Raw genomic sequence first — 55,870 nt, 5'->3', positions numbered from 1 at the left:
TTTTGCAGACGAAACCCCTTGGTTGATTTTTTTAATTCCTTCTGATTTTATTTTTTCTTTTTCTTTTAATGCTCTTTTACTTAGTTCTGCACTAGTTTTTTTTGCTTGAGATGCTGCCATTTCACCAAATTCTACAGCATCTTCTAGTGCTTCATCTGCTCTCTTGATTCCATCATCTATTGCTTTATCTGCTTTTTTTAGAAATCTTTCAATGTATCCTGTTTTCTTTTTCACTGTCATACTATCTTGTTCTAAAATCTATTATTTAATTACTAGTGGAATTGGTTTAATAGATAGAATTGTGTACTTAGAACAGTTTTGACTCCATCTCCTTATGATGTAAAGACGGTGGTATTGAGAAGAAATATTGACGAAACTGAGGCAATGGACTTTATTGATCAAAAGAAAACAGATCCTTTCAAATCATTACTTTCAAGACCTAAAAAAGAAGCCATCCATATTCATTCTTTAAAATTAAACTATGAATGTATTTTAATGGTTTCAGGAACATATGTTGCAGATTATTTTAGAAAAGCAGATCATACAATTTCTGTGGATTCCAATGTGCATGAAATTTCTTTAGGTGATGGACTGTTTCCTATTCGGTCAAAATTTGGCATTACCAAAGCATTTGTTGGAAAACATGGTAAAAATAAAATTGATTTGAAATTAGAAGAACATGTTTTTGTTGAAGATGAAGACGAATTATACTTTGATCATCATGGTCAACAAGTTAAATTTCCTTTTAAAATTAATTCTAAAACTGTAGAAAATTACCCTCAAAGAATACTGGAACAAAGTTCTTCAAATGTAAAAAAACATGAAATGACTCATGATGCGGCAATTGAGAAACTTCAATTTGAATTAAAAAAACCAATGGAGGCCGATATACGAAATCTTAATGATAAATTTGTATTGCGCGAAATAGTGGAGGTTTATGTTCCAATTTTTGAAGCTAGGTTGATTGGACCAAAAAAGAAGGTTGGAATTATCAGAATCGATGCAGTGCGAAAAAAAATCCTATGATTAATTATTCTACTATGAAATATGGGGTGCTTTGAATTTGGATGTAGAAATGATTAATCGTGTTTGCAAATCATCTGTGATTTTACCACTATGATTGCAAACGCGACTTTATGTCGCATGAAAATTAATATGAAAGTATTAACTAATGACTCCTATGACTGAAATTGATACTTTTTTTGCAGCATCTCTTGAAAAGATTATTCGTGACAATCTCGGTGAAACTACGTTTCACAGTATTCAAAATCGTCTATTTGAAAAATATGGAATTTCAATCACTGAATCGATAAAAGAATTTCAAAAATTAGATTCTGTTTTGAGAGAATTTTTTGGTGCAGGTGCATCTGGTTTAGAAAAGAAATTCTTGGATGGTGTTTGTTGTATTAAATCCAAGCAAGACAAATCTGAAAACAGATTCACAATCTCTGATCCTGCAATTAGCCAATCTATACTAAAATCATTCAGTGATGATGAAATGTCAAAAATATTAAACGCTTCAATCGGTGAACCTTGGACTATATCTGAAATCTTAGAAAAACTGGATCTTCCTATAACATCTGGATATAGAAAAATTAATTCTTTGATTGAAGACGGGTTACTAATTAAAGCGGGTTCTGATTTAACTTCCAATAATAGAGTTGTTGATAAATACAAATCCTTATTTGATAATGTGAATATTGATTTTGATAATAAAGTCACAGTACATGTCCAATTTACTCCAGAAGTTCTTGTAAAAAGTACTGTATTGAATACTATTTACGGCAAATAAAACAATCTAATTTTATCTGTAAATTATTTACAAATTCTTGAGGGATTGAAATTGATATGTTATAGTTTTACCAATTTTCTAAATTGATCATTGGAGTGTAATTTTGCAAAAACAGGTTCTTCTTTTGCCCAACTTCTGATGATTTTAGGATTTTTGGAAATTGATTGTTTTAACAATTCCAATGCCTGGGGATATTCTCCTAATGCTGCCTTGCTTCTGGATTTGGCATAAATGATATTTACATTATCTTTATGTTTTGATAATATTTTTTCAAAAATTTCAATTGCTTTTTCATGTTTATTTAATTCTGCAAGTTCTATCCCTTTATGAAAAAATGCATCCATATGATTTGGATTGTTCTTGTGTACTGTATCAAAACAATTCAATGATTCTTCATGTTTTTTCATTTTTCCTAAAATGATCCCTTTGTAAAACAAGGCATTTGGTTTTCTTGGCTCTATTGAAATTGCTTTATCTAACACTTGTAATGCTTCTTCTCTTTCTTGTAGTTTGTCTAATAGCACTCCTTTGTTAAAATAAGATGATGCATTTTTTGGATCTACTTCTATTGCTTTATCATAACATTCGGCAGCAGCTTGTATGTTTCCATTTTCTGCCATTGCAATCCCTTTGTTATTCCATGCTTGAGAATCTTTGTCATTAATTTCAATTAAAACATCAAAACATGTTATTGCATCGCTGTATTTTTTTATCTGATTTAGTGCCAAGCCTTTGTTAAATAATGCTGAAATATTTTTTGAATCTTGCTTTAGAACTTTATTAAATAATGAAATGGCTCCCTTTGGTTGATTCTTCTCCATTAATGACATTGCATTGTACAGCAAATCTTCTGTGTCGTTTTTAGACCCAAACAGCCCCATGATTTCTAAAAAATGATATTGCTAATGAAAGTTTGGCTTAACTTGATGATTTAAATTTCTTTATTGCCTCTTTTGCCATCTTTTCTTGCTCTTCGGAAGTAGTTTTGGTTGGAACCTGTGTGGCATAGGTTTCTTTTCTCTCTTTTTTCTTTTCCATGCTGTTTAGATTTAATTATTTTATAAAAATCTGCCATGCCTATGAAAATTTTGTTTTAAGATACGCTTAATTTTAATCAAAAATAATTTGTTACATTGTCTGATTTTGAATTAGACTATTTTGCAGACAAAGTCCATGTTCATAGATGGCCTCAAGATTCTCCACTTTGGAATGATTTTATTAGAAACCAGTTTGATGAATTTATCAATAAAAATCCTCAGAAAAAACAAATCGCCATTAGAGACAATTATTTGAAAATTGAAAATTTTGAATTTCATTCGTTAAAGAAAATTGGTGTATCTGTACCTTTTTTCAAAGATGAATGTACGATGATTTTGGAGGCACAATATGGTGAATTATTTGCACATGTTCATATCACTACAAAGTCTGAAAATTATCTTGAAATTTTTAACAAATTGGCATTGTGGTGCAAGTCTACCTTAAAATCTTTAAAATAATTATTTTATCATTTTTTTAATATCTTCTTTTGTGTGTGTATTAGATATGGCGCCTAGTTTGCCTGGTAAAAAGAAAATCCCATCATGTGCTATCATTTTAAAATGATAATTGCGCAGAGCTGTGGTATCGCACATTGAGGCTTGAGTGGCATTGGTTACTTCTGTAATTCCATTTTTGACAAAATGTGTCATGAATAGAGATCCTTTACCAGTTACCACGACTTTACCATCGAAAAATTTACTTAATTCTTTTCTGGCATATTCTCCCAAATCGTTGATTTTGGAATAAATAGAATTATTATTTTTCAACACTGATAGTGTTGCATAACCTGAAGTCATAGATGTGGGATTTGCAGAAAATGTCCCTCCTCCTACATAACTCCTCTCTGTTTTTTTCTTACCTGTAGTGTCTGCATGTTCCATGATTTCTTTTTTGCCACACATTACTCCGATGGCCATTCCACCTCCTACAATTTTTCCCAAAGTAACAATGTCAGGATCTAGTTTCATTGTGGGGTATAAGCAACCATATCTGAATCTAAACCCCGTAACAATTTCATCTAGAATAAATAATGATTTATTTTTATGAACAAATTCTTGAATCCCTTTGAGATAGTCTTGTGTAGCTGGGATACATCCTGCACCTCCTAATACTGGTTCTATGATTACACCAGCTAAATCTTTTGCATGTTTATTTAAAATTTCAAGTGATTTTTCTAAATTGTTGTAAGGGATTGAAACGATTTTCTCTTCATTTACTATTCCACTGCTTTCTGATTCTGTAAATGGCCAGTTTACACTTTTCAATAAGTCTGAAGTGTATCCGTGCCATCCTCCGTCAATCTTTGCAATTATCTTTTTCCCTGTAACTGATCTTGCTAATCTAACTGCATACATTGTAGCTTCAGTTCCTGATGTAACATAACGAATTTTCTCTGCAACTGGAACTACTTTGGAAATCAATTCTGATAATTTTATTGTCTGTTCATTTACTGTTCCATACATCCAACTTTTTTCAATTTGTTTTTTCAATGAATTTTTGACATCTTTTTGACCATGACCTAAAATTAAACTCCAATGCCCCATCCAATAATCTGTGTACTTGTTGTCATCCACATCTATGAGGTTTTTGCCTGAAGATGATTTTACAACAAATGGATATGGTTCATAAAATCTTATATTATGAGAAACACCATTTACGTGAAGTTTTAAAGACTTTGCAAATATTTTTGCAGAATTTTTTGTCTTTTTTTTATACTCTGTAATGTAACTCAAAAGCAATTTTCAAAATGAGATCTATCATTTTAACTATCCATATTTCTTCGATTAGGCTGTTTTTTGCTCTCTATCTTGGTCTTTGAGGGTGATCTCAAAAATAAAATATGTAATTTTTACAATTTTTTAGCCCGATCAGGCATAATTTCACGTATGGTTTATATGGATTCTGGCTTTGTTGGCTTCTGCATACGTAACGCAATAGGCGGCGCTCGTGATGAAGTATGGCAAGATGCCACTTTGTGATTCATGGGCCTCCAGTTACGCATACAAGAATGAGGATTTGATTGCAAGATCAATATCTGAAATGTGAAGATTATGTGCATCCGTCAATTCCAAATTAAAGTACAAGAGTACTTCAATAATCAAAATACAAAATATAATTCAGAATCCGGTTGATCCTGCCGGACCTGACTGCTATCGGATTGATACTAAGCCATGCGAGTCATTGTAGCAATACAAGGCATACGGCTCAGTAACGCGTAGTCAACCTAACCTATGGACGGGAATAACCTCGGGAAACTGAGAATAATGCCCGATAGAACACTATACCTGGAATGGTTTGTGTTCCAAATGATTTATCGCCGTAGGATGGGACTGCGGCCTATCAGTTTGTTGGTGAGGTAATGGCCCACCAAGACTATTACAGGTACGGGCTCTGAGAGGAGTAGCCCGGAGATGGGTACTGAGACACGGACCCAGGCCCTATGGGGCGCAGCAGGCGAGAAAACTTTGCAATGTGCGAAAGCACGACAAGGTTAATCCGAGTGATTTGTGCTAAACGAATCTTTTGTTAGTCCTAGAAACACTAACGAATAAGGGGTGGGCAAGTTCTGGTGTCAGCCGCCGCGGTAAAACCAGCACCTCAAGTGGTCAGGATGATTATTGGGCCTAAAGCATCCGTAGCCGGCTCTGTAAGTTTTCGGTTAAATCTGTACGCTCAACGTACAGGCTGCCGGGAATACTGCAGAGCTAGGGAGTGGGAGAGGTAGACGGTACTCGGTAGGAAGGGGTAAAATCCTTTGATCTATTGATGACCACCTGTGGCGAAGGCGGTCTACCAGAACACGTCCGACGGTGAGGGATGAAAGCTGGGGGAGCAAACCGGATTAGATACCCGGGTAGTCCCAGCTGTAAACTATGCAAACTCAGTGATGCATTGACTTGTGGTCAATGCAGTGCTGCAGGGAAGCCGTTAAGTTTGCCGCCTGGGAAGTACGTACGCAAGTATGAAACTTAAAGGAATTGGCGGGGGAGCACCACAAGGGGTGAAGCCTGCGGTTCAATTGGAGTCAACGCCAGAAATCTTACCCGGAGAGACAGCAGAATGAAGGTCAAGCTGAAGACTTTACCAGACAAGCTGAGAGGTGGTGCATGGCCGTCGCCAGCTCGTGCCGTGAGATGTCCTGTTAAGTCAGGTAACGAGCGAGATCCCTGCCTCTAGTTGCCACCATTACTCTCAGGAGTAGTGGGGCGAATTAGCGGGACCGCCGCAGTTAATGCGGAGGAAGGAAGGGGCCACGGCAGGTCAGTATGCCCCGAAACTCTGGGGCCACACGCGGGCTGCAATGGTAACGACAATTGGTTTCGAATCCGAAAGGATGAGGTAATCCTCAAACGTTACCACAGTTATGACTGAGGGCTGCAACTCGCCCTCACGAATATGGAATCCCTAGTAACTGCGTGTCATTATCGCGCGGTGAATACGTCCCTGCTCCTTGCACACACCGCCCGTCGTTTCATTGAAGTGAGCTCTTAGCGAGGTGACGTCTGATTGGCGTTATCGAACTTGGGGTTCGTGACAAGGGAAAAGTCGTAACAAGGTGACCGTAGGGGAACCTGCGGTCGGATCACCTCCTTAGACATGGATAGTGTACGGGTGTACATAATCTTCACATTGAAATCATCGATGCAATGCATCACGAAAGTGATGTATGAAGGATGTAGTGGGCCACTTACCGGTGGCTTGCAATGATCGTCGTGCATAGTCGTGTAATATGTGGCTGAATATACCGGTGTAAAGACGGTAATAGGTGGATTGCTAGGCTTGAGGAGAGATGAAGGACGTGGCAAGCTGCGATAAGCTCGGGGTAGGCGCACGCATCCTATGATCCCGAGATGTCCGAATGAGAATCTTGTGCTTATGCACATTCCAGTACACTAGTATTGGAAGTCGAACCGTGGGAATTGAAGCATCTTAGTACCACGTGGAAAAGAAATCAATTGAGATTTCCCAAGTAGTGGCGAACGAAAAGGAAAGAGCCCAAACTGAATCCTTCGGGAGATGTGGTGTTTTGGTATGATAATATGGAATCTTGGAACACAGCTGAAATGATCTGAAAAGTTCTGGCAAAGAGGGTGATACCCCCTTAGGCGAAGTGGGAAGAGTCCTATTCATACCCGAGTAGTTGTCCTTGGTAGTGGGCAATGAATATGGGTGAAAGTAGCATCCGAGGCTAAATATTTCTCAAGACCGATAGTGGACTAGTACCGTGAGGGAAAGCTGAAAAGTACCCCGGAAGGGGGGCGAAAAGTGCATGAAACCTATTACTTACAGACGTGCGTGGCATGGAAGGTGATTTTTTCAGATTAGAGATTCTAGCAATAGAGTTGAAGATTTGATGTTCAAATCATCAGTGTTACGCGTTCCGTCTCGAAACACGGACCAAGGAGCTAACTGTCATGGCAAGCTTAAACCTGTAAAGGTGTAGGCGAAGGGAAACCAAGTTCTCGCAGCTTCGCAAGAAGTCAGGGGAAGCGTGTGAAAGTGCGTTGAGTCATGGCGGCTAGGCTAGAAGCCAGTCGATCTATTCCTGAGCTAGATGAAGGCGGGCGAAAGCCCGCTGGAGGTCTTAAGACGTTCTGACGTGCAAATCGTTGTTGTGACTTGGGAATAGGGGTCAAAAACCAATCTAGACTGGCGCTCGCTAGTTCCAACCGAAGCGTCTCGCAGGGCGTGGTTTGTGGAGATAGCGTTTCCGGTAGAGCACTGATAGAGGGGCGCGGGGGAGAAATCCCTCACCCCTCATTCAAACTCCGAACGGATACGCATCGCAGAAGCAAGCACACGGGCTCGTGTGGCGTAAGGCTCACGGCCGAAAGGGGTTTAACCCAGACTAAAGTTAAGGTCCCCAAATTTTTGCTAAGTGTCAAGCTAAAGAGCGTGTTCTCGCCAAGACAGCAGGGAGGTAAGCTCAGAAGCAGCTATCCTTTAAAAAGTGTGTAACAACTTACCTGCCGAGGGGGGATGCCTCAAAAACGGACGGGGCTAAAGCAAAATACCGATACTTTGGATAATCATCAGTGGATGATTCGTGGTAGGTTGGCGTAGTGATTGGGTCGAAGCAGGGCGATGACGTCCTGTGGACCGATTTCTATTGCAGATCTTGGTGGTAGTAACAGCATAGTATAGTGAGAATCTATACCACCGTAAGCGCAAGGGTTTCCAGGCAATGCGTTATCAGCCTGGAGGTAGTCGATCCTAAGATGTACCTCAACAGAGTACACCGAATGGGAAACTAGTTAATATTCTAGTACCTTGCATCAAGCGTTTGAGCTATATGGTTCGCTTCCGGATAGGGGTTGTACAACCATCGTTGTATCTAACTATTCGAGGGTGGAGGAGTGTCGTAATGACGAGAACTCACCCGAGGTAGGAATGGCTTCGCGTTAGCGAAGTTTTCTCGAATCCAGGAGACCATGAAAGATTGTGTAGTGAGTGAGATGCAAGTTCGTACCCAGAACCGACACAGGTGCGCTGGCTTAGAAAGCTAAGGTGCTACGGGTATACCGTATGGCGAGGGAATTCGGCAAATTAGTCCTGTAGCTTAGGTATAAGGGATGCCTGCGGTCTTCATGAGGAATGGGGATCGCAGGTTGCAATGACAAGGGGGTTTCGACTGTTTAATAAAAACACAGGCGACTGCTAGTCCGAAAGGATTTGTATAGTCGCTGAATCCTGGCCGGTGCCGGTACCTAAAACTTGGGTTCAACCGAGCTAAGGGCCGGTTAACGCCGGGAGTAACTCTGACTCTCTTAAGGTAGCCAAATGCCTTGTCGGGTAAGTTCCGACGCGCATGAATGGAACAACGAGAGCCCCACTGTCCCCGCCTACAACCCGGTGAAGCCACATAAGGTGGACGAACAGTCCATCAACTTCCATCGGGGAGAGAAGACCCCGTGGAGTTTTACTGCAGCTTGTGCTTGTGGTATAGTAAGAATTGCACAGGGTATCTGGGAGCTATGCCTAACATTCCCCGGGATGTTAGTGAAGCAACGATGTAACACCAGACTCTTCTTGCAGTACCACTTATCCAGTGAAGACCGGAGACACGTGCAGGTGGGCAGTTCGGCTGGGGCGGCACCCCTTTGAAAAGATATCAAAGGGGCCCAAAGTTGAGTTCAAACGGGGCAGAAATCCGTTGAAGAGGGCAAAGCCAAAAACTCGACTGAATGGATTTCCAAACGCACGGAATTCATAGACGAAAGTCTGGCTTAGCGATCCTTCGTGTGCCCACTATTGGGGCCCGGAGGTGACAGAAAAATTACCCCAGGGATAACAGGCTCGTCGCGGGCGAGAGCTCCTATCGACCCCGCGGTTTGGTACCTCGATGTCGGCTTTTCCTATCCTGGTCCTGCAGCAGGGGCCAAGGGTGAGGCTGCTCGCCTATTAAAAGGGAACATGAGCTGGGTTTAGACCGTCGTGAGACAGGTCGGTCTCTGCCTGATGGAAGCGCGAATAACTGAGGGGAAGTTGCTCCGAGTACGAGAGGAACAGAGCAGCGTGGCCACTGGTTTACCGGTTGTCTGATAAGGCAGGCCGGGCAGCTAAGCCATTTAGGCTAAGTGCTGAAAGCATCTAAGCACGAATCCTATCCCGAGACAAGTTATTCTTTCGTAAGATGAAGGTCGGCAGCAAAATACTGCGTTGATAGGAAGGTGGTGTAGATCACAAGCTTCGGCGAGTGGTGAGCCAGCCTTTACTAATAGACCAACACATCGGTTCAGCCACTTACATAGAGACTATGCGCGATGATCATATTTCATATCATCAAGTGGATAACACAATACACGACTTGTACGATGATTTCATTTCAAATCATACATAGCGTAAGCTATGTGTTTTTTATTTTGTAATTCACTCCTATCTTGAGATATGGTGTGAAATTATTTGAAATCTGCCTAGTGAAAACCATGCACGGCTATTTACTCTGTTATTGAAAATAACATACAACCGCTTGTATTATATCAAATAAAAAATTAATTATAATGATGGGATTTTCTGCATCTTTTAAAAAATTAAATTTAGATATTGAGAATTTCGATAAAATTTTTTCTGATCATTCTATAATTACAATTACTGATCTTAATGGTGTGATTGTATATATGAACGACAAATTCTGTGAATTATCAAAATATTCTGAAGATGAATTGATTGGACAAAACCATAGAATTTTAAAATCAGATGAACATTCTGATGAATTTTTTACAACTATGTGGGATACAATTACATCCGGACAAATTTGGAAAGGTGAAATAAAGAATCGTGCAAAAGACGGTTCATACTATTGGCTAAAATCTACTATTATCCCTGTCACTGATTCTAAAGATAATGTTACGCATTTTATAGCTATTCGAACAGACATTACAAAAGAAAAAGAAATTGAATCAAAACTTTTGAAAACAGAAGCAAAACTAGTAAAACAAAATGAAGATTTAACATCCCAAGTTGAAATAAAAAGTAGTAATTTAGTAAGATCTGAAAGATTGGCTACTATTGGAACTATGGCAAGTAGAATTGCGCATGATTTGAAAAATCCCTTAACACTTTTACATACTTATGCTGAAATGTTATCTCCTGAAATACTTTCAAAATTGGATTCTAAAGACAAAGAGAAATGGTTTAGAATGCAAAACTCTATTTTTGATATGAATAGAATTATTGAAGATGTTTTAGATTTTGCAAGAACTACTGAAATTAAAAAGAAACCTGCTTACATTCAGAGAATTCTTAAATTGGCTATGAATCACGTAAAATCTTCTTACGGTGTCACGATTAATTTATCTGAAAAGGATCTAAAAATTAATTGTGATGAACGAAAAATTGAGGGGGTACTATCAAATATTATCAATAATGCTGTTCAAGCTATAGATGGTACGGGGGAGATTGATGTTGAAATTGAATCTGATTCTGAATTTCTAAATATTCTGATCAAAGATTCTGGTCCTGGTATTTCTGATGAAAATTTATCTAAAATATTTGAGCCTATGTTTACTACTAAAACAACAGGAACTGGTTTGGGATTGGTAATTTGCAAAAGTATTGTGGAACAACATGGCGGGTCTATTTCTGTTTCAAACAAACCTACTACGTTTACTATCCGATTGCCTCTTTGAGCCTTATTTAGTCAAATGTAGTGGGGATTGAAAAATTACTGACAAAATTACAACTATCTCCTTCATTGGTTGGCTCAGTTAATGGGAGCCAGAAATGAAGTGAATAGTCTCCTGGCTCTCCATCAAATGTGAATTTACCTGTCCATCCACTTTGATCCCCTATTTCGGTAATTGGATTGGATGTGAAATCAAATGATCTTTTTCCAGTTTCTTCATTTATTTGAATTAAATCATCCCCGCTTTCAGGAAATGAAAAATATTCTGCCACTGTTGTAATTATAACTGGGTTGATTCTTTCATCAGGATCATTTTCTTTAAACCATTTGTTAGTTGCTTCAAATCCTTCATCAAAAAATTCTGTTGATAGATTTTCAGGGGTAGATAGTCCTATTTTCATCCTAGCATCATTGTGATTAATCCCATTTACACATTCTGCAGTAATCTTCATTTCTAACAATTTTGGTTTATTCTCTTTTGTCGATTTACTGACTTTTAGATATACATCTGGTATGTTGTCAAAATTCATATCTGCAACTCCTTCCAATTCTATAATTTTCATTTTCTTAAAATGTGGATCTTTTAGAGATTTTTTAATTTGATCCCATGCTTTGGCATAATTTTTCAAAGCTTGGGAATACTTTTCATCTTCTAACAACTCATTTCCTTTATCTAATTTCTCAATAGCTTTTTCTATTTTTTTAATTCCTTTTTCACTCATGATAATTTCTTTTAGTTCATTCATTGCATTTTCTACAAGTGATTTGTCTAAGTGTATAATCATGATGTTGATATTTTTAAGTTCTTCTTTAATTTCACTGGATGTCTTTTTATCTTTTAAAATATTCTCTAATTTCTTTACTGCCTGTTGATCTGCATTTAGAACTTTTTCACCGTGCTTGAAATTAATTATAGATTCATCTTTCCAGTATTCTGAATTAAGACTTTTTTCAAGTTTCTTTATTGCTAATTCTAAATCCTTTTTTGATTTTTTATTTAATTCATCAATATTTTTGATACTTTCTAATTGATCAATGATGTCTTGTTTTTCTTGTTGTACGGTAGAGGCAAAAATCTCAAAGTTACTTGAATATCCAATTGATAAGAGTAATACGGTGAATATTGCAGTTGCTAATTTTTTCATTTCTCTATTTTTGTTCATTTTAGCAGTTCATTAACACGTATCTGTAATTGGTATTACAAGTTTTTCCGTTCTTCCCTGAACTGGGAATTAATTTGAAAGGTTTACTCTTCAAATTCTATATCTTTTTGAAGTTCTTCTGGTAACCCTAGCCACCATTGTTTGTTTTCATCAGACATAATTTCTTCAAGATCTGATCTTGCTAATAGATCTGTTGGTAAAATCTTCATAGTAATTGTTTAACAAAATATGACCCACTCTAGTCTTTTGTATATTCTAAATCTGAATTGGCCTCGTCTTCTTTTAATTTGACAACAATTGTATCTCCTAACTTATTGAATATTCTTTGACGTTTTTCGTTTGTTAGAATCCATCCTAGAATAATGTCTATTGGAAGTAGAAATGATTTTCCAAAACTACTGATCAAAATCCCTTTGAGGTCGACCCTTTGCTCTGTAATTTTGACTACCTTCAAATTAAGGATTTTTTTACCAATTGTTTGCCCTGTTTTGTATTCTAAAATTGCCCAATATGCAAAGAAGATGCTACTTGTGGGGATGTATTGCATGCTTTCTGCCCAAAATTCTAAATTCTCAAATTCATAGTACATTGTTCCAAATAATACAAACATAATTGATGTAGATATAATTGAAATTATGACAAAGTCAATTAACCATGCAGCAAATCTATCTGTCCATTTAGCTAGAATTATTTTTGATGGGGGGTTCTCTTGTGGATCCGACATGTAACTTCATTTTCTGAATCCCTAAAATGTGTTCATCTTTAGTTAATACTTGACGTATGATCTATCTCTCTGATCTATTTTACATACATGAAAGCAAAATTTGGTACATTTTGTATCTCTTGTGGTGATAAAATTCAACCTGGAAAAGAGATTTTAAAAAATCAAGATGATCAGTGGGTGCACAAACACTGCTGAAGATTCTGACGGGTTACCTTAGGAATTAATAGTCTATAGGTGACATAAAATTTGAAAATATTTTTGACTTCTATTAACCCTCTTGATCTTTTCTTATGGACTTTTCGTAGAAATGAAAATGATGTTGTAAATCTTTACAATGCTTTATCACCTGTTATGCAACTTGCAACTGGTGGTGATATGCTAAATTTTGGATATTGGGATGCTAAAAATAACGATCCTATTTCTGCGCAAGAACATCTATGTTTTGTTTTTGCAAACATGGCAGAATTAAATTCTTGTAAAAATATTGTGGATGTTGGCAGTGGTTTATCTGCACCTGCTATTTATTGGAGAAATAATTTTGAAAATTTATCTATTTTTTGTATTAATATTAATTATAATCAACTTCGTCATTCAGGCCCTCAACAAAAAATAACTTTTTTAAATTCTTCATCTACAAAATTACCTTTTACAGATAAATCCGTAGAACGTGTGCTTGCATTGGAATCTTCACAGCATTTCAAACCCTTCTCTGATTTTATTTTAGAGTCTAAAAGAATTTTATCCGATTCTGGATTGTTGATTTTGGCAATACCTGTCACTCTTACATCCTCATCTATTTCAAAACTAGGAATTTTGAAATTCACTTGGTCATCAGAACATTATAGTTTAGATGAAATAAGAAAAATTATCGTTTCTGGCGGATTCATAATTTCTGAAGAAAAATTAATTGGTTCATCCGTTTATGATCCCTTGGCTGATTATTATGTTGAAAACAGAAATGAGTTAAAAAAATCTATTTTAAAACAATATTCTCCATTTGTTGAAAAAATATTATTTAGATCTATTCAAAAAATGAAAAAAGCATCCCAAGAAGGGATTATTGATTATGTGTTATTAAAATGCCATTTGTAGTTAAATTTTGAAAAAGCATAGGCTAGGTTTTTATTTTTGATATTTTATCTGAAAAGTATGTCTAATATTTTATATGCTGAAAAATGTGCTAAATTGTTAGAAGAATCTGAAATTCGTTTTGCTGGGATTGTTGATAAAGATGGTAAATTAATCGCTGGCGGTTTTAAAAAAGGACTTGTTCCTTATGAGGGGGATGAGACAAAGTTACAATCCTTTTTTGATTTTGTTTCAAAAGCATCTATACGAAAAGAATTTGATGAAAGCCTAGGACCAATAAATTATCTTGCTGCAAGACGTGATAAGGCTGTTTTAGTAAGTTTCCCATTCCCTATAACTCAAATCTTACTGTTAATTTCTGCAGAACCTTCTGTCAATATTGAAAGTTTGGCAAAAAAAGTTGTAGAAATCTTCACTGATGTTAATTAAGTCTGATTGAATAATCTGGCGAATTCTTTAATTATCTGAGTAAAAAATTAGCTATTAGTTATGAATAGAATAATTATTTTTTCAATCTTGTTGGCATATCCTTTATTTTTTACCTCTTCTTTTGCTACTGTTACTGATTTTACCACTGACAAATCATTATACCATACTGATGATCTTATCATGATCTCTGGAAATGTTGATTATGATCCTGATTTTTTTTCTATAATCATTCAAATCATTACTCCTAGTGGCTCTGGTTTGGCTCATATTGATAGTGTTATCCCTAACCATGATGGAACATTTACAAAATTCATTAATGCCGGTGGTCCAACTTGGTCTGAAAATGGTAAGTACATAATCAAAATTTCTTATGATGGAAATCTTGAAAAATCTATAGAATATGAAAAATCGTCTGAATATATTCCTCCAACTTCAACGCCAAACACTTCAACGCCAAATACTTCAACGCCAAACACTTCAACGCCAAATACTTCAACGCCGAATACTTCAACGCCAAATACTCCAATCCTGGATACTGAGCACTTATTTACTGAGAATCCAAAAATGCGAATTTTAGGTTTCCCTGCTTTTGATAAATCTCCACAATATTATATTGATAGATACAATACTGAATCTCAATACAAATCTTGGTTTGATTCACAATTTCCATTATATGGAATTGCCGACGTTGTTGGATATTCATCAACTCGTGTTGAAAATTTCCCTGCTTTTGATAAATCTCCACAATATTATATTGATAGATACAATACTGAATCTCAATACAAATCTTGGTTTGATTCACAATTTCCTGATAGAACCATTTATGATGTTTTAGGATTTTACACTTACATTCCTGATTGGATTAAAGATTATGCCCAAAATTGGGCTACTGGAAAAATTTCTGATGCTGAATTTATGTCTGGGTTGAATTTTATGATTCAAAATAAAATCATAGTGATTCCGAATCTTGACAATAATTCATTTTCAACTGATGATGTACCTTCTTGGTTTAGAAATACTGCTCATTGGTGGTCCAATGGTTTGATTTCTCAACAAGAATTTATCAACTCTATAAAATATCTTATTCAAGAAGATATCATATTAATTGAATAGTTTAGAATCATTTTAATTCTGTGTCTGATTATTCGATTTATGAAAGCAACATTTGGTGCAGGGTGTTTTTGGCATGTTGAGGATTTACTAAATAAAACCAAAGGTGTTACATCCACTGCCGTAGGATACATTGGAGGTCAACTTCAAAATCCTACATATGAAGAAGTTTGTACTGACAAAACTGGACATGCGGAAGCAGTGGAGGTTGAATATGATCCTGATGAAATTTCTTTTGAAGAACTATTGGATGTGTTTTGGTCCAATCATAATCCTACAACCTTAAATCGTCAAGGTCCTGACATTGGAAATCAATACCGCTCGGCAATTTTTTATCATGATGAAAAACAAAAAGAAATTGCTCAAAACTCTAAACAACTCTTAGAAAAATCTGGCAAATTTGATGACCCTATTGTTACTGAAATTATTCCCGCTCCAACATTCTACAAAGCAGAAGAATATCACCAAAAATATTTCAAAAAACACGGGTTTTCTTAAATCATTTTACGACTACTACTGGAATCTTTGATGTATGGATTACATAATTTGAAACACTGCCAAAGAACATCTCTTTAGTGGAACTCCTTCCGCGTGAACCAATTACAATCATATCAAAATTACTTTTCCCATGTGCAACTTTGATGATGTTATATCCAATTTCACCTCTAATTATTTTCTCATTAAACACAATCCCATTTTTAGCAGCTAACACTTTAGCTTCTCCCATGAATTTCTTTACTTGTACATTTAGGGCTTTTTCTACTGAACCTACACCCCTAAATTCTGAGTGCGGAGGTGCATAAATTGAATAAATCCCTGTAATTATGGCTCCACAACATCTAGCTAATGTGATGGCCGTTTCTAACCCTTTAATCGAACTTTTAGACCCGTCTAACGGAACTAGAATTTTTGAAATTTTCTTTTTTAACACAATTCATGTCTATTTTTGATACTAAAAAACATACTTCTTGTTTTCATTATTGTATCTGTTTCAATATTTTGATCGATTATTTTGCTAAAACTTATCTAGTTATGGCAATTCTTGCTAAAACAATGGAAGAGAAATTCCTTAAAATTGATGGGAATAAAATTCGATATTTGGAATCTGGTAATTCAAAACATACTCTTGTTCTACTTCATGGATTGGGTGCATCATCTGAAAGATGGCTGAATGTACTTCCTTATTTTTCAAAGAACTATAGCGTGATTGTTCCTGATCTGATAGGGTTTGGATTGAGCGATAAACCTCAAATTGATTATACCCTTGATTTTTTTTCAGAATTTCTAGAAAAATTTTTTGCGCAAACTGGAATTGCACGTTTAAACCTAATTGGTTCTTCATTAGGTGGACAAATTGCAGCAAACTACACTTCAACACATGCTGATGAAATTGAAAAACTAATCCTTGTTTCTCCTGCAGGGGTTATGCAACAATCTACTCCTGCACTTGATGCATATGTCATGGCAGCATTATATCCTAATGAAATAACTGCTAAGAATGCATTTGAATTAATGGAAGGTTCTGGGGAGGAGATTCCACAAGAAACTATTGCTGGCTTTATTGAGCGAATGCAACTTCCTAATGCAAAATTAGCATTCATGTCTACTGTTTTGGGATTAAAAAATTCTAAACCAATTACTACAAAACTTGATTCTATTAAAACTCCAACTTTGGTTATTTGGGGCAGTGATGATCCTGTTATCCCAATTAGTTATGCCGATGATTTTGTTTCTGCAATAAACAATTGTAAATTTTTTAGAATGGATGGATGTGGCCATACTCCTTATGTTCAAGATCCTAGTACATTTGCCTCCGGAGTCTTGGAATTTTTAAACCATTAAGATGATTTAAATACTGATTATTGTAACTATTACCTATGAGTGGTAATCAAAACCTATATGATCCATCTGAGATGTTTAAATCTTGGATTCAAAAAAGTGGACGTGCTCAAGCAGAATTTATGAAAAATTTTGGCTCTTTGATGACAAATCAATCTAGTCAAACATTCGATCCTTTGGAAACGCTGAAAGGAGTTTCTGACACTGCACGACAAACTCAATCTAACCTGATGGATAACATGTCTACCATGCAAAGTAAAAGTATGGATACTATGTTTTCTATTGGTCAAATGCTTCCTTCTTTCATGAATTGGGGTGCTTACAAAACTACTATTAGTAGTAATGGCAGAATCTCTATTCCTGAAGCTGAACGTAATGCCCTTGGTTTAGGGGATGGTGATTTAGTACAAGTCATTATCTTGCCAATCGCAAAAAAATCAAAAAATAAGGAGGTGAAAAAATGAGTAAGACCGAAACAACAACAAATCCAAAAAATGTATTTTCTGCATATCAAGAAAATGTTGACAAACTTTTCAACGGTATTAAACAATCAGTACCACAATATCATCAATCAATTACTAATGTACAACAGGAGTACCTGCAAGCATATGAGAACATAGTGGATTCAACTATCGCACTACAAAAAGAATATGCACAAAAAACAGGTATTGCAGCAAATATTCCTGAAGCAACATTAAAAGTAATCCGTGATACTACTGAAGAATTTGTAAAGGCAGCTTCAATACAGAATCAAGTGACTCTTGCAACTATCGATGCAACGCAACAGAATATTAAAACATTCAACGATAATGCAAAATCATTTGTTGAACTAAACAGAAACATTCTGCACTCTTGGATTTCTGCTTTCACTACAAAAACAAACTAGTGGAAAATTAATTTTTTAATTTTTTCCTTTTTTATGATCTTTCAGCTAACCATTTTCCTAATTCTGGTAGAACCTTTTTTTGTGATAGAGAACTAGCTATCATGCCCACATGACCTGTTGGATACATTCTCAATGTTTTATCTTCACTTCCTATGGCATAATGTAATGGCATACTGCATTCGGGGGAAACTAGATGATCTCCTACTGCAATTTGAGTAAATGTGGGCATGTCTATTTTTTTCAAATCAATGTGCTCTCCTCCAACATACATCTTATTTTGAATAAGCAAATTATCTTGATAGATGTCTTTAATCCATTGTTTGAATAGCTCTCCTGGGATTGGTGGGGTGTCGCCTAGCCATTTTTCTACTCTGAGGAAACTATCTACGTATTTTTTATTATCAATATTTTTGAAAAATTTCACATATTTTTCAATTCCTTGTTCGAATGGTTTGAGAACTGAGAAACAATAGTACATGAATTCTGGAGGCATATTGCCTATGGTGTCTACCATTTTATCCACATCCATATGTTTTGCAAGATTGCTGATTACAGTTGTATCTCTCCATCCGTCAATCACCGGAGCTGTGGCAATGTAATTTTTTACACTTTCTGGATGCAATGCTGTATATGCTGTAGCAATTGTTCCGCCTGTACAATATCCTTGAAGTGAAATTTTTTCTGTAGATGATTCATTTTTAATATGTTCTACGGAAGAATCCAAATATCCATTCACATAATCATCAAAATCTAAATATTTGTCCATACTTGTTGGCGTTCCCCAATCTAACATGTATACATCGAATCCTTGTAGGAGTAGATTTCTTACCCAGCTCTTTTCTGGTTGAATATCTAATATGTGATACCTGTTGATTAATGCATATGAAATCAATAATGGTGTTTTGTGTTGTTTATCTGTAAGTGGTCTATAATGTAACAATCTAGTTTTATCTAACTCCTGGACTGTATCGTGCGGTGTAACTTCCAAACTAATTTCATCAGGGGCTGATACTAATTTTGGTGCATCCATCACATTTTTACTAAATTTTAAAACTTCTTCAATTATTTTTGGATCTATTCTTGATTCATTATTCATTTTTAGTCATCTCTTTTTTCTTTAATGCTAATTCTAGTTTCCCTACTCTTTTTTTAAGTGAATGAAGTTCTTTGTACACTTCATCAATCTCTTCTTTGCTTGGAAGATTAGCTGATTGTAATATCACATTTGTAATGTTGTTCCAATGTTTAGTTAATTCTAGTTCTTTTGAAACTAGCTTTCCATAATTTTCTCCAAATTTTTTAGAATCAAATAATTCAGTAAAATCATTATCAAAAATGTCTATCCAAATTCTTTTGAAAGCTTCGATTTGTTCTACATCTTGTGGTACTTCAGGTGCTTTGAGATTGACTTTTTTTTGAGCATCTTCCCATGCCTCTGATAGCTGTTTGTAATATTCTGTAAGGTATTGATTAAATCCGATTAAATCTTCATTGATTTCAATTAATTCTGTAGTTACCTTCTTTGAATTAGATGCAAATGCCCTCATAGGTCCTGTGGATGTTAATGCCTGTGGTTTACTTGACATCAAATGCATGATGTCTGTCCAAAATAATGATAGATGCTTATAGTAATCAGTAATGTTTTTCGAGGAATCTTCTTGCATAGATGTCTCTAGTTTCAGATCGCAATAAATAGTTCGATTACTAAATTAGACTGACGGATAATGTCGATGATCTTGAAAAATCCGTCAAAAAATTGTGGCTTTAGGCCCAAAAATGCTTTCATTTGGGCTCATCCATAGTAGAGGCCATCTTACATCTGGTGGAATGAAGGGTATTACTGTCTCTTGAAGATCAAAAACAAGATGAATTGATGTTCATGGAACTTGCATTACGCGTTAGAATGAGGCATGAATTCGCTGATGAATTTGGCAAGGTGTATTTTTCAATGCCTCATCGAGATAAAGCCATTGTAATGAGTTTCCCACTGAGTAACGATGATGTATTGTTATTACCTTGTAAAAAGATGTCAATTTTGGTAGACCATCTTTCAAAGTTCTCAAAATTATAGAATATCTAAAAACATCTCCGATGAAAACTTTCTAATCATAACGATTTAATTGATTCTTTAAAATTTCTAATTATGGCTTTGGAACAATATGTTAGTTGGTTAGAAATTGATTCTTTAATTGACCGACTTTCTAATTTCATTTTAAATTCTAAAAGGACATTTTCTAGTATCTCTACCATAAGTCGAGGTGGACTGATCCCCTCTCGTTTATTGGCAGACCATTTGGGTATAGAAAAAATATTTGTTGATGAAGAAAATATTTCTTCTAATTCGATATTTGTTGATGATATTTTTGATTCTGGTAAGACTTTTGATAAAATTATTTCAAAATCTGATGATTCTTCAAAATTACTTTATGTTACATTATTTGCAAGACGGGGAAAAAAATTCCCGACTCAATTAATTTATGGTAAACAAACAGATGATGATGGATATGTTGTGTTTCCTTGGGATAAATTAGAGTTTGAAATGTCTAAAAAATAATTTATTTATTCGTCTACCTTTAGCATTTGTCTCAACCCTGCACATCTATTCCTAATCGTCACTTCTGTAATTCCTGATGCAATTGAGATGTCTTTTTGAGATTTGACTTCTCCTGTACTAATACATGCCAGGTAAAGTGCGGCCGCAGCTATTCCCATTGGGTCCTTTCCTGCCACTATGCCCATTTTTTTTGCTTGATTCAAAATTGCGATTGCTTTACGTTTGCTTTTCTCACCAAGCTGAGCAACACTTGCAATTCTAGAAACTCCTTTTACTGGATCAACTACGGGCATTTTCAATTCAAGTTCTCTAAAAATTAATCGATAACATCTTGCTACATCCTTTCTTCTAATGTTTATTCCCTTGGCGATATCATCTAATGTTCTAGGGGTTTCAGTATTCCTACATGATGCATAAAGACATGCTGCTACTAGTCCTTGAATGGAGCGACCTCTTACAAGTTTTTTTTCCATAGCTTTTCTGTAAATGTAAGCTGCTTTCTCAATTACTGCATCAGTTAATGCAAGTTTATCTTTTAATTTGTCCATTTCATTTAGTGCTTGTCTCAAATTTCTATCTGCAGAAGAATGTGCTTGACTTCTACTATCCCAAGTTCTCAGTCTTTCAATTGAACTTTTAACGCTTGCAGATAGTGGTTTTCCTGTTGCATCTTTATTTGCAGCACCGATCACTGTAGACAATCCCATATCGTGCATTGTCAATGATGTGCCAGCTCCTGTTCTGGCTTTACTCCCTTCATCGTTTGAGAATGAACGCCATTCAGCACCTGTATCTAAAATTTTATCTGTAATTACTAAACCACATTTACTGCAACATAATTCTCCCGTGTTTTGATCCGTGACCATTTTTTTATCTCCGCAAGATGGGCATTTTGGAGCACTCATCATTGTATTTTTAAGCATAATGTTAACAATTATCAAAATACCTTATTATCCATTTTACCAAATGTCTGAAGGTTAATTGTGTGTAGGTTGAGCTAACTCTTGTTCTACTATTATAGAATATGATCTGTTTTTTGAATTTAGCTTAGCAAACAATATGCATATGATGGTGTAAATGACGGATACATTATGTTGCTTTTTTCACTAACATGAGTCAATCCAACAGTGTGACCTAACTCATGAGTCATAATTGTTTCAACACTATTTACATCGTATAATTGAAAACTACCGTCGCAATTATAATCTCCTAATGTGACTTCTACCACTCCTTTTCCTAAATGTGCATGTCCTAACACTCCGTCTCCTATATTGCGAACTACCCATGTCACCCAAACATTTGCTTCATGTTTGAAATTGGTCACTTCAAATTTTATTTTTGCACTCTGATCGGATGTTGTCAATTCTTGTTTTTCCCAAAAATTAAAAGAATTTTTTAGTGTACTTACATGATCTAGCGGAAGCCCAGTTGGTTGTTCGTTAATGTATACTTTGTAATTAATTATGTAGACTCCATCTTCAATTTGATAAGTTGGGTCTGGAAATTTTCCCGAAGCTTGCTTTACTTCTTCTTCAAAATTCCATTTGATATAATCTCTGAGGAATTTTTTTATGACATCTTGACTTGGATTGGGAAATTCTATGTATCTTTTCTCTTTTGAAATATTATTTGAAATGTTTCTGAGATATTTTTCAAACAAGTAAAATTCATGATCTAATTCTTCTTGAGATTTTTGAGGCTGATTTTCAATATTGATTTCGATTATTCCATTTTCAATTAGATATTGAATGCCTGACACAAATGCCTCATCATCTAATTGTTTGTCTGCCCACCACCCTGCATTGTTTTTTACCCAATCTGGAATTTTTTCATTTGATTGATTAATCTTATCTACTGGTGGAATTTTGATGATTTTATTTTCTATTAAATATTTCAAGGCTGAATTGAACTCTGATTTTTCAATAATTCCTTCTGACCACCATTTTGCAATTGGTCTCACCCAATCTGGAATTGACGTTATTTCCGTTGTTTTTACTTGTTCGGGTTTTTCAGTTGGTGTGTATGGATATTTTGAGATTACTTTGTTGATGAATTTTTTATAGTTATTTATCACAACACTGTCTGGTTTTTCAATTAATGCTTTTTCAAAATATCTGATTGATTCTTGATATTCTCCTAAATTTCCAAAACCTACCCCCATACCTGTTAAAGAAATTACATCGTTTGGTTTGTATTGTAATACTTTGAAAAATTGTTTAAGTGAATTGGGGTGTTCATCAAGATTACTTTGAGCAATCCCCTTCATTTTTAGAGTTGAAATATTATTTGGAGCGATCTCTAATATGCTATCATAGATTGTAACAGCTTCTTTGTATTCTCCATTAACAAAATGCTCTTTAGCTAGATTGAACATCACTTCAGGATTATTTTCTGTTTGAGCAAATGCTGATTCACTGACAACTGCTAAACTAAATACAATTACAAATAAAAAATATAATATTTTCATCATTCCTTTTCATATGTTTATTTTGTTTATACTTTATTTCTAAATTATACTTTGTTTAGGCTCATTTTCTCATGAATGTTTTTGGTTGTTTGTATAATTTAGAAAATCTTTAATTCATTAATAATCACGTATTTTGTATTGACGACTATTGGTGCTGGAGAAATTATCTACGATTTACGGAAAAAAATTCAAGAAATCCAGGCAGATTTAAAACAATTGGGGGATCCCATATCTGATATTCCTGAAATGATTGATTCTGCAAATTTATTGCGCTCAAATGAATATCTTCTAAAATTAAATAAAAAGAAAACTGATTTGTTAGATGTTTATGCTCAATATTCTAAAGCCCTCGAAGAATTGCTGTCAACAGTATTTGATATACAAAAAGATCTCAAAGAAATTCTAAAAGAGCAATCTGCTCTAATTTCAAACTCACCAAGAAAACCATTAAAATCAAAATCTAAGAAAAAATAATGCTATTTTGACAAATGAATGATGTCTCCTGCAATAACTTTGTGAATTTTACTGTTGTCTGAGACAATCAGTGCACCATCCTCATCAATTTTTACTGCTTTTCCTTTAATTTTGGCATCTGTTGTATTCAATTCAACATTTTTCCCTATGGTTGATGATCTTAATGTCCATTCTGAAATTATTTTTTTTGTCTGTTTTGCATTAAGGGAATTGTAAATTTTTTCTAATTCTATCAAAAATGTTTGTACTAGTTGAATTGGTTTGATGCCTTGTTTCTGATCACTTAGGGATGACACTCCGTAAAAATTTGGTGTCCCTTTAAGTGATTTTTCAATTTGTTTTGCATTAACATTGAAATTTATCCCAACGCCTAAGACTAAATTTTCGATTCTGTTTGATTCTAATGATGCATCTACTAACATCCCAGCTACTTTCTTACCGTTAATTGTCAAATCATTTGGCCATTTTAATTCTGGTTTAATTGAAAATACTTTCTCAATTGCTATGGATAATGCAAGTGATGCTGCAATTGGAAATAATGTTGTAATTGAAATATCAAATTTTGGATGTAAAATTATTGAAAACCATATGCCTCCTTGAGGTGATAGCCATTTTCTTCCCTCTCTGCCCCGACCTCCTGTTTGTTTTGCTGCTATTATTATTGCTCCGTCATTTATAATATCTTCAGCCATTTTTAATGCTTGATTTTGGGTAGATTCAATCGAATCAAAATAATATGCCTGTCTTCCAATGATTTTTGTTTTTAAATTTGAAGTAATTTCCCAAGGGAGTAATAATTCTGAATTTGAAATTAATTTGTATCCTAATTTCTGTTTTGATTCTACATTATATCCTAATTCTTGAATTTTTTTTATGTGTTTCCAAACTGCAACTCTGCTGATTCTTAACACGTCACTCAAATCTTGACCTGACAGATATTCTGTATTATGAGTTTGTAAAAATGTCAACACTTTGACTAGTCCCGGATTGTCAAATGAATTATAAATCAACTATGGATTGTTCTTATCTCAAGTATAAAATACACACTAGAAACCAATATCAAAATCAAAACCACCATCATCCATACTCCCATCATCCATACTCCCATCACCCGTATCTGGCATGTTTTCTGGAGTCACATAATCTGACATTGCCATTCCCATCATGCTGAACATCATTGAAAACATCAGCATATCCATAATTCCAAAAAACATCATTGATGGAATGATTGACTTGTTATTTTCCATTTCTTGTTTTAATTTATCCCTGTCTCCTGTTTTGTATAATAATGACATTTGATTCCACTTTGTTTGTAATTCGTGAACTCTTTGATCTACTTCATTGGAGCCGTTATCTGTTACTGTAATTTCAATTTTTATTCCAAATAATCCTTTTTTTTCTTTCACTTGAATAAATCCCCGTTTTTCTAATTGTTCTAAAATTAAATTCAATTCCTCAGGCTCAATTTTTGTCATTTTTTGAATTTTTTCAAATTTTTTTATTCCATGTTTTATTGCTCCTAACACAATGAGATCTTTGGGCTCTGTCTCCATGCTCTTTATTTCATACAGCCTCTAAAAAATTCTTTGGGTTCTTTTGGAATTCAAAAATTATATTCTTCCTGAAATGATTATGTTTATGGAGCGAGACTCTTCTTCAGATCAGCAAATTCGTGAAATTCTTTCATTAAACAAAATAGCGGTAGTGGGCATGTCTAAAAATTCTTCTAAAGCTGCCCATTATGTCCCAAAATATCTCCTTGATAATGGATATGATGTCACCCCTGTGAACCCAACAACTGATGAAATATTGGGAAAAAAATGTTACAGCTCAATTTCTGAAATTAATGAAGAAATTGACATCATTGATGTTTTTAGACCCTCTGATCAAGCCATGTCTGTAATTCAAGAAGCAATTAAAAAAAAGCCTAAAGTGATTTGGCTCCAAGAGGGAATTCACAATTCTGAAGCTGAAGAATTAGCAAGACAATCGGGAATCAGAGTAGTTTTTAATCGATGCATGTTGGCAGAACACCAGAGATTGTCTCGATGACTGATTTTGAAAATTTTTATCATGATTTGTTGGAATTTGTTAAAAAATATGAAAATCAAACTGTTCCATTAAAAATAGAAAAAGATCTCGATAATGATGTTGTCAAAATATTTGGAGAAAAAATCACTTCTTTATCTAGGGCACAAAATGGTCTCAATGATGTGATTGAGCTAGCATATACGACTGCTGAACATCATCCATATTGGAATCTTCTATACAATTGCTCTGATATTGCAAATACTGTTTTAGAAAAATGGAAAGAGTCTCTTTCCGAAGAAGATTTCTCTGATATTGAATGGGCTATCAGAGAACTACGTGAAACATTGGAAAAAATAAAAAATAAAAAATCTCATAATTCCTAGGCAGAGATAAATATTCTGAATTGTTTATTATTACATGCCAATCAAGATTGGATTAATTGGTAAAACCAATACTGGAAAGACCACTTTTTTCAATTCTGCCACTCTGTCTTCTGAAGAAATTTCATCATACCCGTTTACCACGAAATCCCCTATATCTGGAGTTGCACATGCAATTACATTATGTGTTCATCCAGAATTTCAAATTCAGGACAATCCAAATAATTCAAAATGTCTTGATGGCTGGAGATACATTCCAATTGAGTTAATTGATTTACCTGGTCTGATCAAGGATGCTTGGAAGGGCAAAGGTCTTGGAAATCAGTTTTTATCAATAGCTGCACAATCTGATGTTCTTCTCCATGTAGTTGATGCATCCGGAGGAATTGACTCTACTGGTAGAATCACTGAAGTTGGATCTGGAGATCCTATATCTGATTTTGCAGATATTGAAGAAGAACTAATCATGTGGTATCATAAAATTCTAGAAGGTAATAGGGATAAAGTTTCTAAATTAATTAAAACTGGTACTGATGTTTCAGATGCTATAACTGATCTATATCGTGGAATTGGTGTAACTAAAATCCATGTTAAAGAAACGTTTCATGCTACTAATCTTGAAGAAAAAGAATTTGATGATTTTGATATGATTGATAGTAAAAAATTTGCGTCACATTTACGAAAAATTTCAAAGCCTACATTAATTGTTGCAAATAAAGTTGATGTTGAGGGTGCCGATAAGAATTTTGCACGCTTAAGAGAAAGATACAATGATTCTATAGTAATTCCAGTTAGTGGTGACAGTGAATTTGTTCTAAGACGTGCAGAACAAAAAGGATTGATAAAATACTCTCCTGGTTCTGAAACATTTGAAATTATAAAATCTGATGAACTAAATGAAAAACAAATCCACGCATTAAATTTTATCAAAAAAGGTATAATGGGAGAATACATGCGAACCGGCGTGCAATTTGCAATCAATGTTGCTGTTTTTAAACTGCTTAAAATGAATTCTATTTACCCTGTGGCTGATGAAAAGAATCTTGCTGATAAAAAAGGTAGGGTATTGCCAGATTTAATTTTACTAAAAGATGGAGCAACTATCAATGATCTTGCTAAAGAGATTCATTCTGATTTAACAAAAGGACTTCTTTATGGAAAAGATTTGAGATATAATTTGAGATTGCCTGTTGATTATCAATTGAGAGATAGAGATGTGGTGTCTCTAGTTAGTGCTGCAAAAAAGTGATTTAATCATTGAATTTCTTTCTTTAGTTTAGCCAAAACATTATTTGTCATTTTTAACAAACCATCTATTTTTGGGTCTCCTGCAAATGTTCTTGTCATGTATGCTGATTCCCAAAAGTGGACATAACCACTAGTATGTTATATTGTGTAACAACCAGTTAGTTGAGCCTAATACTGATCCTCAATATGGATAAATGATCTATCTGAAACCTTGAGATTTTTGAATATGTCTGGGTGTATGATTTTTGCCAAAATTTCAATACCTTCAACTGTTCGTATACTTGGTTTGCTGAAAAATGAATTTGCGTCTACTGCAAAAATTTGATTATTTTTAACTGCTTTGAGATTCTTCCACGAATTCTTATTTTTTAGAAATTTATCATACTCTCTGATGGTTCTCTGAGTATCAAAACCGCATGGCATCATGATGATTATGTCTGGGTTTGATTTGACAATCTCATTGATATTTAATCTTCTAGAGCGTTCTCCTGTTTTACTTATCATGTTTATTCCTCCTGCAATTTCAACCATTTCTGGAATCCAATGACCTGCAGTAAAAAATGGTTCAATCCATTCTATTGCAAGAACTTTGAGGTTGACACATTCGTTATTTTCTCTAATGTTTTCAATTCTTTTTGATAATGCATCTGTTATTTCTTTAGCCTTTTCTTCTTTTTCTAATATTTTACCTAGATCCACCACTGATTTAATAATCTCATTCATGTTGTGAGGATCCATCGAAAACAATATTGGTTTCTTTTGAAGGATCTGAACTGCTTTGTTGACCTGATTAGTGTATGCTGCACACACTTCACATGTTTCTTGCGAAATAATTAGATCTGGATTTGCATTTTTTAAATTTTTTTCATTTAATGTAAAAATATCTTTTCCTTTATTTAACAACTGACAAGTCATTGTATCGATTTCTTTGCTGGTTAGTTCTTCTGAATTTATCACTGAATTAATTACATGTGGCTTTAATGTTGCATCTTTTGGATATTTGCATTCATAAGTAACACCATATAGATTATCCTGCATTTCAAATTCATACAATAATTCAGTCGCACTAGGTAAAAAAGAGACAATTCTCTTCACTGTCATATTTTCAATTAGAAATTATCCCTTAAACATTATCCGTTGACAAATCATCAATTTTTATAATTAGGCAACTTAATAGGCATATTTTGGGCATGATTTTGTATGTCGTTTGACTCTCAAGACATTAGGCGTTCAATTTTGGCCAAATGGCATGAAACTCTTTCAAAACATGGGAATTTGTTCTCATCTGATTCTATTAGTGGTAGTAGCCCTCCATCTGTTTTTGTTGGTTCTCATAATTATCCTAAAGTGTTTGTGGGTCCGATGGTTCCTCCTGTCCATGGTGATACTAGTTTACTTGATAGCCCTGAACAATGGACAGGAAAATCATTAGAAGACATTGTAAATTTTAGATTAAACTTGGTTCGAGGAATTCAAAAAATTGCCGTTGATAAAACAGATGGACGTTATATTGAGAGTCTTCAAGAAGTGGCAATGTCTTCAAAACCTATTGATTCTGACTTGATATTTCAAACATCTACATCTTCGAATATCTCTTTAGATGGAGAAAGTGCACCATTTGGACCAACCGGAGAAATAAAATCTGCAAAATTTTATGGAAGCACTTCCGTAAAACCAATTGAAAAAATTTACTATGATAAAGATTTGAAAGCACAAGATGCTGTTTTAAATTTATATAATTCTGGAATCGAAATTTCAAAAATTCAAAAATGTTTTAGCATTGGGATGTTGGGACAAAAAAGAAAACTAGTTCCTACCAAATGGAGTATCACTGCAACTGACGATATTATTTGTAAATCCTTGACCGAAGAAGTTTTAGATTATGGCTTAATTGATTCTTGTAGGGTTTTCTCACACGAGCATTTAGGAAATATTTTCACTATAGTTCTATTTCCACATAGATGGATTTACGAAATGATTGAAGCTTGGTACTCTGATGGTGTATTGGGGTTTGGTTCTGATTACGAGGATGCACGTGGAATTGATCATCCGCCTGCAATAGCCGGTGCATATTTTGCAGCAAAATTAGGAGTTTTGGAATATTTGGTTAAAATGAAAATTCAGGCAGGAGTTATCATTCTACGAGAAATTAGACCAGAATACGCAATTCCAGTTGGCGTCTGGCAAGTTCGTGAAGGAATCCGTGAGGCTATGGAAAAAATGCCTTTGTTTGCCGATGATTTTAGTAATGCATTGTCTCTAGCATCTCAAAAAATGAGTATCAGCAAATCTGAATGGCTTGCTCATGGTAATATTTTAGGCTTGATCAGACAAAAAGTTCTGTCTGATTTTTTTTAATATGTTGCTTTTTTATAATACAAGAGATTAAATTCGTGATTTTATTGTTGACATTGAAAAGATGAGTGAAGAAACTACTGAAGACACTTTTTCAAAATATGGGTTTTATGATATTAGTGAATCTCTTGAATTAAACCTGCCAAATACTGAGATTAGAATTAAAAAAATTAGTGAAAATGTGTTTTCATATTCTAGAATAAATTCTGATGGCGACTCTGTTGAAAAAATAATTCCTACCAAGTCCTCTAAATTTCAAATTGAACTGTGTCCTATAAGGCCATTAAATTTTCCTGCAAAGCGAACAACTCATATGTATTTGGACCTTGACACATCTATCTTTTTATCTGATAATTCATCTGCTGATTTTTTCCTACGCTGTCCAATTGAAATAGGTGTATTTTTTGTACATGATGGCCATAAGGATTCTCTGGATTGTTTTACATGTGATCCTATAAATTCTAGATTTTGTCTTTACGGTTCTCCTGAATCTGGCACTTTGTGCAAATATGCAAAAAGCGACATAGTTGAATCATATGATGACTCTATTCCATTTGTTAATGCTGTTTTGAAGGTAAATCTACAAAATGAATTATTCAAAGGTCTCAGTGTTAGCAAAATTGTTTTTCCAATATCCGATAATTCTATTTACTACAAAGACTCAAAAGCAATAATTGATTCAATACGTGCCGTTATGAAGAAAAAACTCACCCTTGAAATAATTGATGTTACTTCTGAAAAAATTCAAACTGATTTTACGTTGTCTCCAATATATGAGAAAATTGAATCAGTAAAACATGTGGATATGGGTGTTGAATAATGGCCTTGGAATTTTTATCAAGTTTATCTGAGATTGAAATTACTGGCGGATTGACTCTTCTCTCCTTACTCATTGGGGGATTAATCATGGCAGTCGGTGTGATTGTTGCACGAACTGTTCGAGTTTTATTTACAAAATACTATGCCCCCAAATTGCCTCAGGATTCTGCAAAAAACTTTGGTAAACTTATTTATTTTGGAATCATAATTTTATCCTTTTTGATTTTTACATCTACTACTGGTGTTGATCTCTCTGGATTACTTGTTGCAGGAGGAATATTTGGCATTGTAATTGGGTTTGCAACTCAATCTGTCATATCTAATTTAATTTCAGGCATCTTCTTGATGATTGAAAAACCTGTAAAACAAGGTGATAAAATTGAGATTCTAGGTTCTGATGTTGCTGGAACTTTGCTTGATATTAGCACTTTTTCTGTTCGTGTTCAAAAATTTGATGGAACTATAATTCGAATTCCAAACGAATCTTTTTTCACATCTAATATTCGCTCATTGACCTCTACCCCAATAAGAAGATCTGAGGCTATGATTGGAATTGCATACAAAGAAGACATTGATGGTGCAATATCTGTTATGGATAAAGAAATTCGTAAATCTATGAAATTTGTTTTGATGTTACCTGCACCTGAATTCAGAATTAATGAGTTGGCTGATTCAAGCGTGAATATTGAAATTTTAGTTTGGCATCCTAGAGATGATTGGGGTCAAGTCGGTCCTGTTTTACTCAAAGTTGCTAAAAAGGCATTAGATGATAATGGAATCGAAATTCCATTCCCTCAACGTGTAATTTGGAATGCAAAAGAGTAAATTCTTTATTTTTTGATTTCAATATCTGAATTTATTTTAGATTCTCTTTTTTTCTTAATTAGACTAAACATAATCATTCCAACATTGATAATTGAAATGATTTCAATTAGATCAACCCCGTACAAGAACCAATCAATTACAGGGTGAACTCTGGAAACAATTCCTGCTTCCAACATGATATCTGCATTCCATATCATATGTGGAACTTGAATGAATTGTATAATTGCAATTAAAACTACACTCCCTAATATTTTATTTTCATACCATTGCCAAAATTTATTCCATGCATTCATGTCTTGAGTTATTTTTTTGTTCTATTAAACACCTTGAAAATTAGATTCACCTAATTAGACTGTCCTAATTATTTTAGGCGTGAGTTATGTTGGTATGAACTAATTAGTGTTGACTAAGTTTTATTTTTCAGCTTTAATGTTTTCTTTGCGCACCCAAATTGTTTTTCCTTTATGATCAATTAACTCAATATTCATTTCATTTAGTTTATCTCTTATTTTATCTGCATTTTCAAATTGCTTTTCTTTTCTTGCTTTTTCTCTATCGATGATCAATTTGTCAATTTCTTCTTTTTGACTATTTGTTATTTCTGGAATTTGCAATCCTAGGACTTCTAACATTCTTTTTAATTCTGTTCTTATTGTATCACTGTTGTCTTTTCCAAGTCTTTCTTCTGCAGCTAATCTGTTTGTTTCTTTTACTATTTGGAAAAATGCCGATAATGCTAGGTGCGTGTTAAAGTCACTATCTAATGCAGCGTCAAATTCCCTGCCTAGTTTGTTGACTAGATCATCGATTTCTTCACTGTTTTGATTATTTGCATGAATCAACTCATAATGACAAGTCTCTACCTGCCTCCATTTTATGAGATTCTCTTTTAGCATCTCTTCGGAATAATCAATAGGTTTGGAGTAATGTCCTGACAAACAGAATAATCTGATGACATTTGGCCCCCAGTTTTCTAAGACGTGTTTGATTGATTTTACATTTCCGATGGATTTTGACATTTTTTCACCATCTATTGTGACCATTCCAACATGCATCCAAATTTTAGCAAATTGAACACCTGTACAAGATTCGGATTGTGCGATTTCATTCTCGTGGTGTGGAAAAATAAGATCTCGCCCTCCTCCATGGATATCAAAATTCTCTCCTAGGTATTTTATGCTCATAGCTGAGCACTCTATGTGCCATCCTGGTCTCCCTTTGCCCCATGGACTATCCCATGTAGGTTCTGTGTCTGATAATTTCCAAACTGCAAAATCCAAAGGATCTTTTTTTTCTTCATCTATTTCAATTCTTGAACCTGATTGAAGCTCGTCTATTTTCTTTTTAGATAACTTCCCATATCCTGAAAATTTTGAAACTGAAAAATACACTCCGTTTTTTGAAGTGTATGCAATGTTTTTTTTAATTAATTTTCCAATAAATTTGATAATCTCCTCAATATGCTCAGTTGCTTTTGGATAGTTTGTTGCACGTTTAACGTTTAATCCATCAAAATCTACAAAGTAATTTTTAATATATTTACTACTAATTTCATCAGCTGTTTTATTCTCGGCATTTGCCCGATTTATGATTTTATCATCTACATCTGTAAAATTTTGAATAAACTCAATTTTAATTCCTTTATTTTCTAGATATTTTCTCAGTACGTCAAAAACTATGATTGTTCTTGCATGACCTATATGTGATTCATCATAAACTGTGACTCCACAAAGATAAATTTTGACCTTTTTTGAGATATCTACCTCTTGTTCTACTTTGGATAATGTGTCTAATAGTTTCATCTTATTCTCTATATGGTTTCTGAGGCAATGATCTTTTATGTTCGCTGTTTATGTGTAATTGCTGAATCTTTTCTATTGTAATTTTATCTATTTTAGTTGTTTTTTCTATTTCTTCTATTGATTGTTTTTTTTCAATCATGCAATATAGAATGGAATCTATCTCTTCATACGATGTGCCTAACTCCTCTTCTGCCTCATGATCTTTCCAAAGATGAGGACTACTCTTCTTGGCAATGATGTTATCTGGAACTCCTAAATATTTTGCAATTTCTCTTACTTGTAGTTTATAGAGAGAAATAATCGGAGTAATATCTGATGCCCCATCTCCAAATTTTGTGAAATACCCTACGTTGTATTCACTTTTATCACTTGATCCTAAAACAAGATAATTTTTGGCATTTGCATAATAGTACAGCATATTTGTTCTAACTCTAGCTCGAAGATTACCTTTAGCTTTTTGATTTGGTTCTAAATACATTGAATATTCATTTATGATTGGTTTGATGTCAATTAACTTGTATTCTATCCCAGTTAATGCAATCATTTTGAGTCCATCTTCTGTTTCTGATTTTGGCGTAATTGATGTATCTGGCATAATTAATGCAAGTGTTTTGTCTTTTAGTTTTCTTTTACAAATGTAAGCTATCACTGCTGAGTCTATCCCCCCACTTAATCCAAAAATGACTCCATTAGTATGATTTTTTTCTATCTGATCGGATACAAATTTCTCAATTGTTTCAGTAATTGCAGAGTAATCTTGGTCTGTGATTTCGTTTACGATGTCTTGATTCAACAACTAGTTTGCAGAATACATGTGAATAAAACTTATTCCCAATACTAAATCTAGATTAGTTCATTTTGAACACACAAACTACGCATATTTTAAACAATTTTTTTTACAACGACTAATTTTTAAAAGCCCTCAGGTGACTTGTCGAATTAGTTCAGGACTCCTGAAAATTTAACAATGAAACTTTATTCTATACTTGAAATTTAACCCTAAAATATAATTTCTCATAAATCCCTGCTGAGATCAATCACTTGAACTCATTTTAGTTGTGTAACTAGGATCGTCTTTTACTGCTTCTCTGGTTCTTTTATCTATTGCAATAATGTATGAATATCTACAACCTTGAGAACAAAACTTTGTATCTCCTCGTCAAATGATTTGCCACAATGAGCACAAATTGATCTCAGATTGACATATGACCACAAATAGCCATAATTAAAATATTGGATAGTCACAAACTGGGAAATCTGTTGTAATCATCAATCTATTGATTGCAGAATTGTCTGCGGTTGGATTGATTTTTTACTTGACTTTGTCTTTTTTGGATTGCTCTTTGAATTTTTTCATCAACTTGTCTGTCTTGATTTTTAATTCAAGTAACATTTCTTGCATTGTTTCCTTGTAATCTTGTCCAGAATCTTTCGTCAAAATACACTCATTCCAAATTATTTTCTAGTACAACTGTTCGCCTTTTTCCCATGACAAATCAAATAAAGAATCCATCATGTCAACTAATGTTTCAGAATCAGACCACCAAGCAAAAACCTGTCTTGTTGGATGATTTGCATTTCTCATAAAAATTAACACTTCTTTTTTGTCATTTATTACAAAACATTTGTTTTCAGAGTTTGAGGATATTGCTTTGATTGAATTAGAATTTATCTCAGATAGAAATTCAGGAGTTTTATTTAATGGTGAAACTACAATGTGGCATTCTGATGGTGATGTTTCAATCCAATCAAATACGTCTGAATGATACATTCGAAGTAAATCTGAAACACTGCCATAGATTTTGATTTCTTCAGAACTAGTTCCAACCATGTCTTTGATTTTGTTTGTAATCGGACCTGTTCCATGAAGCAATTGCATTTTTTCTGATTTTGATTCATCCGTTTCTACTGCAAAAAATGGAATTTCTTTCCACATCTCTGAAAGTGATTCTTCCTTGTTTGCAAGAACATCTATTCTCTCTTGTTCTTGTTTGACTAGTGTAGAGACTGCCTTTTTCATATCCATTGCAGTGTATCTTGTAGGGTGTACCAATTCTGCAACAACCAACCCCAAGTTTTGAAGAGAATTAACTAGATGATATGTTTCAGTTCTAGGCAATTGCAGTGCTTTTGATATGTCAGATGCAGTCTTTGATCCATACTTTCCAAGATAGATGAACACCTTTGCTTGACTTTTAGTTAGACCAAAATTAATTAGTTCATCGCGGATTTTCTCAAGAGTAAGTTTATGCTTGTACATTGCAGTATCTGATTCATTATCAAATAGGGATATGGATTGTACTTCAGTCATTGCTAATTACCGTAGTTTGTTGATAGTTATAGGAAGAAAGGAAATTTTTGTTGTAAATTGGTTCTGTTTTGGAAAAAATGTATCAAAATCGCTGTTAAAAATAACCCTTTGAAAAGAGGGGTTTTGATAAAAGAACAATATTGCGATCAAAAATTGATCGTATTTAACTCTTAACTATTGATAAAAAAAACTGTAACAAAATGAAATTACATATTGTTATTTACAAATTATTTCTATTTGATTTATGTACAGACAGTTAGAAACTAGCCTCGAAATAGAAGATTTACAAAAGATGACTATAGAAATTTTGTTAAAAATCAAACATAGTTCAATAAGATAAAAATTTCACATATTGTTTGTTCATTTGAACAAACATTTCTAGAATCTCAAATTTCAGTTAAATATAGTATGAAAATAATATTTTTCATGTCATTTAAAATAAAATACAAATTCAAAAATGATAAAAAATATCATATTTGCATTCTTACATACGAGCAATACAAAAATTTCAAAATATTGCCAATAGTCAATGAATGTGATATAATTAAGAAAACTCAGAAAAACACTGAAGCATACAAAAAAGAAATGCAAAAAGCATTAAATTTGGCATCTCAGGAATCCCTCAAATCACATATTCGTAAATTATCTGAAAACGCATAGTTGTTGTATTAAAAGCCATAATTTTGTGATGTGTTTTTTGCCATAAACTGCTTATTGTTGAATTGAAATTCCCCTTCAAGATTCTTGTAAATTACGAACAAAAAACTAGCTTTTGTATAATATAAAGCGGTGTGAACATTAGTTGAACACACAATATTCCTTATACTGATTCTGTATAGTAATATTACAGATAAAATCTGTGCCCAACATAACCCATACCTAGCAGGAGGAGGAACTTTGTCCCTTCTCCTTGCATTTAATTTTCTAAGATCTTAAACAATGTGAATGCTATGTCTTCCTCATGATAATTCAAAATTAATTCATGAATGCCAATTTGGGAATCTTCTGTAATCTGAATCAATGTTTGAAAATTACCTTTCTTTGTGGCAAATATGTTGATTTCTTCTTGAACTCCGTTTGGTTTTATCATTGTGATGTTTACATTTTCTCCTCTAGAATAATCTGCAATATGGCCGACAATTCTGATTTGTTGAGGATCATATTTTGATTTGGGTTGTTGAAATTCTTCTGTATCTACTGCAATGTGTGATGTTTCTTTAGATTCTTCTGATAGTGAAGACTGTGTGATGCCTATCGCTAAGATTCCTACTAAAATTGAGAATATTATTTTCTTTTTCAACGTTATAGATTGTTTTTTAACAATAAAAGATGGGTGCGAATATCCAATTTTTAGAAATTAGTCTTTTTTGTATTCTCAAAATATTACGCAGTCAACGCCTGATATTGTGTGGTATTTTTTCAAATTTACAGGTCTTTTTCTAACTAAATGTCAATGTAGATTCCGTCATCTCTGGCTTGTACTGGATATGTTTCAAGTTTCACATCTTTGAGATAGTCTGTCAGTTCTCCTGTCTTGATGTTGTAATGCCAAAAATGCAGTGGACATTCTACAATGTCTCCATCTAATTTACCTGGTGCAATTGATCCGTCTTGGTGAACACAAAGATCATCCATTGCATGGTATCCTCCTTGGTTGAAAACTGCAATTTGTTTACCGTCTATTTTGAAAGCTTTGCCTTTGCCTGCCTCTACTGCTCCTTTGTCTGCAATTTTCTTCCAAGTCAATAAATTTCTGATATCTTTGTCATTTATTTACATTCGCATGATAGAGTCATATATCCCTCAAGTTGAGTGTGTTTGTTGAGTAAAGTAAAATCCAGTCCAAAATTAATCAAAGAAGGTAAACTATCTTATGAATGGGCTCGATCTCATATGCAAATTCTTGATAATACAATTAATCGATATAAAAAATTAAAACCTCTAAAGGGAATCACACTTGGGTTCTGTCTTCACATTACCAAAGAGACATCTGTTTTATTGATGGGTGCTAAAGAATTGGGAGCTACAGTTGCATGTTGTGGTGGAAACCCTCTCACTACTCAAGACAACATTGCTGCATTTTTGGCATCTCAGGGAATTCACGTTTATTCATGGCATGGGCAATCAGTCAAAGACTATGATTGGTGTATTGATCAAGTCCTAAAACACAAACCAACTATTCTTACCGATGATGGTGCTGATATGAACATCAAAGCACATTTTGATAAACGATTTAAAGACTTGGAAATACTTGGAGCGACTGAAGAAACAACAGCTGGTGTTACTAGAATTAGAGCTGTGGAAAATCAAGGGAAATTACGTTATCCTGTAATCTTAGTTAATGAGGCATACACAAAACATATGTTTGATAATCGATATGGGACTGGCCAAAGTACCATCGATGGGTATCTTCGTGCAATGAATCTTCTGATGGCCTCAAAACGTGTTGTAGTTGTTGGTTATGGATGGGTAGGTCGTGGTGTCGCATCTAGATTTAATGGAATGGGCTCTAAAGTTATTGTAACTGAAGTTGATCCTATTAAAGCTCTTGAAGCTCACATGGATGGATTTGAAGTAATGCCTATGAGTGAAGCTGCAAAGATTGGTGATATGTTTGTCACATGTACTGGTATGACTAGTGTGATTAGAAAAGAACACATTCTGAAAATGAAATCAGGTGCAATTATGGGTAATGTTGGTCACTTTGATGTTGAAATTGACAGTAAATTTTTGTTAAAATCTTCCAAATCTGTTAAAGAGGTGCGACCAAATCTTGATGAATGCACTTTGAGTAATGGAAAAATAGTATATCTTATTGGGCAAGGTCGTCTTGCAAACTTGGTTGCAGCGGAAGGACATCCTCCTGAAGTTATGGCGCAATCGTTTTCAAATCAAATACTTTCTGTTTTGTATATTCTTAAAAATCATAAAAAGATGGAAAACAAAATTATCGATGTCCCTGAGGAAATTGATCAACAAATTGCAGTTGATGCACTAAGTGCAATGGATGTTAAAATTGATAAATTAACTCCTGAACAAGTAAAGTATGCAAACAACTGGTAAACTTCTTAACCTCAATCACGCCACTGACTAATATTACATGAACAAAAAAGCTATCATTACAAGTGCATTGCCTTATGCAAATGGGGAAATTCATTTAGGACATGTTGCATCCACCTACCTTCCAGCAGATGTAACTAACAGATTCTTGAAAATGAATGGAGTAGAGTCATACTATGTTTGCGCGTCCGATGATTTTGGGACTCCAATTCTAATTCAATCTGAAAAAGAAGGTAAAACCCCTGCCGAATATGTGGCTCATTGGAATAAGCGAGATTATGATGATTTTACAGCATTTAATATTAAATTTGATTATTTTTACAAAACTAGTTCTTCTGAAAATATTGCCTTTGTTCAAGATGTCTTTAAAAAATTAAATGATTCTGGGCATATTTACGAGAAAGAAATCATCCAATTCTATTGTACTAATGATAAAAAATTTCTGCCTGACCGATATGTGAAAGGAATATGTCCCTATTGTAAGGCCGAGGATCAATATTCTGATCTTTGTGAAAGTTGTGGACGTGTACCTGATGAAATCACTGATCCAAAATGTTCTCTTTGTGGACAACCTCCAACTAAAGAAAAAACAAAACATTATTTTTTTAAACTCACGAACTTTGGTGATTCTTTAACAAAATGGTTGGAAGAAAATCAAAATCTACAAAAAGATGTTAAAAAATATGTTCAGAATTGGATCAAATCTGGATTGATTGATTGGGATATTACAAGAGATATCCCTTGGGGGGTTCCGGTACCTCTTGATGGTGCAGAAGGTAAGGTCTTCTACGGTTGGTTTGATAACCATCTTGCTTACATTTCTACTGCAATGAAATTCCTTAATGATAAAGGGATGGATGGAAAAGAGTTTTGGAATTCTGCTGATATTTACCATTTCATTGGAAAAGATATTGTGTATCATCATTATCTTTTCTTACCTGCAATGAGACTGGGGCTTGATTTGGAATACAAGCTTCCTGATTACATCCCGACTAGAGGGCATCTGACTTTACAATCTAAGAAAATTTCAAAAAGCAGGAATTGGTATATCGGATTAAAACAATTTTTAGAATATTACCCCTCTGACTATCTTCGATTCTATCTTGTTTCTATCAATCCCTATTCTCAGGATGACTTGAATTTTGATTGGGATGACTTTACAACTAGAATTAATTCTGAATTGATTGGGAATCTTGGAAATTTTGTTAATAGGGCACTTGGATTCACCAAAAAAGCATTTGATGGAAAAGTTCCAGAACCTGATTCATTTGATGAAAAAGATTCTGAAGCAGAAGAAAAAATAAAAAATCTTGCTTCCAGTGTAGGCTCACTCATGGAACAAAATCATCTTGACAGGGCTTTGAAAAAAATCATGGAATTTTCCTCTTTTTTTAATCAATATTTTCAACACAAAGAGCCATGGAAAAAAGGTCCTGGAACTGCAAACTGTGTGTATCTTTCAGTAAATGCTGCACGCGCATTATCTATTGCCCTATTTTCTTTTCTACCTGAATCTTCACAAAAAATTTGGGAACAACTTGGATTGGAAGGAGAAATAAGCAAATCTTCGTGGAGTGACATGTCCTTATTGGGAATTTCAGCTAATCATATGTTGGGTGATGCATCGCCAATATTTGCCAAAGTGGAAGAATCTGATATTGAAAAACACAAAAGTCAATTAGGTCCATCTGAGTAACTATGAAACCAATACCGAGAATTTCTACCAGGGGGTACTATGATCTTTCTAATGGAAATACATTGAAAAACAATCCATATCATACATATCCAAAAAATGATTTTAAAAAATTAATTAATTCACAAGAAATTACAATTATGATACATGGATTAAGAAATGATAATGCGGGAGCTATTGCTAAAGTTATTTTGGCTCAAAAACAATTACGAAAATTGGGATATGCTCATCCTGTAATTGGATTTAGTTATGATTCAAACACTACTGGTGCTCATTTAATAAAACATGCAAAACATGCTCTTGCAGTAGGTCAAAAAATTGCAATAAAAAATGGAAAAAATCTTGGAACATTCATTGAAGATTTCAAAACAACCAGTCCTAAAACAAGGATAAGGTTAATGGGACATTCTTTAGGCTCCCAGGTAATTTTGAGTGCTTTGGAATATCTTGCAAAAAAGAAAAAAAATATTGGAATTGTAGAATCTGTATATCTATTCGGTGCATCAATAACTGGGGATGTTCCATCTTCTAAAAAATATGGAAAAATCCTAAAATCTACAATTAATTCAAAAATAATAAATCATTATGCTCCTAAAGATGAAGTCCTTTTATGGGCAAACAACGAAAAGTATGTTCGTGGCCCACTGGGTCTAAACGGTGCAACTGGCAAGCCCATCCAAAAATATCATCAAAAATTAGTCAAGCCCAAAAATCATCGTTTTGCCAGTTATGCTCAAGTTTTGAATTCATACCCTTAACTCTTAACCTGTTGGTTTAGTATGATTCGTACGTTAGTTTTTTATATAAAAAATGAAATTCATACTTTATTATGAAAATAAGTTCGGGCTCTTCTAACAATAAATCTATTTTATATCATCTTCATATTTTGGATGAACAACATGATCTCTCTCTAGATCTTTCAGAGTATCCTTGTTAGTTCCTCGATTTTTTTAGGTGATGTATTCAAAACTTCATAAGCTCGATTTTTTATTTACAAATCATGGTTAGATCTGTAAATTTTGTGGTTTTAGGAAAACAAGATATTGCATCAGAATTTGGAAAGAAAGGAACCGAAACTGATCTTACTCTTTATGATCGAAAAGAGGCAGATGTTATCAAAACTTGGGTTGTTCCTAGTGGATTTCCAGACAAAATACAGCCTTTGTTTCAGGCAATCAATCTTGCAGAATACGTCATTTTACATGTTGACAAATTAGATAAATTCACAGGTGAGCAAATAATTGCTCTTGATTCATTGAAAAAAGAAAATGGAATTCTGTCTCACACTTTTGATGTTGATGAATCAAAGTTAGATGCCATGATCAAGGGAACTGTGGTTGAAAATTATGAAAAAGTTGATCAAGATAAAATTAAAGAAGCGATGGATAAATTGGAACCTATCACAAATGGGGATCCATCAGAAATGGTGATTGATCATTGTTTTGATGTAAAGGGAGTTGGAACCGTAATTCTAGGTAAGGTGACAAACGGCACTGTAAAACAATATGATAACTTGAAATTATATCCTGCAGGAATCGATGTTTTGATTAAATCAATTCAGATGCATGATGATCCTGTAAGTGAGTCTGTATGTCCGGCACGAGTTGGATTGGCCGTTAAAGGTGCAAAACCTGATGAGGTTAGTCGTGGAGATATAATTTCCACAGAAGGTGCAGTTGATGTTAAAACTGAGATTGAACTTGATTTTCAAAAGAGTCCTTTTTACAAAAATGATATTGCAGAAAATCAAGGATGTCTAGTTAGTATAGGGTTGCAAATTAAAGCTGCAAAATTCTTGTCAATATCGCCCCTAAAACTTGCATTTGAAAAACCAATTGTTTGTAAAAAAGGCCAAATTGCTGTTATTTTAAAACCTGAATCTGCAACCATTAGAATTCTTGGCAGCGGTCCAATCCAATAGTGCAATTTAATTGAATCCTAAGATATCTTAGAATATGGGGGAACCATTACGTGCTTGTCCTGTTTGTACTGAATGTGGATCAAAACGATTCATTAGACTTCCAGGTGAAAAGGTCATTGTCAAATGTATCTCCTGTGATAAAATAATTGAAATTTAATTGATTGAAGGTTTTTCTTTCCGTATGAATTTATTCAATTGGGTTTTACCTACAAACCTTGTAACGGCAAATGTGAGTTAAAATTCTATAATATAAACAAGATGAACAATTTCTTCTACGCTCTGACATCCTGTGTTTGTATTTGTTGACACTAACATATGGGATCAATACATATTTTTCATTCTTTTTCTCTTTCTAGTATCTTTTTCATTATGTGATGATTCTAATGAATAGTCGTAATTGGGATACAAACTCTCGAATCTTTGCTCAATTGTATCTTCAACATTGTCTGGATTGTTTTTTGTCATGGGATTAATCACATTTAGTTTTTTGGCTTTATAGAATCTGGATTGTTTGAAATGTAATGAAACAGACATAGCTTATCTGTGTTACATTGGCATTTCATATTTAGTCCTCAAAATCATATTCAGATTCCGAATCAATGTCTTCATCGTCGAAACCATCGTAATCCTCTTGAACTTTTTGAGAGTAGCTCATAGCAAATGTGAGTTATAATTCTAGGATATAAACATGATGAACAATTTATTCTAAATTTCAACATGATTGAATAGTATTGCTCAATCTATTCTAAAAGCTGGAATTCTGATAACTTCCATTTCTATGTTTTTTTTCTTTTTTAGACGAAACATATCTCAGTTATTCATATTTTAGATATAAACTTCAGGAAGGAATTATCCATTAAAGGTAATTTTTTGATTCTGAACTTTTAAAATAAAAAAAGAGGATTGTTATTCCTCCAATTAAAAACACTATTTCTTTTTTGAAGCTTTTTTAGCTGTAGTTTTAGCTGCTGCTTTTTTCTTTGCTGCCATACATGCTCATTAGTTTACTTGAATTTCTATAGATGAAATTAAAAAAAGTACACAAAACAAGTATTATTGTGAATATTATTTTAAACTCAAAAATGACTCGAGAATCTCTGTTGTGGCTAATTCTAGGATCAAAGCACGAATATCTGGAATTATTGTATGATGATGCACTCTGATTTGATTTAGTTAATATTTGCAATATTCTTGTCAGAATCATGGCAAAAACATGGAAAGATGCCGATATCAGTCTTGATCCAATTAAAGATCAAACAATTGCTGTAATTGGTTATGGAATTCAAGGTGATGCACAAGCTAACAACATGAAGGACTCTGGTCTTAATGTTATAATTGGTCTTAAAGAAGGCGGTAACAGCTGGAAAAAAGCAAAAGCTGACGGTCACAAAGTGATGTCTGTTGCAGATGCAACAAAACAAGCAGATATTGTTCACATATTGATTCCTGACATGATTCAAGGTCAAGTATACAAAGATGAAATCGGACCAAATCTTTCAGACGGAAAAGCATTGTCATTTTCTCATGCAGCTGCAATCTATTGGAAATGGATTGAAGCGCCAAGCAACGTTGATTTAATCATGGTTGCACCAAAGGGACCTGGTTCTAAAGTTCGAGAAACATATCTTGATAATTTTGGAACTCCTGCAATTGTTGCAGTTGAACAAGATTTTACAGGAAAAGCTTGGGATAGAACATTGGGAATTGCAAAAGCGATTGGAAGTGCAAGAGCCGGATTAATCAAAACTGCTTTCAAAGAAGAAGTGGAAACTGATTGGTTTGGTGAACAAGCTGACCTTTGTGGCGGAGCAGCTTCTATGGTTACAAATGCATTTGAAACTCTTGTTGAAGCAGGATACCAACCAGAAATTGCATACTTTGAAGTTTTACATGAGCTCAAACTCATTGTAGATATGATTCAAAGATATGGAATTAATGGAATGTGGAGACGTGTAAGTGAAACTGCCAGATATGGTGGATTAACGCGTGGACCGATGGTTATGGATTCTGCAAACAAAGAGAACATGAAAAAAGTTCTCACCATGATTCAAGATGGAACATTCAATAGCGAATGGATTTCGGAATATCAGAAAAATGGTAAAGATGCATTTGATAAACACATGAAAGTATATGACGAACACCAAATTGAAAAAGTTGGTAAAGAAATGCGCAAAATGATGTGGCCTGATTCCACAGAATAATCTTTTTTCTTATATTTTTCTTAATTTAGATACTCCAGTTGTAATATGATCAATGATTGTTGATAATGGTGTACCTGGACCAAATACGTGATCAACCCCTGCTTTTACAAGTTCATCATGATCAATTTCTGGAATTACTCCACCTCCGACTATTAGCACATCTTTGATTCCTTTCTTTTTTAGTGCCTTGACTACTCTTGGAAAGAGTGTTCCGTGTGCTCCATTTAGCAAACTCATTGCTATTGCATCCACATCTTCATCTTCTGCAATTTGTGCAACTCTGTCTGGGGTGGCAAAAAGACCTGAATAGATTACTTCCATTCCTGCATCTCTGAATGCTCTACATAACACAAGAGCCCCTCTATCATGACCGTCTAGTCCTAACTTGGCTACCAATATTTTGATGCTTCTTGATGCTGCTTTTTGCTTCATGATGATAGTTGTATTTTGGGATATTTTAAAAGGTTTATTTGATTTCCATCTATTTCCCTCTCCAAATATATTGATTCAACTCCCAACAGTGACAGTAAGATATGACTGAGGATGTATGTGATTTTTGTAAGGGTGCAGGTTCTTCTTCTACGAACATTTGTGTATATTGTAATGGTACTGGAGAATGGAATCAAGCGGCCCAAGCCTATGTGAAAAATCATATTTGTCAATGCATTGTGCTTGATAGAAAATTTTGTCCTGTTTGTAACAAGGCCTGTCATCATGATACCACTTTGAATCCTAAACAAACTATTGATTCTGGTTATGGTGGTATGTCTCAACCTGAAATCACTGTTAGTGTATAATTTGTAAAAATACTTTGCACTAATTCTGTGAAAATACTCATCCTTCATATAGCTGAGAAATGCTTCCAAATTATGTCAAAATGTACTAACACTTCTAATGTTTCATTTATGAATTTTCAAAAAAATGGGGTGGCTTTCTAAATGGACACTCCATCTTGTGCTAGATGTGGGAAGAACTCTCTTCTGACTGACGAAGTTACAGGCGAACAGTTTTGTGGAAAATGTGGATATGTGCTTGATGGAAAATCTCAGGAATCTGGTCCTGAATGGAGATCATTTCAAAAAGACGGCGGTGCAGACCCTGCAAGAACTGGTGCTCCATCTTCTCTCATGATACATGATATGGGGTTATCGACTGTAATTAATCCCCTCAACAAAGATGCATCTGGAAAACCTCTTTCAACATCTATGAAAAGTACCATTGAGAGACTAAGAACTTGGGATAGCCGAAGTCAAGTTCATGCACCTGTTGATAGAAACTTGAGACAAGCTCTAAGTGATTTGAATAAATTAAAAGATAAAGTTTCAGTTCCTGCCAATGTTTTAGAAAAAGCTGCATACATTTACAGAAAAGCATTGGAAAAAAAATTAGTTCGTGGAAGATCTATCTCCGCAATGATTGCAGCATCCCTTTATGCTGCATGTAGAGATACTGAAACGCCCAGAACTTTAAAAGATGTTTCAGATGCTGCAAATGTTAAACGAAAAGATATTGCACGATGTTATCGATTATTACATCATGAATTAGAATTAAAAATGCCTGTTGTGGATTCTATTCAATGTATTGCTAGAATATCTAGCAAACTTGAGATATCTGAAAAAACTAAACGCTATGCAGTAAAGGTACTCAAAGAGGCACAAGAACGTAAAGAATCTGCAGGAAAAGATCCTATGGGTCTTGCTGCAACTGCACTTTATCTGTCATGTGTAAAGAATGGGGTCTCAATTACTCAGAGAGATCTTGCTGAAGCAGCTGGAGTTACCGAGGTAACCATCCGAAATCGTTACAAGGGATTGAAAGCAGATCAAGCAACAAAATAATGCTTTTTTCCTAGTGCAATGCACACATGTGTCTTCTTAGTTGTTATATCTTAATTTCACATAGTTAAATCATGCAAGTAATCAATCAACTAAAAATTGAAGAGCCAGAAAGAAAAGAATCTTTTCTTGAAATTCTTTCTGATAAATATTGTAGATCTATATTGGAATCAATAATGGATGTGCCCAAATCTGCAATTGAAGTATCTAGAGAAAAAAAGATTCCTCTAAGTACTGTTTACAGACGAATTCAACAATTACATGATTCAAAAATGATTCGAACTTCTGGTGTAATAACTGATGAGGGAAAGCGATTATTTTTGTATAAGAGCAAAATCAAAGAAGTAAACACTAGTTTCCATGATGGGAAAATTGACGTGGATGTGGTTTTCAATCACAATTAGTTGATTTTTTCTCTAATAGTTATGTTCACTAAAATCCGCACCCAATGCAATCGTTGCAATTACTGTTGATTCTGTTGTTTGACATTTCATATTTGAATCTGGCAAAAATTCTTTGAATATCTCTTGTAGTAATTGTTCTGTGAATATTGACCAGTTGCCTCCTAATTCATGCTGGATGATGAAATGATGCAATTCTCCTTCGATTCTATGATCTGATTTCATCCCTGATGCTCGCATATAGTCCTCAAGTGTTTCAATGCATCTTTTTAAATCATATTTTCCTTTGACAAATAATACCGTATCCTTGATTATCGGTTTTATTACGTTGATGATTTCATTAATCTCTTTGGCATCCATCTCGATTCCAAATACGTCTAGAATTTTCTTTGGTACTGGAATCATTCCGATTTTGGATGCAAATCTATCCCATTCGACATATTTTTCTAAAATTTGTCTTGCCATAACATTGTGAGAAATATTGTTATTCATTGCCTCTGCTTCTATCTCTTCGACTAGTTTCACAGGTAGACGATAAGTTACACTACGTGTTTTTTCTTTTTTTGGAGGATGTTGTTGACGTTTTATTGTGGGTGGCAATTACATCAACTCGGAATTTGATTGAATATAAAGTTGGTATGCTGATGACTGTAAATTCATTCTCAAATTTGATAATCGTATTTTATTTTAAAATGAATTAAATTCGTTAACTTGAGATATGGGCAAATATTGTGAAAATTGTGAAAAATTCATGAAAAATTCAAACATGACTCATTGTTCTGATGAATGTTTATTGGCCTCTGTTAAAAGCAGTGACACTTTAACTGATAATGGAATTAGTGCAATTACTTGGGATGAAAAATCTGATCCGTGGATATAGTCAAAAATAGAAAATCTACTTAAAGTGTAACCAAAGCACCAGAATCATGGATGTAAATCCAATAAATTACAAATTAACTTTTGAACCTGATCTTAAAAAATTCACATTTAATGGAATAGAGTCTATCTCTGCTGATTGTAAAAAGCCTACTCACTTCATTACAATGCATTGTGCAGAATTAAAAATCATCTCATGCCAAGTACGATCAAATGGTAAAACCATCAAGTCTTCTCCAAAAATTAATGAGAAAAAAGAAGAATTGGAAATCAAATTATCTGAAAAAGTTAAAGGTGAAATTACTATTGATTTAGAATTTCAAGGAATTCTAAATGATCGATTGTTGGGGTTTTATCGTAGCCAATATGTTCAAAATGGGAAAACAAAATATCTTGCGACTACTCAATTTGAAGCAGCAGATGCGAGACGTGCATTTCCTTGTTGGGATGAGCCTGAAGCCAAAGCAACTTTTGAAATTTCTATAATTGCAGATAACAAATTCACTGCAATTTCAAATATGCCAATTAAATCTAAGAAAAAAATCGGAAGTAAAACGCTTTACAATTTTTCAAAAACACCCCTTGTTTCTACATACTTAATCTATCTTGGAGTTGGAGAATTTGAATATCTTACAGGTAAAGTTGGAAAAATTCAGATTAGAGTAATTACGACAAAGGGTAACAAATCAAAAGGAGCATTCTCATTAGATTTGGGAAAGAAACTTCTTACTTCTTATGAAAAATATTTCGGAATAAAATACCCCTTACCAAAACTAGACTTGATTGCAGTTCCAGACTTTGCGGCAGGGGCAATGGAGAACTGGGGAGCAATTACATTCAGAGAGACTATTTTGCTATATGATCCTAAAACATCTTCCACCCGAACTAAACAATTCATAGCTGAAGTAATTTCACATGAGATTGCACATCAATGGTTTGGAAATCTTGTCACGATGAAGTGGTGGAATGATTTGTGGCTAAATGAAAGCTTTGCAACTTTCATGGCAACAAAATTTGTTGACAAATTCTATCCTGAATGGGATTTGTGGAACCAGTTTGTTGAAGATGCCATGAATGTTGCAATGGGTCTTGATTCTCTTAAAACAACTCATCCAATTGATGTACAAGTAAATTCACCTGCTGAAATTCGTGAAATCTTTGATGCCATTTCTTATGACAAAGGTGGATGCGTGTTACGAATGCTTGAGAATTATGTTGGTGAACCAAACTTTCAAAAAGGTTTGAAAAAATATTTGTCTGATTTCAAATATAAAAATGCCCGTGGACAAGATTTGTGGGATGCAATTGGCAAGGCATCTAAAATGCCTGTCTCTTCAATGGTAAATACTTGGTTAAAGCAACCTGGATTCCCCCTAGTTGAAATAAATCAAGATGGAAATACTCTAAAATTAAAACAGAAAAGATATCTTCTTGAATCTGATAAAAAATTCAGTAAGGGGTTGTGGTCTATCCCTATGTCTCTGGGATTGGAATGTGAGATCTCTCAAAAACTATTCACTACAAAATCAATGTCTGTAAAATTACCTAAGAATACTCTGGGCTTTGTCGCAAATTATGGGCGTAAAGGATTCTATCGTGTAAAATATGATGAAGGCATTTTACTTGATTTGAAAATGCTAGTAGACGAAAAACGTCTCCCAGCAATTGATCGATGGGCAATCCAAAACGATTTGTTTTCCCTATGTGTTTCAGGAGATGAACAAGTCAGAAATTATCTTGATTTTTCAGATGCATATTTTGATGAAGATAGTTATCTTGCATCTGTTAATGTTGCACATAACTTGGCATCCTTGTATTTCCGTGCATTCGATGAACCCTTTATAGAAGAAATTCGCGGATATGCTGTAAATTACTTTAGAAAAATTCTGTCTAATCTGGGATGGGTGCCACAATCATCTGACAAACACACAGATGCATTACTGCGTGGATTTGCAATTTCAGTCTTGGGTAAAATGAATGATGATGATGTTACTGATGAGGCATTAAGACGATATAAAAAATTCTTAAAATCTCCAGGTTCCATTCATCCTGATTTGATAGAACCAATTTGCTCTGTTGCTGCATGGAATGGAAATTCAAAAACTCATGCTGAACTAACCAAACTATACAAGAATGCCAAAACGATGGAGGAAAAACTTCGATTCTTGGGTGCATTATGTGGATTCCAAGATAAAAAATTACTATTAAAATCACTTGACTTCTCCCAAACCCCTCACGTTCGTTCTCAAAACATGCAATTGCCAATCATGAAAGTTGCTGCTAATCCGTATGGCGATAAAGTTCTGTGGCCTTGGCTCAAGAAAAATTGGAAAAATATCAACAAAAAAGTTGGACATGGAAATCCTCTTTTTAATAGAATTGTAGCAAGTATTACCTCTATTGCAGATGACTCTATGGAGAATGAAATTAAAACATTTTTCAAAAAGAATCCTACTCCTGGAACTGAACGCACTCAATCGCAAACTCTAGAAAGGATTAGAATAAATTCAAAATTCCTCAGACGTATGAGAAAAGAATTCAAAGATGGCTAAAAAACTTGGACCTCCAATATTTCTTGGAGTTTTCACTGTACTGGCAATTGTATTTTTAACTGGTGGCGCATCTGATGATAAAGATATTCTTCGTCAAACATTTCAGGTAGATGCAATTTATTATGATGCTGGATATGTGGAGATTTCTTATCTTGACACTTCTGGTAAGACTGCCACCGTTGTAATGGAGATTCTTGGCATGGATGAATCTTTTCAAAAAAAATTTTCAGATTCAGAGTTTATTGAAATAGTTCCATTCTCTCATGAGCCAAAATATGGTTGGGCAATTCATCCAATTGTTTTAGAAATTGATCATGAAGAATTAGGGCACATTCAATTAAAAACTGAAATTCATCCTTTAGGTGATTCTATTCCCCCCGTAATCTATTCTATACCTTAGATCGAACACAAGATTTTATTGCACCTCTAAATCATTTAATATATCTTGGATTTGCTTGTTGATCTAAAAAAAGGAAAGCGTGGAGCCATTGCTAAAGCAATATCTATTGTTGAAAATGATCAAACTGAAGCAAAAAAATTACTAAAGAAAATTTTCAAATCTAGTGGAAATTCGATAATAATTGGAATTACAGGTCCTGCAGGAGCTGGAAAAAGTTCACTAATCAACAAAACTGCAATGGTCATGAAAAAATTAGGTACCAAACCTGCAGTACTTGCCGTTGACCCTACAAGTCACGTTACTGGTGGGGCAATTTTGGGTGATAGAGTTAGAATGAGTGAGTCCACTGATTCTGGAACATATATTCGAAGTATTGCATCAAGAGGTGCAACTGGGGCTGTATCTCGCTCTTTACGTAACAGTATCCGAGTTTTAGAATTTGCAGGATTTAATCCGATAATCATTGAAAGCGTAGGGGCTGGACAAACTGAAGTTGAAATTTCAAATATTGCCGATATTACAGTTGTTGTGTTTAATCCAAATACTGGGGACAGCATTCAAACAATCAAAGCAGGCTTGACTGAAATTGGGGATATTTATCTAGTTAACAAAAGTGATCTGAGCGGAACGAATCAACTATTTGATGCGGTTCGTGATTTTATTGGAGATTCTGATAGAAAGCCCGTAATTCTAAAAACATCTGTAAAAAACAATTCAGGCATAACTGTATTTGCTAAAACTTTGAAGGATATGATGAAATCTAAAAAGGAATTCAAAGATGAAAAGGATAAGGAACGACTAGAAGCAGAACTAAAGGATATTGTTTTAAATAACATCAAAGAAAAGATTGATGACTTGCTAGTTTCTGATAAAACATTTTCCAAATATCTTAAAAAATTACAATCTAAAGACATAGACCCATTCGTAGCTGGGGATAAAATTACAAAATCATTGGTAAAGTGATAAAATGGCTGCAAAAAAACTTACAAAATCTAAAACTCCTGAAAAGAAAGTCTTTACTGACTCTGAATATCTCGTAAAACGAATTTATCAAAAATCTTCAAAAACAAGGACTGCTGAAGATGCAGGGACATATCCTTTCACTAGGGGAATTCATCCTGAAATGTTCCGTGAACGATTTTGGACGATGAGACAGTATTCTGGATTTGGAGATGCAAAATTAACCAACGAGCGATTCAAATTCATGCTTGATAAGGGTCAAACTGGTCTCAGTATGGCATTTGATTTGCCAACTCAGATTGGATATGATTCAGATTCTCCACAAGCTGAAGGTGAAGTTGGTAAAGTCGGTGTATCGATTACATCGATTAAAGATATGATGATTGCATTTGATGGTATTCCTTTGGGAAAAGTAAGTTCTTCTATGACAATTAATTCAACAGCGTCCACACTTTTGGCATATTACATTGCAGTTGGAGAATCACAAGGATTCAAAAGTCATGAACTTCGTGGAACTACTCAAAATGACATTCTCAAAGAATACATTGCAAGAAACACCTACATTTATCCTCCTCAGCCTTCTATGCGATTAATTGGTGACATGATAGAATATTGTGCAGAAAAGGTTCCTTCATGGTATCCTGTATCTATTTCTGGGTATCATATGAGAGAAGCTGGTTGTACTGCAACACAAGAAGTTGCATTTACATTGGCTAATGCAATTGCATACATTCAAACTTGTATTGACAAGGGATTAAAAATTGATGACTTTGCACCACGTTTGTCGTTTTTCTTTTGCTGTACGATAGAGTTCTTTGAAGAAGTTGCAAAATTCAGAGTTGCAAGAAAAGTTTACGCTAAAATATTAAAAGAAATGTTTCATGCAAAAAACCCTCGTTCATTACAACTAAAATTTCATACTCAAACTAGTGGTGAATCATTAACTGCTCAACAACCTAACAACAACATCATTCGTGTTGCAATCCAGACAATGGCTGCAGTTGCTGGCGGTACTCAATCACTTCATACTAATTCCCGTGATGAAGCATTAGCATTACCTACCCAGGAATCTGCAAAAATAGCATTGAGAACTCAACAAATTGTAGCCCATGAAAGTGGAATTACAAAGACTGCTGATCCTTTGGCTGGCTCATACTATCTTGAGGAATTATGTGACCAAATCGAGGCTGATGTATGGAAATATCTCAAAAAAATCCAAAAAATGGGAGGCTCTGTAAAAGCAATTGAGAAAGGATTCTTCCAATCTGAAATTCGTGCAAATGCATATCGTTTGAAAAAAGAAACTGATGATGGTGAAAGGGTTATTGTTGGTGTAAACAAGTATGCTGAGGATGAAGAGCAACCAGAACTACTAAGAATTGATGGTAGAATTGAAATTCAACAAAAGAAAGCACTCAAAAAACTGCGTGCTGATCGGGATTCTAAAAAATTAGAAAAAGCATTGTCTGCAATGCAAAATGCTGCTGATACTGAAGAAAATCTGATGCCTTATATTGTCACTGCAGCTAAAGCATTTGCTACAACTGGTGAAATTAGCAATACGTTCAGAGAAGTGTTTGGCGAATATCGTCCGAAAGAGGTCTTTTAGATGAAAATTGATCATATTGCAATTGCAGTAAATGATGTTGAAGAATCTGCTAAAATTTATCAGCAAGCTTTAGGTGTTGATAATGTTGAATTTGAAACAGTAGAATCTGAAGGTGTTAAAGTTGCTATTTTACATTTAGAAAATGCACGTATAGAATTAATGCAACCCACAAATGATTCTAGTCCAATAAAGAAATTCTTGGATAAAAAAGGTCAAGGATTACATCATATGGCATTAGACACTGATAACATTGAAGGTGAGGTTGAGAGAATGGATGGGTGTGGAATTCAATTTTTAGGTGATATTAGGCCTGGATCTGCTGGAACTAAAGTTACTTTCATTCATCCAAAATCATTACAAGGGGTATTGACAGAACTGTGCTCTCATCCTAATTAGTTAACTTAGTGTTTTTCTATATTCATATGCTTTAGTGTGATTTTGAAAATATTCTTGTATTGCAATTTGGGTGTTCTTCTCTTTGTATTTGTTCAAAATGATGGACATGATTTTCTCAATGTACTTGTCTAGCATTTTTTTTCTTTCTTTGGCTATTGGAATGGGCATAATTGATGATTTAACTTGATTATCTATTCTAATGATGGCCATGTGGGCTCTATCGACTTCTTCTTGAATATGTTCTAGCAGGTCTAGCCCTTTTTTTCTAAATCTCTTTCCATCTTCCATCATGATTGTGGGAATTTGTTTAATGACATTTAGTTCTGTTTTTTGATTATCTTCTAAAGTCTCCATCATTTTTAGAAAATCAAATTCGCTTTGCATAGTATCCTTTCTTTTGTATAAAATTTTGTTTTTGTCCTTGCTAATTTGAAGATAATCTATTTCCTCCAGTCTGTGAATGGCTGCAACTATGGATGTTTTGTCTCCTCCCACCTTCCGAACTATTGAATTAACATTTCTCCAGTTGGATGTATTTTCTAATATTTTATCATCATAAATAGTTGTCAATATGGATTTGATTTGGAAAACCATAAGTTAAATGATCTTACTCGTAAACTTTCTATGTCTCAACAAATGCTGAAAATCCTCATGAAAATTCGAATAAAAAATAAACCTCTTTTATTTTGCTACTAAAGTGATCTGTCTGAACAGATACTTGTCTATTCAATACGCTTAAGTTAACAGGAAACTTAGTCCTGTATGAACTGCCATAAAATAAGCGAACCTCATGTTTGGAGGTATTCAAAGCACAATAAATTTCGCAGATGTGTTAAATGCAAATCCAAACTCAAAATGACTCAAGAAGAATTTGATAGTAAATGGGGCAAAACACAAATCCTAGTCCAATAATTATTCTTTTTTCTCTAATTCTTTTATTTTTAGTTCCAATTTTTTTATCTTATTCCTTAGTTCGATATTTTCATCTCTTAGAGAATCTCTTTCTTTAGTGAGTATTTCATTAAGATCCATAAATTTTCTTTAAAGTTTGCAAACTTAAGCATATTGGAGTCCTGATATTTGCCTGCCTTAAGTATGATGAACTGCCTAATCGAGTATGATAACAAAAAAACAAAAAATAGAAATTTTTGAAAATACTATTTCAAATCTTAGAAAAAAATTTGTTCCTTCTGACAAGAATGCCTTGCATGTGCCGAGACTAGATAAAATGACTGAAAAGTTTAGAAAATTACCTTTAGACTAGGTTACTTTTTTACAATAATGATTTGGAGTTCAATTTTTTATTCCATCATTTTCAAAGTATCTGATGCTGTTATGATTCCAACTATTTTTGATTTTTTTGAAACTAGAATGCATTTGGAATATCTTATCAAAGGAACTAATACGTTTGCAGGGGTGTCAAAATCTACAATTGGTGGAACTGAGTCCATCGTATCTGCTAACTTTGCTTTTTTTAATTCTGTTTCTCCCAAATCTGCAAGATGTTTGATAATCCCGTCTTCGGAGACCACTCCTACTGCCTCTGAATTATTAAACACAGGAATTTGACTAATTGACAATTCGTGCATTTTTTTAATTGCATCGTGAAGTGTATTTGTTGGTTTTAGCTTTACAATATCCTTGCTGCAAAAATCTCCTGCTGTATGTGATGATGATTCTCCTTCTAGTTTTGCAAGATTTTCAAAGATTTTTTTAGCTGTATCGTAACTTGGTTGACTCCTGCCTGATTCAATTTGATTGATCATTGAAGTACTTACCCCTGTCATGGCTGCAAGTTTTTTTTGAGTGATGCCAATTTTTTGCCTAATTTGCTTTATTGAATCAATTCTCGGTAACAATCCACTTAGAGATGCTTTTGATTGCCTTAAAAATTTATTTTCAGAAATCATTATGTGTCAGTCATCATTTCTGAATGTCCATTTTAATTCTCCTTCTTTTTTTACAAATGACTCTGGATGTTCTTTACTGTGGTTGTTTTTGATATGAGACATGTATGTGACAAGTGAAGAATAATTTTGATTACAAATTGGACATGCTTTGTTAAATGTCATGCACTGCTATCTAATATCTACAATATTAGCAAAGATGTAATTTCCAAGTTTGATATTGTTGTATATTTTAAAAATTAAATTGTATTTTTTGCATTTAGATGTCTTTAATGAGCGATTTGATGCTTGATATTGATTCTGAATTCAGTTTAATTTCTTTGTGTTCTTCTTGAACATGCTGAGTAACTTTTTCCATCAATTCTTCTTCAGTGGATGCTGATGCAGACCATTCACAATCTTTACCTGCGTCTGAACAACTAATGCTTTTTGTCATGTCTATTTTAGATTAAAGTAATTATTTATTTTTTCTTTGACTTTGGTTTTGACTTTGGTTTTGACTTTGGTTTTGACTTTGGTTTTGACTTTGGTTTTGACTTTGGTTTTGACTTTGGTTTTGACTTTGGTTTTGACTTTGGTTTTGACTTTGGTTTTGACT

The 55,870-nt window shown here is 34.1% G+C and carries 65 protein-coding genes and 2 rRNA genes (1 of these 67 cut by a window edge); 39 read left to right on the top strand and 28 right to left on the bottom strand.

The window, feature by feature from the left end; genetic code table 11:
- On the bottom strand, nt 1-240 hold the 5' portion of the coding sequence (locus tag ACW9XH_RS04110; protein ID WP_457759375.1) for an SHOCT domain-containing protein. The gene continues 126 nt to the left of window position 1, outside the view; 240 of the gene's 366 nt are visible here — the first part of the coding sequence; the start codon lies at nt 238-240; its stop codon lies off the left edge, out of view.
- Nucleotides 241-318: 78 nt separating this feature from the next.
- On the opposite strand from ACW9XH_RS04110, the gene ACW9XH_RS04105 reads away from it, so the two are divergent.
- Both ACW9XH_RS04105 and ACW9XH_RS04100 read left to right on the top strand, forming a co-directional pair.
- Nucleotides 319-1,026: a hypothetical protein gene (locus ACW9XH_RS04105; RefSeq protein WP_457759374.1), complete on the top strand. Its 708-nt coding sequence runs from the start codon at nt 319-321 to the stop codon at nt 1,024-1,026.
- A 154-nt stretch (nt 1,027-1,180) separates the two neighbouring features.
- Nucleotides 1,181-1,792: a transcriptional regulator gene (locus tag ACW9XH_RS04100; RefSeq protein WP_457759373.1), complete on the top strand. Its 612-nt coding sequence runs from the start codon at nt 1,181-1,183 to the stop codon at nt 1,790-1,792.
- Nucleotides 1,793-1,851: 59 nt separating this feature from the next.
- Here the strand turns inward: ACW9XH_RS04100 and ACW9XH_RS04095 are convergent, their stop codons facing one another.
- Nucleotides 1,852-2,673: a tetratricopeptide repeat protein gene (locus ACW9XH_RS04095; RefSeq protein WP_457759372.1), complete on the bottom strand. Its 822-nt coding sequence runs from the start codon at nt 2,671-2,673 to the stop codon at nt 1,852-1,854.
- 252 nt (nt 2,674-2,925) lie between these two features.
- Here ACW9XH_RS04095 and ACW9XH_RS04090 point away from each other — a divergent pair, with 252 nt between their 5' ends.
- A complete protein-coding gene (locus ACW9XH_RS04090; RefSeq protein WP_457759371.1) occupies nt 2,926-3,288 on the top strand; it encodes a hypothetical protein in 363 nt (120 codons plus the stop codon).
- Here ACW9XH_RS04090 and ACW9XH_RS04085 read toward each other — a convergent pair whose 3' ends face one another.
- A complete protein-coding gene (locus ACW9XH_RS04085) occupies nt 3,289-4,569 on the bottom strand; it encodes an aspartate aminotransferase family protein (protein WP_457759370.1) in 1,281 nt (426 codons plus the stop codon).
- Between the two features lie 382 nt (nt 4,570-4,951).
- Between ACW9XH_RS04085 and ACW9XH_RS04080 the strand changes: the two genes are divergently transcribed.
- From ACW9XH_RS04080 to ACW9XH_RS04070, 3 genes are all read left to right on the top strand, one after another.
- Nucleotides 4,952-6,422 (top strand): 16S ribosomal RNA (locus tag ACW9XH_RS04080).
- A gap of 149 nt (nt 6,423-6,571) precedes the next feature.
- Nucleotides 6,572-9,569, top strand: a 23S ribosomal RNA gene (locus tag ACW9XH_RS04075).
- The 16S and 23S rRNA genes sit together here, the layout of an rRNA operon.
- 262 nt (nt 9,570-9,831) lie before the next feature.
- The gene (locus ACW9XH_RS04070) at nt 9,832-10,959 is read left to right on the top strand and encodes a two-component system sensor histidine kinase NtrB (RefSeq protein ID WP_457759369.1); all 1,128 of its coding nucleotides are present in this window, start codon (nt 9,832-9,834) and stop codon (nt 10,957-10,959) included.
- Between the two features lie 7 nt (nt 10,960-10,966).
- Here the strand turns inward: ACW9XH_RS04070 and ACW9XH_RS04065 are convergent, their stop codons facing one another.
- The 3 genes from ACW9XH_RS04065 to ACW9XH_RS04055 form a co-directional block, all read right to left on the bottom strand.
- Nucleotides 10,967-12,118, bottom strand: a complete 1,152-nt coding sequence (locus ACW9XH_RS04065; RefSeq protein WP_457759368.1) for a hypothetical protein — start codon at nt 12,116-12,118, stop codon at nt 10,967-10,969.
- Between the two features lie 83 nt (nt 12,119-12,201).
- Entirely contained in the window at nt 12,202-12,327 is a 126-nt protein-coding gene (locus ACW9XH_RS04060; protein ID WP_457759367.1) for a hypothetical protein, read from the bottom strand.
- A gap of 29 nt (nt 12,328-12,356) precedes the next feature.
- The gene (locus tag ACW9XH_RS04055; RefSeq protein WP_457759366.1) at nt 12,357-12,842 is read right to left on the bottom strand and encodes an RDD family protein; all 486 of its coding nucleotides are present in this window, start codon (nt 12,840-12,842) and stop codon (nt 12,357-12,359) included.
- Between the two features lie 258 nt (nt 12,843-13,100).
- Between ACW9XH_RS04055 and ACW9XH_RS04050 the strand changes: the two genes are divergently transcribed.
- From ACW9XH_RS04050 to msrA, 4 genes are read left to right on the top strand one after another with little or no spacing between them, the layout of a single operon-like run.
- The gene (locus ACW9XH_RS04050) at nt 13,101-13,934 is read left to right on the top strand and encodes a class I SAM-dependent methyltransferase (protein WP_457759365.1); all 834 of its coding nucleotides are present in this window, start codon (nt 13,101-13,103) and stop codon (nt 13,932-13,934) included.
- 57 nt (nt 13,935-13,991) lie between these two features.
- Nucleotides 13,992-14,360, top strand: a complete 369-nt coding sequence (locus ACW9XH_RS04045; RefSeq protein ID WP_457759364.1) for a DUF6659 family protein — start codon at nt 13,992-13,994, stop codon at nt 14,358-14,360.
- A gap of 60 nt (nt 14,361-14,420) precedes the next feature.
- Nucleotides 14,421-15,473, top strand: coding sequence for a hypothetical protein (locus tag ACW9XH_RS04040; protein WP_457759363.1), 1,053 nt, complete (start codon nt 14,421-14,423; stop codon nt 15,471-15,473).
- Between the two features lie 39 nt (nt 15,474-15,512).
- A complete protein-coding gene (msrA, locus tag ACW9XH_RS04035) occupies nt 15,513-15,968 on the top strand; it encodes a peptide-methionine (S)-S-oxide reductase MsrA (RefSeq protein ID WP_457759362.1) in 456 nt (151 codons plus the stop codon).
- Between the two features lies 1 nt (nt 15,969).
- Here the strand turns inward: msrA and ACW9XH_RS04030 are convergent, their stop codons facing one another.
- On the bottom strand, nt 15,970-16,401 hold the full coding sequence (locus ACW9XH_RS04030) for a universal stress protein (RefSeq protein WP_457759361.1): 432 nt from the start codon (nt 16,399-16,401) through the stop codon (nt 15,970-15,972).
- Between the two features lie 101 nt (nt 16,402-16,502).
- Here ACW9XH_RS04030 and ACW9XH_RS04025 point away from each other — a divergent pair, with 101 nt between their 5' ends.
- From ACW9XH_RS04025 to ACW9XH_RS04015, 3 genes are read left to right on the top strand one after another with little or no spacing between them, the layout of a single operon-like run.
- Nucleotides 16,503-17,312, top strand: coding sequence for an alpha/beta fold hydrolase (locus ACW9XH_RS04025; RefSeq protein ID WP_457759487.1), 810 nt, complete (start codon nt 16,503-16,505; stop codon nt 17,310-17,312).
- 35 nt (nt 17,313-17,347) lie between these two features.
- Complete coding sequence (locus tag ACW9XH_RS04020) at nt 17,348-17,773, top strand: AbrB/MazE/SpoVT family DNA-binding domain-containing protein (RefSeq protein ID WP_457759360.1); 426 nt, start codon at nt 17,348-17,350, stop codon at nt 17,771-17,773.
- A complete protein-coding gene (locus ACW9XH_RS04015) occupies nt 17,770-18,195 on the top strand; it encodes a hypothetical protein (RefSeq protein ID WP_457759359.1) in 426 nt (141 codons plus the stop codon). Before ACW9XH_RS04020 ends, ACW9XH_RS04015 begins: the two co-directional genes overlap by 4 nt.
- 31 nt (nt 18,196-18,226) lie before the next feature.
- On the opposite strand, the gene phaC is transcribed toward ACW9XH_RS04015, so the two are convergent.
- Both phaC and ACW9XH_RS04005 read right to left on the bottom strand, forming a co-directional pair.
- The gene (phaC, locus tag ACW9XH_RS04010; RefSeq protein ID WP_457759358.1) at nt 18,227-19,291 is read right to left on the bottom strand and encodes a class III poly(R)-hydroxyalkanoic acid synthase subunit PhaC; all 1,065 of its coding nucleotides are present in this window, start codon (nt 19,289-19,291) and stop codon (nt 18,227-18,229) included.
- Nucleotides 19,284-19,859 carry a poly(R)-hydroxyalkanoic acid synthase subunit PhaE gene (locus ACW9XH_RS04005; RefSeq protein ID WP_457759357.1) on the bottom strand — a complete coding sequence of 192 codons (576 nt, stop codon included), beginning with the start codon at nt 19,857-19,859 and terminating at the stop codon, nt 19,284-19,286. Before ACW9XH_RS04005 ends, phaC begins: the two co-directional genes overlap by 8 nt.
- A gap of 215 nt (nt 19,860-20,074) precedes the next feature.
- Between ACW9XH_RS04005 and ACW9XH_RS04000 the strand changes: the two genes are divergently transcribed.
- Together ACW9XH_RS04000 and ACW9XH_RS03995 are read left to right on the top strand one after the other, a co-directional pair.
- Nucleotides 20,075-20,266: a hypothetical protein gene (locus tag ACW9XH_RS04000; RefSeq protein ID WP_457759356.1), complete on the top strand. Its 192-nt coding sequence runs from the start codon at nt 20,075-20,077 to the stop codon at nt 20,264-20,266.
- A 72-nt stretch (nt 20,267-20,338) separates the two neighbouring features.
- On the top strand, nt 20,339-20,749 hold the full coding sequence (locus ACW9XH_RS03995; protein WP_457759355.1) for a phosphoribosyltransferase: 411 nt from the start codon (nt 20,339-20,341) through the stop codon (nt 20,747-20,749).
- A gap of 5 nt (nt 20,750-20,754) precedes the next feature.
- Here ACW9XH_RS03995 and ACW9XH_RS03990 read toward each other — a convergent pair whose 3' ends face one another.
- Nucleotides 20,755-21,672 (bottom strand): transcription initiation factor IIB, encoded by a 918-nt coding sequence (locus tag ACW9XH_RS03990; protein ID WP_457759354.1) that lies wholly within the window; start codon nt 21,670-21,672, stop codon nt 20,755-20,757.
- Nucleotides 21,673-21,791: 119 nt separating this feature from the next.
- Nucleotides 21,792-23,216, bottom strand: coding sequence for a M57 family metalloprotease (locus tag ACW9XH_RS03985; protein ID WP_457759353.1), 1,425 nt, complete (start codon nt 23,214-23,216; stop codon nt 21,792-21,794).
- Nucleotides 23,217-23,354: 138 nt separating this feature from the next.
- On the opposite strand from ACW9XH_RS03985, the gene ACW9XH_RS03980 reads away from it, so the two are divergent.
- The gene (locus tag ACW9XH_RS03980) at nt 23,355-23,690 is read left to right on the top strand and encodes a hypothetical protein (protein ID WP_457759352.1); all 336 of its coding nucleotides are present in this window, start codon (nt 23,355-23,357) and stop codon (nt 23,688-23,690) included.
- Nucleotides 23,691-23,692: 2 nt separating this feature from the next.
- Here ACW9XH_RS03980 and ACW9XH_RS03975 read toward each other — a convergent pair whose 3' ends face one another.
- Nucleotides 23,693-24,700, bottom strand: coding sequence for a biotin--[acetyl-CoA-carboxylase] ligase (locus ACW9XH_RS03975; RefSeq protein ID WP_457759351.1), 1,008 nt, complete (start codon nt 24,698-24,700; stop codon nt 23,693-23,695).
- A gap of 36 nt (nt 24,701-24,736) precedes the next feature.
- Nucleotides 24,737-25,243, bottom strand: a complete 507-nt coding sequence (locus ACW9XH_RS03970; RefSeq protein ID WP_457759350.1) for a hypothetical protein — start codon at nt 25,241-25,243, stop codon at nt 24,737-24,739.
- An 85-nt stretch (nt 25,244-25,328) separates the two neighbouring features.
- Between ACW9XH_RS03970 and ACW9XH_RS03965 the strand changes: the two genes are divergently transcribed.
- The 3 genes from ACW9XH_RS03965 to ACW9XH_RS03955 are packed head-to-tail and all read left to right on the top strand — an operon-like array spanning nt 25,329 to nt 27,350.
- Nucleotides 25,329-25,742, top strand: a complete 414-nt coding sequence (locus ACW9XH_RS03965; RefSeq protein WP_457759349.1) for a CoA-binding protein — start codon at nt 25,329-25,331, stop codon at nt 25,740-25,742.
- Complete coding sequence (locus ACW9XH_RS03960) at nt 25,739-26,104, top strand: hypothetical protein (protein WP_457759348.1); 366 nt, start codon at nt 25,739-25,741, stop codon at nt 26,102-26,104. Before ACW9XH_RS03965 ends, ACW9XH_RS03960 begins: the two co-directional genes overlap by 4 nt.
- A gap of 34 nt (nt 26,105-26,138) precedes the next feature.
- A complete protein-coding gene (locus ACW9XH_RS03955) occupies nt 26,139-27,350 on the top strand; it encodes a redox-regulated ATPase YchF (RefSeq protein WP_457759347.1) in 1,212 nt (403 codons plus the stop codon).
- 167 nt (nt 27,351-27,517) lie between these two features.
- Here ACW9XH_RS03955 and ACW9XH_RS03950 read toward each other — a convergent pair whose 3' ends face one another.
- Nucleotides 27,518-28,450: a cobalamin-binding protein gene (locus ACW9XH_RS03950; protein ID WP_457759346.1), complete on the bottom strand. Its 933-nt coding sequence runs from the start codon at nt 28,448-28,450 to the stop codon at nt 27,518-27,520.
- A 99-nt stretch (nt 28,451-28,549) separates the two neighbouring features.
- On the opposite strand from ACW9XH_RS03950, the gene ACW9XH_RS03945 reads away from it, so the two are divergent.
- The 3 genes from ACW9XH_RS03945 (at nt 28,550) to ACW9XH_RS03935 (ending at nt 31,348) form a co-directional block, all read left to right on the top strand.
- Entirely contained in the window at nt 28,550-29,707 is a 1,158-nt protein-coding gene (locus ACW9XH_RS03945; RefSeq protein ID WP_457759345.1) for a hypothetical protein, read from the top strand.
- Between the two features lie 61 nt (nt 29,708-29,768).
- Complete coding sequence (locus ACW9XH_RS03940; RefSeq protein WP_457759344.1) at nt 29,769-30,524, top strand: DUF432 domain-containing protein; 756 nt, start codon at nt 29,769-29,771, stop codon at nt 30,522-30,524.
- Nucleotides 30,524-31,348 (top strand): mechanosensitive ion channel family protein, encoded by an 825-nt coding sequence (locus tag ACW9XH_RS03935; protein ID WP_457759343.1) that lies wholly within the window; start codon nt 30,524-30,526, stop codon nt 31,346-31,348. Before ACW9XH_RS03940 ends, ACW9XH_RS03935 begins: the two co-directional genes overlap by 1 nt.
- Before the next feature lie 5 nt (nt 31,349-31,353).
- On the opposite strand, the gene ACW9XH_RS03930 is transcribed toward ACW9XH_RS03935, so the two are convergent.
- From ACW9XH_RS03930 to ACW9XH_RS03910, 5 genes are all read right to left on the bottom strand, one after another.
- The gene (locus ACW9XH_RS03930) at nt 31,354-31,641 is read right to left on the bottom strand and encodes a hypothetical protein (protein ID WP_457759342.1); all 288 of its coding nucleotides are present in this window, start codon (nt 31,639-31,641) and stop codon (nt 31,354-31,356) included.
- A gap of 120 nt (nt 31,642-31,761) precedes the next feature.
- Entirely contained in the window at nt 31,762-33,150 is a 1,389-nt protein-coding gene (gene cysS, locus ACW9XH_RS03925) for a cysteine--tRNA ligase (RefSeq protein ID WP_457759341.1), read from the bottom strand.
- 1 nt (nt 33,151) lies between these two features.
- Nucleotides 33,152-33,943, bottom strand: a complete 792-nt coding sequence (locus ACW9XH_RS03920; RefSeq protein ID WP_457759340.1) for an NAD+ synthase — start codon at nt 33,941-33,943, stop codon at nt 33,152-33,154.
- Between the two features lie 519 nt (nt 33,944-34,462).
- Nucleotides 34,463-34,588 carry a hypothetical protein gene (locus ACW9XH_RS03915; RefSeq protein WP_457759339.1) on the bottom strand — a complete coding sequence of 42 codons (126 nt, stop codon included), beginning with the start codon at nt 34,586-34,588 and terminating at the stop codon, nt 34,463-34,465.
- Nucleotides 34,589-34,612: 24 nt separating this feature from the next.
- Nucleotides 34,613-35,461 carry a TrmB family transcriptional regulator gene (locus tag ACW9XH_RS03910; protein WP_457759338.1) on the bottom strand — a complete coding sequence of 283 codons (849 nt, stop codon included), beginning with the start codon at nt 35,459-35,461 and terminating at the stop codon, nt 34,613-34,615.
- 426 nt (nt 35,462-35,887) lie between these two features.
- On the opposite strand from ACW9XH_RS03910, the gene ACW9XH_RS03905 reads away from it, so the two are divergent.
- The gene (locus tag ACW9XH_RS03905) at nt 35,888-36,121 is read left to right on the top strand and encodes a hypothetical protein (RefSeq protein ID WP_457759337.1); all 234 of its coding nucleotides are present in this window, start codon (nt 35,888-35,890) and stop codon (nt 36,119-36,121) included.
- A gap of 256 nt (nt 36,122-36,377) precedes the next feature.
- On the opposite strand, the gene ACW9XH_RS03900 is transcribed toward ACW9XH_RS03905, so the two are convergent.
- The gene (locus ACW9XH_RS03900; RefSeq protein WP_457759336.1) at nt 36,378-36,761 is read right to left on the bottom strand and encodes a hypothetical protein; all 384 of its coding nucleotides are present in this window, start codon (nt 36,759-36,761) and stop codon (nt 36,378-36,380) included.
- Nucleotides 36,762-36,904: 143 nt separating this feature from the next.
- A complete protein-coding gene (locus ACW9XH_RS03895) occupies nt 36,905-37,207 on the bottom strand; it encodes a Rieske (2Fe-2S) protein (RefSeq protein WP_457759335.1) in 303 nt (100 codons plus the stop codon).
- A 75-nt stretch (nt 37,208-37,282) separates the two neighbouring features.
- Between ACW9XH_RS03895 and ACW9XH_RS03890 the strand changes: the two genes are divergently transcribed.
- The 5 genes from ACW9XH_RS03890 to ACW9XH_RS03870 all read left to right on the top strand — a co-directional run bounded on the left by ACW9XH_RS03890 (nt 37,283) and on the right by ACW9XH_RS03870 (nt 42,292).
- Nucleotides 37,283-38,524, top strand: a complete 1,242-nt coding sequence (locus tag ACW9XH_RS03890; protein ID WP_457759334.1) for an adenosylhomocysteinase — start codon at nt 37,283-37,285, stop codon at nt 38,522-38,524.
- 37 nt (nt 38,525-38,561) lie between these two features.
- Nucleotides 38,562-40,217, top strand: coding sequence for a methionine--tRNA ligase (gene metG / locus ACW9XH_RS03885; protein ID WP_457759333.1), 1,656 nt, complete (start codon nt 38,562-38,564; stop codon nt 40,215-40,217).
- Between the two features lie 2 nt (nt 40,218-40,219).
- Nucleotides 40,220-40,972 carry a DUF726 domain-containing protein gene (locus ACW9XH_RS03880; protein ID WP_457759332.1) on the top strand — a complete coding sequence of 251 codons (753 nt, stop codon included), beginning with the start codon at nt 40,220-40,222 and terminating at the stop codon, nt 40,970-40,972.
- A gap of 242 nt (nt 40,973-41,214) precedes the next feature.
- A complete protein-coding gene (locus tag ACW9XH_RS03875) occupies nt 41,215-42,135 on the top strand; it encodes an EF-Tu/IF-2/RF-3 family GTPase (RefSeq protein WP_457759331.1) in 921 nt (306 codons plus the stop codon).
- 34 nt (nt 42,136-42,169) lie between these two features.
- Entirely contained in the window at nt 42,170-42,292 is a 123-nt protein-coding gene (locus ACW9XH_RS03870) for a hypothetical protein (RefSeq protein ID WP_457759330.1), read from the top strand.
- Between the two features lie 164 nt (nt 42,293-42,456).
- Here ACW9XH_RS03870 and ACW9XH_RS03865 read toward each other — a convergent pair whose 3' ends face one another.
- Complete coding sequence (locus tag ACW9XH_RS03865; RefSeq protein WP_457759329.1) at nt 42,457-42,669, bottom strand: hypothetical protein; 213 nt, start codon at nt 42,667-42,669, stop codon at nt 42,457-42,459.
- Nucleotides 42,670-43,337: 668 nt separating this feature from the next.
- On the opposite strand from ACW9XH_RS03865, the gene ilvC reads away from it, so the two are divergent.
- Nucleotides 43,338-44,336 (top strand): ketol-acid reductoisomerase, encoded by a 999-nt coding sequence (ilvC, locus tag ACW9XH_RS03860; protein WP_457759328.1) that lies wholly within the window; start codon nt 43,338-43,340, stop codon nt 44,334-44,336.
- Nucleotides 44,337-44,345: 9 nt separating this feature from the next.
- Here the strand turns inward: ilvC and ACW9XH_RS03855 are convergent, their stop codons facing one another.
- Complete coding sequence (locus tag ACW9XH_RS03855; RefSeq protein WP_457759327.1) at nt 44,346-44,768, bottom strand: cobalamin B12-binding domain-containing protein; 423 nt, start codon at nt 44,766-44,768, stop codon at nt 44,346-44,348.
- Between the two features lie 101 nt (nt 44,769-44,869).
- On the opposite strand from ACW9XH_RS03855, the gene ACW9XH_RS03850 reads away from it, so the two are divergent.
- The 3 genes from ACW9XH_RS03850 (at nt 44,870) to ACW9XH_RS03840 (ending at nt 46,575) form a co-directional block, all read left to right on the top strand.
- Entirely contained in the window at nt 44,870-45,133 is a 264-nt protein-coding gene (locus ACW9XH_RS03850) for a hypothetical protein (RefSeq protein ID WP_457759326.1), read from the top strand.
- Nucleotides 45,134-45,274: 141 nt separating this feature from the next.
- A complete protein-coding gene (locus ACW9XH_RS03845) occupies nt 45,275-46,174 on the top strand; it encodes a transcription initiation factor IIB (protein ID WP_457759325.1) in 900 nt (299 codons plus the stop codon).
- A 71-nt stretch (nt 46,175-46,245) separates the two neighbouring features.
- Nucleotides 46,246-46,575 carry an ArsR family transcriptional regulator gene (locus ACW9XH_RS03840; RefSeq protein WP_457759324.1) on the top strand — a complete coding sequence of 110 codons (330 nt, stop codon included), beginning with the start codon at nt 46,246-46,248 and terminating at the stop codon, nt 46,573-46,575.
- A 12-nt stretch (nt 46,576-46,587) separates the two neighbouring features.
- Here the strand turns inward: ACW9XH_RS03840 and ACW9XH_RS03835 are convergent, their stop codons facing one another.
- A complete protein-coding gene (locus ACW9XH_RS03835; protein WP_457759323.1) occupies nt 46,588-47,172 on the bottom strand; it encodes a hypothetical protein in 585 nt (194 codons plus the stop codon).
- A gap of 118 nt (nt 47,173-47,290) precedes the next feature.
- Here ACW9XH_RS03835 and ACW9XH_RS03830 point away from each other — a divergent pair, with 118 nt between their 5' ends.
- From ACW9XH_RS03830 to mce, 6 genes are read left to right on the top strand one after another with little or no spacing between them, the layout of a single operon-like run.
- Complete coding sequence (locus ACW9XH_RS03830) at nt 47,291-47,452, top strand: hypothetical protein (RefSeq protein ID WP_457759322.1); 162 nt, start codon at nt 47,291-47,293, stop codon at nt 47,450-47,452.
- A gap of 46 nt (nt 47,453-47,498) precedes the next feature.
- Nucleotides 47,499-50,000 (top strand): M1 family metallopeptidase, encoded by a 2,502-nt coding sequence (locus tag ACW9XH_RS03825; RefSeq protein ID WP_457759321.1) that lies wholly within the window; start codon nt 47,499-47,501, stop codon nt 49,998-50,000.
- Entirely contained in the window at nt 49,993-50,400 is a 408-nt protein-coding gene (locus ACW9XH_RS03820) for a hypothetical protein (protein ID WP_457759320.1), read from the top strand. The genes ACW9XH_RS03825 and ACW9XH_RS03820 overlap by 8 nt, the downstream gene beginning before the upstream one ends.
- Nucleotides 50,401-50,442: 42 nt before the next feature.
- The gene (meaB, locus tag ACW9XH_RS03815; protein ID WP_457759486.1) at nt 50,443-51,363 is read left to right on the top strand and encodes a methylmalonyl Co-A mutase-associated GTPase MeaB; all 921 of its coding nucleotides are present in this window, start codon (nt 50,443-50,445) and stop codon (nt 51,361-51,363) included.
- 4 nt (nt 51,364-51,367) lie between these two features.
- On the top strand, nt 51,368-52,969 hold the full coding sequence (locus ACW9XH_RS03810) for an acyl-CoA mutase large subunit family protein (RefSeq protein WP_457759319.1): 1,602 nt from the start codon (nt 51,368-51,370) through the stop codon (nt 52,967-52,969).
- On the top strand, nt 52,970-53,365 hold the full coding sequence (mce, locus tag ACW9XH_RS03805; RefSeq protein ID WP_457759318.1) for a methylmalonyl-CoA epimerase: 396 nt from the start codon (nt 52,970-52,972) through the stop codon (nt 53,363-53,365).
- Here mce and ACW9XH_RS03800 read toward each other — a convergent pair whose 3' ends face one another.
- Complete coding sequence (locus ACW9XH_RS03800) at nt 53,366-53,935, bottom strand: hypothetical protein (protein ID WP_457759317.1); 570 nt, start codon at nt 53,933-53,935, stop codon at nt 53,366-53,368.
- A 547-nt stretch (nt 53,936-54,482) separates the two neighbouring features.
- On the opposite strand from ACW9XH_RS03800, the gene ACW9XH_RS03795 reads away from it, so the two are divergent.
- Nucleotides 54,483-54,629: a hypothetical protein gene (locus ACW9XH_RS03795; protein ID WP_457759316.1), complete on the top strand. Its 147-nt coding sequence runs from the start codon at nt 54,483-54,485 to the stop codon at nt 54,627-54,629.
- A gap of 37 nt (nt 54,630-54,666) precedes the next feature.
- On the opposite strand, the gene ACW9XH_RS03790 is transcribed toward ACW9XH_RS03795, so the two are convergent.
- The 3 genes from ACW9XH_RS03790 to ACW9XH_RS03780 all read right to left on the bottom strand — a co-directional run bounded on the left by ACW9XH_RS03790 (nt 54,667) and on the right by ACW9XH_RS03780 (nt 55,708).
- Nucleotides 54,667-55,275, bottom strand: coding sequence for a CBS domain-containing protein (locus ACW9XH_RS03790; protein WP_457759315.1), 609 nt, complete (start codon nt 55,273-55,275; stop codon nt 54,667-54,669).
- Nucleotides 55,276-55,281: 6 nt separating this feature from the next.
- Nucleotides 55,282-55,437, bottom strand: coding sequence for a hypothetical protein (locus tag ACW9XH_RS03785; protein ID WP_457759314.1), 156 nt, complete (start codon nt 55,435-55,437; stop codon nt 55,282-55,284).
- A gap of 94 nt (nt 55,438-55,531) precedes the next feature.
- On the bottom strand, nt 55,532-55,708 hold the full coding sequence (locus ACW9XH_RS03780) for a DUF1059 domain-containing protein (protein WP_457759313.1): 177 nt from the start codon (nt 55,706-55,708) through the stop codon (nt 55,532-55,534).
- Nucleotides 55,709-55,870: the final 162 nt, after the last annotated feature.

The organism is Candidatus Nitrosopumilus sp. bin_32a (assembly GCF_054095935.1).
The sequence above is the reverse complement of the archived record's forward strand: the minus strand, read 5'-3'. Positions and strand labels throughout refer to the sequence as shown.

What these genes read in the sequence shown, in the direction of transcription:
- ACW9XH_RS03850 (WP_457759326.1), top strand. Translation starts at nt 44,870, where the DNA reads ATGACTGAGGATGTATGTGATTTTTGTAAGGGTGCAGGTTCTTCTTCT.
- ACW9XH_RS04060 (WP_457759367.1), bottom strand. Translation starts at nt 12,327, where the DNA reads ATGAAGATTTTACCAACAGATCTATTAGCAAGATCAGATCTTGAAGAA.
- ACW9XH_RS03825 (WP_457759321.1), top strand. Translation starts at nt 47,499, where the DNA reads ATGGATGTAAATCCAATAAATTACAAATTAACTTTTGAACCTGATCTT.
- ACW9XH_RS04005 (WP_457759357.1), bottom strand. Translation starts at nt 19,859, where the DNA reads ATGCAAGAAGATTCCTCGAAAAACATTACTGATTACTATAAGCATCTA.
- ACW9XH_RS03810 (WP_457759319.1), top strand. Translation starts at nt 51,368, where the DNA reads ATGGCTGCAAAAAAACTTACAAAATCTAAAACTCCTGAAAAGAAAGTC.
- ACW9XH_RS04065 (WP_457759368.1), bottom strand. Translation starts at nt 12,118, where the DNA reads ATGAACAAAAATAGAGAAATGAAAAAATTAGCAACTGCAATATTCACC.
- ACW9XH_RS03820 (WP_457759320.1), top strand. Translation starts at nt 49,993, where the DNA reads ATGGCTAAAAAACTTGGACCTCCAATATTTCTTGGAGTTTTCACTGTA.
- ACW9XH_RS04025 (WP_457759487.1), top strand. Translation starts at nt 16,503, where the DNA reads ATGGCAATTCTTGCTAAAACAATGGAAGAGAAATTCCTTAAAATTGAT.
- ACW9XH_RS03940 (WP_457759344.1), top strand. Translation starts at nt 29,769, where the DNA reads ATGAGTGAAGAAACTACTGAAGACACTTTTTCAAAATATGGGTTTTAT.
- ACW9XH_RS03865 (WP_457759329.1), bottom strand. Translation starts at nt 42,669, where the DNA reads ATGTCTGTTTCATTACATTTCAAACAATCCAGATTCTATAAAGCCAAA.
- ACW9XH_RS03970 (WP_457759350.1), bottom strand. Translation starts at nt 25,243, where the DNA reads ATGGAGACAGAGCCCAAAGATCTCATTGTGTTAGGAGCAATAAAACAT.
- ACW9XH_RS03945 (WP_457759345.1), top strand. Translation starts at nt 28,550, where the DNA reads ATGTCGTTTGACTCTCAAGACATTAGGCGTTCAATTTTGGCCAAATGG.
- ACW9XH_RS03880 (WP_457759332.1), top strand. Translation starts at nt 40,220, where the DNA reads ATGAAACCAATACCGAGAATTTCTACCAGGGGGTACTATGATCTTTCT.
- ACW9XH_RS03875 (WP_457759331.1), top strand. Translation starts at nt 41,215, where the DNA reads ATGGTTAGATCTGTAAATTTTGTGGTTTTAGGAAAACAAGATATTGCA.
- cysS (WP_457759341.1), bottom strand. Translation starts at nt 33,150, where the DNA reads ATGAAACTATTAGACACATTATCCAAAGTAGAACAAGAGGTAGATATC.
- ACW9XH_RS03845 (WP_457759325.1), top strand. Translation starts at nt 45,275, where the DNA reads ATGGACACTCCATCTTGTGCTAGATGTGGGAAGAACTCTCTTCTGACT.
- ACW9XH_RS03985 (WP_457759353.1), bottom strand. Translation starts at nt 23,216, where the DNA reads ATGAAAATATTATATTTTTTATTTGTAATTGTATTTAGTTTAGCAGTT.
- ACW9XH_RS04045 (WP_457759364.1), top strand. Translation starts at nt 13,992, where the DNA reads ATGTCTAATATTTTATATGCTGAAAAATGTGCTAAATTGTTAGAAGAA.
- ACW9XH_RS03955 (WP_457759347.1), top strand. Translation starts at nt 26,139, where the DNA reads ATGCCAATCAAGATTGGATTAATTGGTAAAACCAATACTGGAAAGACC.
- ACW9XH_RS03795 (WP_457759316.1), top strand. Translation starts at nt 54,483, where the DNA reads ATGATAACAAAAAAACAAAAAATAGAAATTTTTGAAAATACTATTTCA.
- ACW9XH_RS03870 (WP_457759330.1), top strand. Translation starts at nt 42,170, where the DNA reads ATGGGGGAACCATTACGTGCTTGTCCTGTTTGTACTGAATGTGGATCA.
- msrA (WP_457759362.1), top strand. Translation starts at nt 15,513, where the DNA reads ATGAAAGCAACATTTGGTGCAGGGTGTTTTTGGCATGTTGAGGATTTA.
- ACW9XH_RS04000 (WP_457759356.1), top strand. Translation starts at nt 20,075, where the DNA reads ATGGAACTTGCATTACGCGTTAGAATGAGGCATGAATTCGCTGATGAA.
- ACW9XH_RS03785 (WP_457759314.1), bottom strand. Translation starts at nt 55,437, where the DNA reads ATGACATTTAACAAAGCATGTCCAATTTGTAATCAAAATTATTCTTCA.
- ACW9XH_RS04040 (WP_457759363.1), top strand. Translation starts at nt 14,421, where the DNA reads ATGAATAGAATAATTATTTTTTCAATCTTGTTGGCATATCCTTTATTT.
- ACW9XH_RS04100 (WP_457759373.1), top strand. Translation starts at nt 1,181, where the DNA reads ATGACTGAAATTGATACTTTTTTTGCAGCATCTCTTGAAAAGATTATT.
- ACW9XH_RS03990 (WP_457759354.1), bottom strand. Translation starts at nt 21,672, where the DNA reads ATGCTTAAAAATACAATGATGAGTGCTCCAAAATGCCCATCTTGCGGA.
- ACW9XH_RS03830 (WP_457759322.1), top strand. Translation starts at nt 47,291, where the DNA reads ATGGGCAAATATTGTGAAAATTGTGAAAAATTCATGAAAAATTCAAAC.
- ACW9XH_RS03995 (WP_457759355.1), top strand. Translation starts at nt 20,339, where the DNA reads ATGGCTTTGGAACAATATGTTAGTTGGTTAGAAATTGATTCTTTAATT.
- ACW9XH_RS03790 (WP_457759315.1), bottom strand. Translation starts at nt 55,275, where the DNA reads ATGATTTCTGAAAATAAATTTTTAAGGCAATCAAAAGCATCTCTAAGT.
- ACW9XH_RS03960 (WP_457759348.1), top strand. Translation starts at nt 25,739, where the DNA reads ATGACTGATTTTGAAAATTTTTATCATGATTTGTTGGAATTTGTTAAA.
- ACW9XH_RS03855 (WP_457759327.1), bottom strand. Translation starts at nt 44,768, where the DNA reads ATGAAGCAAAAAGCAGCATCAAGAAGCATCAAAATATTGGTAGCCAAG.
- ACW9XH_RS03965 (WP_457759349.1), top strand. Translation starts at nt 25,329, where the DNA reads ATGGAGCGAGACTCTTCTTCAGATCAGCAAATTCGTGAAATTCTTTCA.
- ACW9XH_RS03950 (WP_457759346.1), bottom strand. Translation starts at nt 28,450, where the DNA reads ATGACAGTGAAGAGAATTGTCTCTTTTTTACCTAGTGCGACTGAATTA.
- ACW9XH_RS03840 (WP_457759324.1), top strand. Translation starts at nt 46,246, where the DNA reads ATGCAAGTAATCAATCAACTAAAAATTGAAGAGCCAGAAAGAAAAGAA.
- ACW9XH_RS03780 (WP_457759313.1), bottom strand. Translation starts at nt 55,708, where the DNA reads ATGACAAAAAGCATTAGTTGTTCAGACGCAGGTAAAGATTGTGAATGG.
- ACW9XH_RS04070 (WP_457759369.1), top strand. Translation starts at nt 9,832, where the DNA reads ATGATGGGATTTTCTGCATCTTTTAAAAAATTAAATTTAGATATTGAG.
- mce (WP_457759318.1), top strand. Translation starts at nt 52,970, where the DNA reads ATGAAAATTGATCATATTGCAATTGCAGTAAATGATGTTGAAGAATCT.
- ACW9XH_RS04015 (WP_457759359.1), top strand. Translation starts at nt 17,770, where the DNA reads ATGAGTAAGACCGAAACAACAACAAATCCAAAAAATGTATTTTCTGCA.
- metG (WP_457759333.1), top strand. Translation starts at nt 38,562, where the DNA reads ATGAACAAAAAAGCTATCATTACAAGTGCATTGCCTTATGCAAATGGG.
- ACW9XH_RS03905 (WP_457759337.1), top strand. Translation starts at nt 35,888, where the DNA reads ATGTCATTTAAAATAAAATACAAATTCAAAAATGATAAAAAATATCAT.
- ACW9XH_RS03935 (WP_457759343.1), top strand. Translation starts at nt 30,524, where the DNA reads ATGGCCTTGGAATTTTTATCAAGTTTATCTGAGATTGAAATTACTGGC.
- ACW9XH_RS04020 (WP_457759360.1), top strand. Translation starts at nt 17,348, where the DNA reads ATGAGTGGTAATCAAAACCTATATGATCCATCTGAGATGTTTAAATCT.
- ACW9XH_RS03910 (WP_457759338.1), bottom strand. Translation starts at nt 35,461, where the DNA reads ATGACTGAAGTACAATCCATATCCCTATTTGATAATGAATCAGATACT.
- phaC (WP_457759358.1), bottom strand. Translation starts at nt 19,291, where the DNA reads ATGAATAATGAATCAAGAATAGATCCAAAAATAATTGAAGAAGTTTTA.
- ACW9XH_RS03930 (WP_457759342.1), bottom strand. Translation starts at nt 31,641, where the DNA reads ATGAATGCATGGAATAAATTTTGGCAATGGTATGAAAATAAAATATTA.
- ACW9XH_RS04055 (WP_457759366.1), bottom strand. Translation starts at nt 12,842, where the DNA reads ATGTCGGATCCACAAGAGAACCCCCCATCAAAAATAATTCTAGCTAAA.
- ilvC (WP_457759328.1), top strand. Translation starts at nt 43,338, where the DNA reads ATGGCAAAAACATGGAAAGATGCCGATATCAGTCTTGATCCAATTAAA.
- ACW9XH_RS04095 (WP_457759372.1), bottom strand. Translation starts at nt 2,673, where the DNA reads ATGGGGCTGTTTGGGTCTAAAAACGACACAGAAGATTTGCTGTACAAT.